We start from the raw sequence: 57,671 nt of genomic DNA, 5'->3' as shown, positions 1-57,671 counted from the left end.
AGGACCCACTCCATATCGGCCGCGCGGTATTTCACGACCAATTTCTGCGCCTCGGCTTCGGTAGCGGCATCGCCAAGCAGGAAGACGAGGTCGATCTGCGTATTGGGCGGCAGTTCGATCCGCGTCTGCAGGGCACCGCACGGATCAAGACCTGCGCCAAGGCGACCCGACAGCGGCGTGTTGTCTTGCAGCGCGGCAGGCCGGTCGATCGCGCCGAACGGTCCCAAAAATTCACCGCGATTGCCGGTCATCGATTGTTGCTGGCCCGCAAGATCGGCGAACGCGACCCGTCTGCCAAAATCGCTGCGCCACGGATTGCGTGCGAACAGTGCACCCGTCTGCTCATCGCTTGAGGTGATTACGAACGGCCCCGGCGTGGTGCCGTTAGCCCCAAGCGCCCATTCAACATATCCGGTGATCGACAGGTGCCGTGTATCCGTCGAACGGTTGCACAGACGCAGCCGTGACAGCTTGACCGGATCTGCGGTCGGCACGCACATCGTCAGCTCCAGCGCGATGCCGTGAGCATCGTTGATGAACCTGCTGAAACCCTTGCCATGTGTGATCTGGTAGGTCGCGCCGGGGACGCGGATCGGCAGGGCGGTTGCGCTCCACACTTCGCCACTGTCTTCGTCGCGTAGATATAGCGTCTCATGCGGCATGTCGCTGATCGGATCGTTCGGCCAAGGCGTGATTGGATTTTGCTGACTGTTAATCGACCACGTGTAACCGCCGCCCTCTGCCGATACGATAAAGCCGAACGCAGGATTGGCGATCACATTGATCCACGGTGCCGGTGTGCAGGAATCGTCGTCGAGATGAATGTGATACGCGCGACCCGCATCGCTGAACCCACCGCTGCCGTTGGAAAATTCCAGCGGGCCATCCGAAGCGCTGGCGGCCTGTGCGGGCGTACTGGCGCACATGGCCTCGCCCGTGATCGGCGCGGCAACGGGGCCGGTATCCGAATGGTCATTGTTGCCCAGCACGACGCGGGCCTGCGTTAGCAAGCCGTCGCGCAAATCGTCGCTGATCGCGTCGTCGCGCAATACGATCAGTTCGGCCTTGACCGCCGTGGTATCGGCGTTCAGCAGCGCCTCTTGGGCCTTCACCAGCGACTCCAGCGTGCTGTGCAGGACGTCGCCAGCGGTGCCGGTTGCGGTGTTCAACAGCACCACATCGACGCCCAGCCGTTTGCTGCGCCAGTCGCTCTGCGCCAACAGCAGGTCCTGCACGCGCGACAGTTCGGCCGGGTTGTCAAGGCGCAGCAGCACAATCGGGCGATCCCCGGAAATGCCAGCGGCCCAAAGCGTCGGCGGCCCGCCGCGACCACGTGCCAACACGTCGGCGGGTGCGCGTTGGCGCGGATCGCTGATCAGCACCGCGCTCAGCCATTGCGCAAAACCTGCGGCCTGCTGCGCGTCGATGTCAAGACGTGCCTGTTCTGCCATGGCGAAACCTGCGGCACCGGCGAATAATTTCCCAGCGGCGTTCGCGTTGTCCAACTGGGCGGTCAACGCCAGTGCGCCCTCTCGCGTGTCGGCCAGTTGCGTCCACAGCAACAGCCTTATGCTGGCACCGGATGTGAGCGTGATACTTTTGCGCAAGCTGAAGATCGGATCGAGCACGTAGCCCGTGGTGTTGGACAAGGCGGCACCCGGCTGCATCGCCTGCGCATCACGCAACGTGTGGCAGCGGCCAAGAAAACGCGCACGATCAGTTTCGTATTCATGCGCACGGTCGGTCGGCTGGCCTTCGATTTGCATCGCCTGAGCGGCCCAGATGGCCGGCTCGTCGTCCGCGCGCTGCCGCCGGGTGGCCAGCAACACGCCAAGACGTGCATCCCATTCCGTTTGCACGAACATCTTAGAGAACGCCGGATGGGCGTTGTCGGGACCAGCCGGACCGACCACCAATTCGCTGTAAGAAGTCACTGACAGGGTGCGCTGCTTGTCGCCATGATTGCGTAAAGTAAGGCGGCGCAATTCGATATCGGCGTCGCCCGCCACGGCGATTTCCAGCGTGCTGTCAAGCGTGTCGTCGCGGCGTACAAATCGGGCCAGACCGGGGCTGAAATTCACCACGATATCCGGCGTCGCGGCACCCATTGGTTGCCGGGTGGCCGACCACACCGCGCCGCTGTCCTCATCGCGCAGCAGCAGATAACTGCCCCAGCAATCGCGGGTGGCATCCTCGCGCCAGCGCGTCACAGACAGATCGCGCCAGCGGCTGAAACCGGAACCGCTGTTCGACAGCATCACACTATACGTCCCGTTTGACAGCAGGCAGTGTTGGCGCGACGCGTCGGCAGAGGAATGGATGGGTCCGGTCAGGGCATCAATTCCGTTTGCGTCCGTAGAGACATTGGCCGCCTTCACGTCGCTGGCCGGTGTTTGGTCGCTCATGGTGTTCCTCCGGTGATGGCTTCGACTGAATGCGCGACGCCGCTGCGTTGCACACCTCTTTCAAAGGCGCTCCGCCGCCAGCGTGTCGCTGACGATTGCCTGCGCTTCCTCCAGGATCTGGCGCAGATGATCCGCGCCCCGAAAGCTTTCAGCATAAATCTTGTAGAGGTCTTCGGTGCCCGAGGGCCGCGCGGCAAACCAGCCGTGTTCAGTAATCACTTTCACTCCGCCCATTGCAGCACCGTTGCCCGGTGCCTGGGTCTGAATGTTTTTAATCTTTTCACCGGCCAATTCTTTCGACTTTATTTGCGCTGGTGTGAGCTTGGACAATCGCGACTTTTCCGTCGCTGTCGCGGGCGCATCGACCCGTTCGAATCTCGGCTCGCCAAATTCGCATGCCAGATCACCATAGATCTCGCCGGGATCGCGTTCCATCCGCGCCGTGATTTCCGCGGCGAGCAGCGCTGCAATCATGCCGTCCTTGTCGGTCGTCCAGACGCTGCCATCTCTGCGCAGGAATGACGCGCCGGCGCTTTCTTCGCCGCCAAACCCGAGGGATCCGTCGAAAAATCCGTCCACGAACCACTTGAACCCGACCGGCACTTCATAAAGCCTGCGGCCCAGCCTCGCGGCCACACGGTCGATCATGGTGCTGCTGACGATGGTCTTGCCGATGGCGGCGTCCTTGCGCCATTGCGGCCGGTTTTGAAACAGGTAGTCGATCGCCACGGCAAGAAAATGATTGGGCGGCATCAGACCGCTACTTTGCGTCACGATGCCGTGGCGGTCGTGATCGGTGTCGCAGGCGAAGGCGATGTCGAAACGATCTTTCAGCCCGATCAGGCTTTGCATCGCATAGGGCGATGATGGGTCCATGCGGATGCGGCCATCCCAATCAAGTGTCATGAACCGAAACGTCGCATCGACGGTGTCGTTGACGACGGTCAGGTTCAGCCGGTAACGGTCGGCAATCCGGGGCCAATAATGCACCCCCGCACCCCCAAGGGGATCGACGCCCATCTGAATGTCCGCGCCGCGAATGGCCTCCAAGTCAATCACGTTGGCAAGGTCGTTCACATAAGCGGTGACATAATCGTGGCGGTGGGTCGTACCCGCACGCAGCGCCCGGTCGTATCCAATGCGTTTGATGTCCTTCAGGTCGTTGGCAAGAAGCGCGTTCGCCCTGATTTCGATCCAGTCGGTGATGTCCTTGTCGGCGGGCCCGCCGTTCGGTGGGTTGTATTTGAAGCCGCCGCTTTCGGGCGGATTGTGCGACGGCGTGATCACGATGCCGTCGGCCAGTCCATTCTTTCGCCTGCGGTTGTAGCTCAGGATCGCGTGCGAAATCGCAGGCGTCGGTGTATATTCGTCGTTTTCGGCAATCATGACGTTCACGCCGTTGGCCGCGAGGATTTCAAGCGCACTGGCGCAGGCCGGTGCGGACAGCGCGTGCGTGTCGATGCCGAGATACAGCGGGCCGTCGATGCCCCGTTGCTTGCGATAGTCGCAAATGGCCTGGCTGATCGCCAGCACGTGCCATTCGTTGAAGGTTTTATCGAATGCCGAACCGCGATGCCCCGAGGTGCCAAATGCAACCTGCTGCGCCGCTACCAAAAGATCGGGCCGTTCGCAGAAATACGCCGTGATCAACGTTGGTATATTGACCAGCATCGAAGGCGCGGCAAGTAGACCTGCCCGAGGGACTGTTTTCGGTATCGGCTCTTTTGCGTTACTCATGCTGCGCCTCCATCGTTGGGTCCGTGTCCACCCGGCTCATTGCTTCGCGCCGTGACGTCCCACCTCGGAAAAGCCCAGCAAGGTCGGTAAGTCAGCATTGAGCAGATCGCTGATGTGTTCGATGGTCAGATCCGCCGGCGGAAACTTGGCGATGATGTCTGCATCGAAGGCGTAGTGTCCCTGACGCGGAAAGACGGTAGTCAAGCGGTCGCCCCAGATGCTTTTCATCGCCGCCAGAATGCGCAGTTTGTCGTCCACCATGACGTAATGGCGCGCCGGATAGCGGCTTTCGACTTCCGTCAGCATCTGCTCTTTGTTCAGGTAAATCAGCACCCGACCCTCGACAGCATCCCATAATCCCGATCGCTTTGCCTTGCGCGGCTGAAACACCACGTCGCCATCCGACAGGATGACCGTCGGACCCCATTTGCCAAGATGCTGAATGACGTCCTGCGCGCCGGGATAAAGTCGTTTCGCAAACGGGTAGTCCACCAGAAAGCAGGACATCATCAGCAGTCTTGGATCGGTCAGATCCTCGATCCGATAGCGCTGCAAGGCACCGAGGTAATCGGAATAGCCGACCTCATCGCGCAACGCTTCGAAGATTTTCCAGTACCGGTCCCGGCTTTCGCGGCCAAACTCGCGGCCCAGATGTTCGTCAAGATCCGCCACAATTCGATCGTTATCAAGCAGGGTATTATCCACATCCAACAGGAATACGACCTCATCCAGCGGCATCATTCCATCTCCTCTGGCTTGGGGTTGTACCAGCTTCCGCTCGCAGCAATAAGCGCATCTGCCTGTTTCGGCCCCCAACTTCCGGGTTCGTATGGCGTAACACGCTGATGCTTTGTCAGCACGAGACCCACCACCGCCCAAGCGGCTTCGATACAGTCTGCGCGGGCGAACAGGGCGCCTTGACCGGCGATGGCATCACCCAACAGGCGCTCATATGGCGATTGTTGCTCGAGCTCCTCGTCCAGCAGGTAAAGCTCGCGCTGCTCTCCGGTGAATGCCTTGCCTGCAAGCTTGACGCGCGCAGCCAGCGCGATGGCGGGTTGGGGTGAGAGCCGGAAGCGCAGATAATTGGCGCGGCCCTTCGCCGCCTTCGCATCGTCGAAAAGTCGCTGTGGCGGCGGCTGCAATTCCACCAGCACCTCTGCCACCGTGTCTGCCAGACATTTACCCGAGCGCAGATACCACGGCACGCCGTCCCAGCGCCCTGAATCGATGAACAGTCGCAGGGCGCAAAACGTCTCGACGTCAGAGTTTTTCGCCACCCCGGCCTCTTGGCGGTAGCCGCGATACTGGCCCCGCACCAGATCATTGGGTTGCAGCGGGCGCATCGCCCGGAACACCTTGAGCTTTTCGGCATGCACGACCTCGAACCCCTGACATGCCGGTGGCTCCATCGCCAGTAAAGCGACGATCTGGAACAGATGATTCTGGACCACATCGCGCAGGGTCCCGGCGCTCTCGTAAAACGTGCCGCGCCCCACGACACCGAACTCCTCAGCCAGCGTGATCTGTACGCTGGCCACATGCGCGCGGTTCCAGATCGGCTCAAGAAAGGAATTGGCAAAGCGGAAGTAGAGGATGTTCATGATCGCCTCCTTGCCGAGAAAGTGATCAATCCCAAAGATCGCCTCGTCCGCGAAAACCGACCGCAGCACGCGGTTGAGGTCACGCGCCGAGGCCAGATCGCGGCCGAATGGCTTTTCGACAATGATGCGTCCCTGTTTGGCCAGACCTGCAACGTCCAGTCCGTTGATGACAGGCTCGAACAAGACAGGCGGGATGGCCAGATAGTGGACGGGACGCCGCGCGTCCCCCAGTGCCTTTTTTAACGCCGCAAAAGTGTCGGCTTCTTTATAGTCGCCACTCACATAACCAAGCATGGAAAGCAGATGATCAAAGGCTGTCTTGTTGTCGATCCCACCGGATTCCTTGATCGCCTCCGTGGCCCGCTGGCGCAGCTGCGCCGGACTCCAGTTCGACCCCGCGACACCTATGACGGGGATGTCGAGGGCACCGTGCTTTGCCATGGCGTAGAGCGCCGGGAAGATCTTCTTGCGGGCGAGGTCCCCGGTTACGCCAAACAGGACCAAGGCGTCAGACTGCGGTTCGGAACCGTTGTTACCGACCATAGTATTCTCCGTCGCGCCATTCTTGACGCGGAAGCCCCCGGTAGTGCCGGGTGTCCGCGGTGTGAACACCGCGGGCGGTCACGACTTGCCCCCAGTCGCGGCCGATGCGATCAGCCCCGGCCAGTCCGTGTGCACGAAACCCGCGTCGGGCCGATCAATGCGCTGATAGGTGTGGGCACCGAAAAGATCACGCTGGGCCTGGGTCAGATTCTGCGGCAGGACGGCACTGCGATAACTGTCGAAATAGCCGAGCGTGGCTGACAGTCCAGGCACCGGGATGCCATGTTCAACCGCGGTTCCTATGGTAAGTCGCAAAGCGGCCTCTCCCGCCAGCACCTCGGGCCGGAAATCGGCGTCGAGCAGCAGGTTCGCCAGGTCCGGGGCACGCCCGAACGCCTGTATGATGGGGTCCAGCAGGCGCGCGCGGATAATACAGCCGCCCTTCCAGATGCGCGCGATCTCGCGCATGTCAACGTCCCAGTCATATTCGGCCGAGGCCGCGCGCAGCAGGGCAAAACCCTGAGCATAGGTGCAGGCGATAGCCGCGCCAAGCGCATCGCGAATGGAACGGGCGAGCTCATCAGTGTCGCCCGCCATGCGGGCCGTGGCGTCGCTCACCAGCAGTTGGCTCGCGTGGACGCGTTCGGCCTTCATACTGGACAGCACCCGCGCATCGATGGCGGCGGCGATGGTCGGGACCGGCACGCCAAGATCCAGAGCGGCCTGCGCGGTCCACTTGCCGGTGCCTTTTTGTCCCGCCTGATCAAGGATCATCTCGACTAGTGGATTGCCGGTCTCGGGGTCGCGCACTGACAGCACCTGTGCCGCGATCTCGATCAGGTAGGACGCCAGCGGGCCGCCGTTCCAATTGGCAAAGATCGCCGACGTCTGCGCCGCCGAAAGACCCAGCCCGCGACGCAACAGATCGTAAGCCTCGGCGATCAGTTGCATGACGCCGTATTCGATGCCGTTGTGAACCGTCTTGACGAAATGGCCGGCCCCATCGGGCCCAACATAGGTGACACATGGCCCCGAGTCGGTCTTTGCGGCGATGGACTCGAGGATCGGCCGCAGGTGATTGTAGGCTGTTCGGTCACCGCCGGGCATCAGCGATGGTCCATTGCGCGCGCCCTCTTCGCCGCCCGACACGCCCATGCCGATAAAGCGTACGCCGCTAGCACGCAGAAATACCTCACGCCGCTGCGTATCGGTGAACAGGGAGTTGCCGCCGTCCACGATAACGTCGTCCGGCGCAAGAAGCGGCGCAAGTTTCTCAAGCATTTCGTTGACCGGAGCACCGGCCTTGATCATCAACAAGATGCGGCGCGGTCGATCGAGGACGGCGGCGAACTCCTCAAGCGTTCTGGTGCCGACAAATTGCCTGTTTGCGTCAGAGTCCTCGATAAGCCGGGTAACCGACGCATGGGTAAGATTCCACAGTGCCACCCGGAATCCGTGATCCTCGATGTTGAGCGCCAAGTTGCTGCCCATCACGCCCAGACCGATCACGCCGATGTCCGCCCTCGACGGCACCGCACTTTGAGATGCCATGACAGCCTCCTTCTAATCGGTTGGGCGCAGTCGCTTGCGCTCTCTTTCGCAGATGACACCGCCATACGACTTGTGTCGCGGTCGGTGACTGCCCGATGTTAGCTTCTGGAAAGATAAATTAGGGCGGTCCTCCACCGGACGCTGTGGGCAAGCCAGGACGTTGATCCCGATCCCCCATGGCTGGGGCTCAAAGCATTCTGGTTCGCCACCAACGCAACAGTGGCTACCAATTCGACCCACCTCGTGCAGCAACGCACGGTTATCGGCTGTTGGACCACGAGATCTGCCGCCGAAGTCTGTCACAAGATAAAAGTCGATGTCGCTGATTTGCGTTAGCTGACAGGGATCGTATGCGGCCTAGTGTTTGCCCAAGTTTGTGCAGCAACTGATCGGCGCGGAGTCGAATAAGTACGCCGCCGCATCACGGAGGGCAAGCGAAAAGCCGTCTTCGTAGCGTCGTCAAACGCTTCATCGCTTCGCCCGTCAAAAACTACCTCGTTGATATGACCTTCAAATACAATTGTTCACGAAGGTGGCGCGCCGACCGGCTGAATTCATTCCGAAGGACTGCGGCATCTTATCGGAACTGTCCACCGTGAGGGTGATGCAGCCAATCAAAACCATCAGAACAGTCATCATTCCTGCTGCTGGCAAGGGTAAGCGCATGCTGCCCGCAACGCAGGTAACGGCGAAAGAGCTTTTGCCGATCTATGACAGTTCGGTCATCCAGTTCGCCATCGACGAGGCCATCGAGGCGGGAGCCGAACGGATCATCGTCGTCGTCAGTGACAAGAAGCCTGCAATCTGCGAATTTCTTGGCCACGTGGCCTACCCATCGATCGAGGAGGCGGCGAGTCGGCTAGGGGCTGCACAGGCAGGCCCCGAGATCGTGTATGTAAACCAAGCTGCGCCGATGGGCCTTAGCCATGCAATTCTGCTCTGCAGGGGACTGACCTGCCGGGACCGTTCGGGGTCATTCTGCCGGACGATATCATCATGGACCGTGGCGCTCTGGCCGAGATGGCGGAACATTATCGTTACGGGCATATGATTGCAGCGATGACGGTGCCGGATCATGAAACAAGCCGATACGGGATATTCGCCCCCGGCGGTTCCGCGACAGAAATGTGTATTCCGGTCGGCGGCATGGTGGAAAAACCGCCTTTGGGCACCGCACCTTCGTCGCTCGCCGCCGTCGGACGCTATATTCTGCAGCCGATGATCTTCGACGTTCTGGACCACACGCCGAAAGGCCCCGGGGGCGAGCTTACAGTTGACCGACGCCATTGCAGTTGCGACCCGATCCGTGCCGCTGAACGCGTTCCGGTTTTCCGGCACTCGATACGACTGCGGGTCCCATGATGGTTTGCTTGCGGCCTCGATCGCGCGTCAGGTGGCGATCAAGTTAGGTCGGATGAACGCCCAGCCGTCCATCGCACGCTCAGAGGGGCCCGAGAGAAACAGCAAAATCCAAAGTCTGGATACCGTCGGATTGTTTCTTGAACCTGCCCTGCACGCACTTTGACGTACTTGCCGGTCAGGCGCGGCATGATCGCGCTCCCGATCCGCCCGTTCGAGCCGGTGACGAGAATAAGGCCTGACGTGTCGTTCATGTTGGAAATTCCTGGATTGGATCGGATGAGTTGACCGGATCGAAAGGCAAAACGAGGCGGGCTGTCGGCGTGATCACATGATTGTACTGGTCTGTCATTCGGCCGGCGAGCGGGCTGAGACTTTTTCCTCGCTTGCCTTCCTCGCAAAGAGGTTGAAGATCGGAACGAAAATGACCGCGATGTACCAGCCGTAGGCAAATGCCTCCACCAGCCCGAGCAAGGCGGTGGGCCAGGTTATCCAAGTCACGCCAGGCAACAACGGCAGCCAAGCCTGATACATCTTGGCAGTCGGGAACAGCAGCCCGAAGACGACGCAAAAGGCAAAGCTGAAAGCAAGCAGAATGCCGAGCGCCATGCCCACTGGATACATGCGAAGGAATGATGATTTAGGGTCCATGTTGGAAACTCCTGATCTGGATTGCACTGATATGACAGGCGCCGGGCCGCTGGCGGGCGGCCCTGACACTTTGCTGTTTGCGGGTTTAGACTACTATGCCACGACACCCCCGCCTTGTTTCATATCAACCAGCCGTCAGGCCGGGCTGATGATCACTTTCAGCGCCTTGGTCTTGGCGGCATTGCCGAATGTCTCGTAAGCCTTTTCGCCTTCGGCCAGCGTAAAGCGGTGCGAGATCAAAAGCGCCGGGTCGATTGTCTTTGCGGCCGTCGTCTTGAACAGCATCGGGATCGTCGCGGTATCGACCAGCCGCGTGGTGATCGCGATGTTGCGGTCCCACAGCTTTTCCAGATGCAGATCGGCCGGTTTGCCATGCACACCGATGTTGGCGATGGTGCCGCCCGCCGCGACGATCTGCTGGCACAGCTCGAAAGTGGCCGGGATGCCCACCGCCTCGATCACGGTATCGACGCCGGCCTTGTCGGTCAGTTTCATCACCGCTGCGGTGGCCTTGCCATCGGCGCTGTTGATCACATCCGTCGCGCCGAATGTCTTGGCGATCTTCAGACGGTTATCGTCGATGTCGATCATGATGATCGCGCTTGGTGAATAGAACTGCGCTGTCAACAAGGCAGCAAGACCCACAGGCCCCGCCCCGACGATGGCCACCGTCGATCCCGGTTCCACCTTGCCATTCAGCACACCGCATTCGAACCCGGTGGGTAGGATGTCGCTGAGCATCACCAGTGCCTCTTCGTCGGCGCCTTTGGGGATGTGGTAAAGGCTCATATCGGCAAAGGGCGTGCGCACGAACTCGGCCTGGGTGCCGTCGATCGCATTGCCAAGGATCCAGCCGCCGTGGATGCAATGCGAATACATCTGCTTGCGGCAGAACGAACAGGTGCCGCAAGCGCTGACGCAGGAGATCAGCACATGATCGCCTTTCTTGAACGACGTTACTGCCGCACCGACGCTGTCGATCACGCCGACGCCTTCGTGCCCAAGGACACGGCCCGGCGTGGCGGTGGGCACGTCGCCCTTCAGGATATGCAGATCGGTGCCGCAGATCGTGGTATGGACGATGCGCACGATGGCATCGCCCGGGGCGGTGATCTCTGGCTTGGGGCGGTCTTCCAGAGCGATTTTGCCGGATTTGGAATAAACGAGCGCTTTCATTGCGGTATCCTCATTTGTTGGATGTACTTTGCGAAAGCCACCTCGCCCAGTATGCGTTGGATCGCAGCGCCCGGCTGGCAGACTGGATAAGCCGCGGCATCATGCCGTCCTGGCGCGCAAGATCAACGTATCCCGGCAGTTCAGATTTTCGGACCCACTGCTATGGTAATACCTGCGGTTCTGCCCCTCCGCCCTGATACAGATCAGCCATCCCGAAGTTCGCGGGCTTGCTTTATCGTCTGCACGGCGCGTTGTTCAGTCTTTGGGCCCTGGCGCGACCGGCACAGAATCTGCCAAGGGTTCAGCGTGAAAAGGTGTCCGGTCCTGCCACGGATGCAGAGGCTGCGCCTAGTGCGGTATCGTCTGATGCGCCAGCGTTAGGTCGTAGTGCCATCGCCTGCCCGAACAGAATGGCCAAGACGGCCACGCTCTACAGGATGACCTGCGCACGCTCGTCCGGCGCCGCACCGCCGGTCGCGTTGTGCAGGGTGGTCTGGATCCTGCCTTTCTGCGGCAGCAGCGCGATCAGCCGTGAAGCGATATCGTGATGGTCCGCAAGCGCGGATGGCACATCCCCGAGTGTCAGGATCAGCGCGTCCAGCCGGTCGGCTGCCGCCGTCTGCGGCAGACCGGCAAGCGTTTCAACCTCTGTCCAGGGATCGACGCCAAATCGCCATTGTTGACAATACGCTGATCATAATGCCATTGCGGTCCTCGCCCACCGGCGCGAACAGGAAGGCGTCGAACTGCGGGCTTTGCCCACCAAAGGCTGCCGAGAGGGTCACTTTGTCGAGCTGTCTGCGGCGGTTCCGTCCGGTTCGGATCGGGGCGTGGCAAAGTGCGCGGCCATCCGGTCCGCGTAGGCACGGTCAATCGGGTGGTCCGGATCGTAAGGCGGGCTGCCCATGATCTTTTGGCGGTCAACGTCGAGATCGATCAACCGTTCGGCCCAGCGGATCTCTCTGGCCGAACGGGGCGAGATCAGCACCTTTTGGCCCATCCACCAGTTACTGGTATCCACGATCAGAAAACGGATGCTCCAGTCGGTATCCTGAACGATCAGGTCGGACAGATGTCCGATCTCTCCATCGGTGGCGTGGATATGATAGCCGGTAACTTCTTCAACGCTGCGCAAATGCGGCTCGTCCATATCCTTCTGAAGCCGGTCGCGTTCATCAGTGCGGCTGGGCGCCTCGGGATCTCCGGTCATCGACAGGGCACCGCTCGTCATGCCCGTTCCGCCAAGATCAAAGCCCGCGCCCCAATACGGATTCCACGCATAATGGTCATAAGTGGACGCTTCGAATTGGCGCGACACCGGCCGGTGGCTGTCCAATGCGGGGCTGGCCTCGACCTCTGCCCTGGTCAGGCGCACCGAAAATGTCTGGGTATTGGCATCGGCATGACCCAATGCTGCAGGTGGCAACAGCACCTTGCGGCCTGACAGCCATGTTCCGGTATCCACTACCAACCAGCGGATCATCCAGCTGGTGTCATCGAAAAGGACATCGCTGACAGCGCCGATGGTGCCGTCGCTGGCCGCGATGTCATACTCCCGGATCGACGACAGGTTGAGCCGCATATCGAAACTCCTTTTGGTTGGTAAGCCTCAACCGGCAGGTCCGTCGCCAACATGGTGGCTTTGGTGGGTCTGCTGGGCCCGAACGGGCGGCTGCGCACATGCGCCAAAGAAGCCATCATGCGCCTTCGCGGCCTGTGACGCGCTGATCTGCGTCAGCCCGGTGCGTAAAATTCGGGGGATCCGTTCCGGTAGGAAGACGGACGGTCAAAAAGAGCCCGTAAGCGCCGGGCGTCTTGCCTGGCGCGATGCTGATCTTTGTTTTCGTGCTGATGATTGTTGGCGACACGCAAAACCGACGCAGTGGTTGACCGCATCAGGCCCACTCAGGCCAGCAGCGGCCCGGTCTGATCCAGATAGGCCGGATCGAACTCGGCTAGCGCCACCAAACCCTCATGGTCGTCGAACGTGACGTAACCGTTCTGGAACGTCGCCAACCCCTGTTCGCGCAGTTTCCGCAGGACGCGGTTGACGTGTACTGAACTTAGCCCAAGCGCATCGGCAAGGTGGTATTGCGACAGGGGACAGGCATAGCCCGCCTTGGTCCCCAGCCCGACCAGCGCCAGCCTAGCACTGAGTTCCAGCAAGAAATGCGCCACGCGGACTTCGGCGTCGCGGCGTCCGACCCCGACCAGATGCTCGACCACCATCGCCTCGTCGCGCGACGCCGCCCAGAGCACGGCTGCGGCAAGTCGCGGGGTTCGCGCAAACGCGTCGAGAAGGTCGCTCTGGTGGACCTCGGCCGCCATGATGTCGACAATGGGTTCAAAGCTGTGGTCCGAAGTGCGCAACAGGATACTGCGCAAGCCCAGAAAATCCCCCGGAATCTGAAAATCCGCGATCTGGCGCGACCCGTTGGGCTGAAGCTTGTAGGAACAGACCCACCCCGCACACAGGATATAGGCGGATTGTTCGGCCTGCCCCTGATACACCAGATCCTTCCCGGCAACGAAGCGGCGTCGGAGTTGATGCAGACGGTCCAGAACCACAGACTCGTCGTCAGTCAGAGCCATGAAAGCCCCAAGTTTGCGGACGAGAGGGCATGTTTCTAGAGCAAGCATAAGTCTCTTTCGATTAGCAGCGGCCGACAGATATTGGAAGGAATTAGGCCACCGGCCCGTGCCACGGACTGCTTTAGATCAGTGCAGCATAGCATGCTTTCCTACAGACTCTGAAAATAAATCAGATTCTTTCACCTTCTGGGAGTTGAAATCTTGAAAAACGACCACTCTGCAATGCCCGACTCCAACAACCACGCGGCAAAACCCGACCTGACGGATCACAGCGGAATCGCGGCGCTGTCGATCGTCGAGGCTTTGCTGTTGGCAATGAACGACCGTGATCTTCTTCCCGAACACGAGATCGTCGGGATCCTGCGCGACGCCGCCACTGCGCACGAAAACGCGGTCGGTCCGAACGTTGACCGGGCCATGCATCAGGCCGTTGCAGGCCTGATAAACAAGATCATCTCGGGCGGAAACTCGGTGCGGCGGCCTGTGTGACCCACGCACCGTCCCGGGCATCGTCACCACCGCTGTAAGCCGGGCCGACTCAACCGTCGGTGAATTCGGCCGGTCATGCGGCAACACCCCGCAGAGCAACCTGCGTCACAAGCCGATCAGTTTGACAATCAAATCCATCAGGGAGCGTTGTGATGAAAACGAGTGATATTGAAGTCCGGGATATGCTTTCGGTGCTGAGCGTGGTTGGAGTCGAAAACCGGATCGGCGAGGTGCCGGGTGTCGAAAGTGTGACCGTGAACTATGCTGCTGGTCTTGCCACGGTGCGCTACGACGAGACCCGGTTGAACGTCACCGATATCAAGTCAGCCGTGCGGCAAGGTGAGTATGAACCTGCCATGGGTGGTGCCAATTCGTCGGCTGGCCACCATGAAGACCACGCAGCCGCGGATAAATCGCCTGAACGCCCGACACCCGTCACCTCGCCTGCAAGCGTAGGGCAATCGGGCAAACTAGAGCCGGTCGCCCCGGCCAAACCTGCGCCAGCACCCAGTGCTGCAAAACCGTCGCCGGTCGCAGGGGATGCATCCGCTTCAGACAAGCCGGTCCCCTCTGCCGCTGACGATGCTGCGGAGAAAAAGGACGTGGACAAGTCGGGAATGAGCAAGGGCAAGCCCTGAAATTCGCCTTTCACCGGGCCCGATGGTTCAACTCGGGTCAGACAAACTCAACAGGAGATCTCCATGATAGCGCAAAATGTTTCACAACAAGATGCCCGCAGATTTCCGGAGGCGCTCAGAAGAGCGCAGGCTGCAATCCATCTACCCGAGGTGCAGGATATGCTACGCCGATTGTCTGCATATGAGCTTGGCATTTTCATGCCGCATATGCACGACGCGCTAACCGGTGACTTCCAGCCGCTGCCCGATGATATGATGCAGGTGGAGTCCGGGCTGGACGTGTCGTTCCGGCCATCGCGGGATATCGCGGCACAGACTGACCAATTTCTTCCGACCGGCTGGTGCTGGCGCGCAGGCGCAGCGAACGCGGTCGCAGCGTGCGAAATGACCCGAGACGACGAAAATGACGGCGCCGAAACTGCCATCAAGCACAAGATGACTGCGTGAAAACGTCTTGGCAAGAGCAGCTTGGGGGCTCTGAGTTGCGACATGGGCGTCGGGGCGAAATAAAATTCGGCGAACACGTGATACGCGAAAACGCGTGTTCAATCAGACTTTTTCAGATCGGCGGATGACATGGTAAGCACACAATGAAAACCAGCGTTATTGATGTGCACGATATGCTGTCGGTGCTGAGTGTTGCGGGCCTGGAAAAGCGGATTGGGGCTGTTCCCGGTGTGGAAAGCGTGACGGTGAATTTTGCCGCCGGAAGCGCCACGGTCCGCTTTGATGAAACCCGTCTCCATGTTGCTGACATCAAATCCAACGTGCGCCAAAACGAATATGAAGCCAGCACGCCTGATGGCGCCGCGCCGGGCGAAGGCCAAGAAGATGGCAATGGGTCGGAACAGCCCGATGCAGGAACGGTTGCACCGACTGAAGCTCAAGATGTTACGCGGGAAGCAATCACGGTACCAACTGGCCCCCCTGATCCGTCCACGGCTGCCGGGGCACCTGATGTCGTGCCGCCACCGGTCGGCGAAAAGGCTGCCAACCCAGCGGGCGCAATGCCTTCGGCACCGCCCGCTGATGATCCCGAAACTGCAGCACCTGCTCCGCCGGACGCACCAGCGCACGCTGTCCACGGGACGTCAGGCAAATCTGCTGATATGGCCTTCGAGATGGGTCACGGCAGCGATGATATGTCGGCCATGGTGCGCGATATGCGCAACCGGTTCTGGATCTGCCTGATCTTCACAATTCCGATCTTCGTCTACGCTCCGATGGGGAACTTTTTCACGCCGCCAGCCCCGCCGTTCGGGTTAGACCTCAATTTTTGGCTGTTCTTTTTTGCCAGTGCCGCGATCCTTTACCCTAGCTGGCCATTCGTCGTCTCTGCCTGGCGTGCGTTGAAAGTGGGCAAGCTTGGCATGGCAGTGCTGATCGTTCTCAGCGTCGGCACCGGCTATCTGTTCAGTGTTGGCAGCACATTCTTTTTCAAAGGCGGTGGGCAGTTTTACGAAGCTGTCGCCGTCCTGCTGGTGTTCATTCTGCTGGGTCATTGGCTGGAAATGCGGGCCCGGGCAGGCGCTTCCTCTGCGATCAAGGCGTTGATGAACCTCACGCCAACAACGGCCAAGGTCATCCGCAACGGCACCGAGGTCGAAATTCCGACCGCCGAGGTGCTGGAGGGCGAGATTGTGGTGATGCGACCCGGCGGCAAAATACCGGTCGACGGCGTCATCGAGGACGGCGACTCACTGGTCGACGAATCCATGCTGACCGGCGAGTCTATGCCGGTGCAGAAGGGTCCAGGTGCCACCGTTATCGGCGCGACGATCAACAAAAGCGGCAGTTTCCGCTATAAGGCCACTAAGGTCGGTGCCGACTCAGCCCTCGCTCAGATCGTGAAGTTGGTGCAGGAGGCGCAAAATTCCAAGGCCCCGGCGCAGCTTTTGGCTGACCGGGCTGCGCAATGGTTGGTGATCGCCGCGATCGTGATCGGGTTGGTCACGTTCGGCGTGTGGTTCTGGGTGGTGGGCGAGTCGCTGTTGCTGGCTGTCACGTTTACGATCACCGTCTTTGTGATCGCTTGCCCCGACGCCCTTGGCCTTGCCACGCCGATGGCTGTGATGATCAGCACAGGACTTGGCGCCACGAACGGCATTCTGTTCAAGAATGCGTCGGCGTTGGAAGACGCGACCAAGCTTGATACCATCGTATTTGACAAGACTGGAACTCTGACCGTCGGTCAGCCGGAAGTGGTAGAGATCGTGCCGGCTGACGGTGTGACCGAAGACGTGCTGCTGACCGCCGCCGCAGCCGTCGAGCAGGGGTCCGACCATCCGCTCGCTCAGGCGATCCTGCGCCGGTCAGCCCACCTTACGGTTGCGCCATCCACGGAATTTGAAAGCCTTGATGGCAGGGGCGCACGGGCCGAGACAGCCGCTGGAACGGTCTACCTTGGCAACCGGCTGCTAATGGATACGCAAAATCTTGTGCTGGGTCGCCTAGAGGCCGAAGCCACACGCCTGCAAGGCGACGGTCGCACCGTGGTCCATGTGTCGCAGGCTGGTGTGGTCATAGGACTGATTGCCATCGCCGATGCGATCCGGCCGACCTCAAAGGCCGCCATCGCCAAGCTGCGCGAGCGCAAGATCGAAGTGGTGATGCTGACCGGCGACAACGCTATGACGGCCAAACGCATCGCGGCCGACCTTGGCATCGACACCGTGCTGGCCGACGTTTTGCCGAGCCAGAAGGCCGAAAAGGTAAAGGCGTTGCAGGCGGCAGGTAAGAAGGTCGGGATGGTGGGTGACGGTGTCAATGATGCCCCGGCCCTGACCCAGGCGGACGTTGGCTTTGCGATCGGTGCGGGCACCGATGTCGCGATGGAAAGCGCCGATGTCGTGCTGATGAAAAGCGACCCCTATGACATCGTCGGCGCGATAGAACTGTCGCGTGCGACGGTGCGCAAGATGCACCAGAACCTTTGGTGGGCCGTAGGCTACAACGTCGTCGCTTTCCCGCTCGCGGCGGGTGTGCTCTATCCGTTTGTGCTCAGCCCCGAGGTTGCAGCACTGTCGATGTCCGGCAGCACATTGATTGTGGCCATCAACGCCCTTTTGTTGAAGCGCACCAAGCTCGCAGGGATTGGCCAGGGCGCCAAGCCGCCCTCACCCGCCGCCTCCACCAGCGCGGTTGCCACATGATGCTCAGCCCAGCCGCGCTGTTACTTACAACCGGGATGATCGACATCAGCGCGACGCGATCGCTGATCTGCGCAAGGTGGTTGGGACGGCCTGTAGAAATGAGAAGACGATGCAAAAAACACCGGTGATCGCCTGCCTGCTTGTCGATATCGGCGGGGTGCTGCTGACCGATGGCTGGGACCGTCATTCCCGCCAAAGCGGTGCCGTGCATTTTGGCCTGGATCTTGCCGAGATGGAGGATCGGCACGGCAAGACGTGGGACACCCACCAACTGGGCAAGATGACGCTGGCGGAATATCTGGATTTGGTGGTGTTCTATAAAAAGCAGTCGTTCACCAAGGCCGAATTTCAGCGTTTCATGTTTGACCGCTCAAAGCCCTATACCGATATGATCAATCTGGTTACCCAACTCAAGGCCCGCTACGGCCTGAAAGTCGGTGTGCTCAGCAACGAGGGGCGCGAACTCAACTCTTACCGGATCCGGAAATTCAAGCTGGGACGGTTTGTCGATTTCTTCGTGTCCTCATGCTACGTTCGGCTGCTGAAACCCGACGTCGACATTTTCCGGCTGGCCCTGGATATCGCCCAGACGCCGGCTTCACAGGTCGCCTTTATCGAAAACACCGCGATGTTTGTCGAGATTGCCGACCGTTTGGGGGTCCGCGGCATTCTGCACACCGACACCGCGTCGACCCGCGAAAAACTTGGCGCGCTTGGGTTGCATAAGGACGGGCCAGTTCATGCCTCGCGTTGACCCCTGCGTCCTGGCACTCAATGGCGGATCCTCGAGCATCAAGTTCGCGCTGTTTGAGGCCCGCGATCCGCGCAAACGGATTCTGGCGGGCGAGATCGCGCGGATCGGCCTGCCGGACGCCACCTTGCGCGTGACCGGGGCTGCCCCGGCAGACAATATCTCGCGGGCCGTCGCTGCTTCGGACCACGCGGCAGCCGCAGATGTGGCGGTTGAGTGGATCAAACTGCGCGCTGGCGACGGATTGATCGGCGTTGGCCACCGTTTCGTTCATGGTGGCCCGACTTATTCCGCGCCGGAAACGATCACGCCTGATCTGATCGCCGACCTGCGCCGATTGAGCCCGTTCGATCCCGAACATCTGCCGCTTGAGATACGCCTGAGCGAGGCGGTGTCCCGGCAGTTTCCAGATCTTCCGCAAGTGGCATGTTTCGACACGGCATTCCACCATGAGCTACCCCGTGTGGCCCGCATCCTGCCGATCCCGAGACGGTTCGAGGCGCAGGGTGTCCGGCGCTATGGGTTTCATGGGCTGTCATACGCGTTTCTCATGGGTGAACTGACCCGACTGGTTGGCACAAAGGCGGCCAGAGGCCGGGTTGTCCTGGCGCATCTTGGCAATGGCGCAAGCCTCGCGGCCGTTCTGGACGGTAAATCGGTGGACACCAGCATGAGCTTTACCCCCACCGCCGGGGTGCCGATGGGCACACGTTCCGGCGATCTCGATCCCGGATTGTTCGGCTATTTGGCTCGCACCGAGGGGTTCGACGCTGCGCGGTTCACCAGGATGGTTAATTTCGAATCCGGTCTGCTCGGTATTTCCGAAACCAGTTCCGACATGCGCGATCTGCTGGACCGCGAGACCGATGATGTCCGCAGCGCCGAGGCCATCGCGCTTTTCTGCTATCAGGTCAAGAAATGGATCGGCGGTTTCGCGGCGGCACTTGGTGGGCTCGACACACTCGTATTTTCGGGCGGTGTCGGGTCCAACGCTCCCGTGATCAGGGGACGCATTTGCGACGGGCTGGGCTTTCTTGGCCTGACGATTGATGAGCAGCGCAACGCGGCGAATGAAGGCGTGATTTCGTCAGCGGTCAGTCCGGTCACGGTCCGCGTCATTCCCACCGATGAAGAACGCATGATCTCCGAGATGGTCAGCGTTGTCCTTGGCCCCGATAAAAAAAGGAGGATCAACTTATGAACCCCGCTACGCTTTCCCCCAACCTTCTCGACAGAATGGATGCCTATTGGCGCGCCGCCAATTATCTGTCTGTCGGCCAGATCTATTTGTTCGACAACCCGCTGCTGCGTCGGCCGCTCGTTATCAGTGACATCAAACACATGCTGCTAGGTCATTGGGGCACCACGCCGGGGCAAAATTTCATCTACACGCATCTCAACCGGGTCATCGGGAAATACGACCTCGACATGATCTATGTTTCAGGCCCCGGCCACGGCGGCCCGGCTGTCGTCGGCAGCACTTATCTCGAGGGCACTTACAGTGAGATCTACCCCAAGATCAGTCAGGACGAGGCCGGGCTTCGCAAACTGTTCCTGCAATTTTCATTTCCCGGCGGCATTCCGAGCCATGCTTCGCCTGAAACCCCCGGATCGATCCACGAAGGCGGCGAGCTCGGTTATTCGCTCAGCCATTCCTTCGGCGCTGTGTTCGACAACCCCGATCTTGTCGTCGCCTGCGTTGTCGGCGACGGCGAGGCCGAGACAGGCCCGCTGGCCACTGCGTGGCATTCCAACAAATTCCTCAATCCCGTGACCGATGGCGCTGTGCTGCCCATCCTGCATCTGAACGGATACAAGATTGCCAACCCGACGATCCTTGCCCGCATCAGCCGGGAAGAGTTGGACCAGTTGCTGCGCGGTTATGGCTGGACCCCTTATTTCGTCGAAGGTCACGACCCGGCGCTGATGCACGAGGCGATGGCGATGACGCTTGACACAGTCGTGGAACAGATCCGGAAAATCCAGGCGGACGCCCGGACCAACGGTATCGCCGAGCGTCCGCGCTGGCCGATGATCGTGCTCAATTCACCCAAAGGCTGGACCGGTCCAAAGATGGTGGACGGAAAGCAGATCGAAGGCACCTTTCGGTCGCATCAGGTGCCGCTTTCCGATCCTTCCAAGCAGCCCGAGCACCTGAGGCTGCTGGAAGACTGGCTACGGAGTTATCGGCCTGAGGAACTTTTCGATGAACAGGGCCGCCTGATGCCCGAGCTGGCAGCCCTTGCGCCCAAAGGGACGCGGCGCATGGGGTCCAATCCCCACGCGAATGGCGGGAAATTATTGCGCGACCTGCACATGCCGGATTTCCGCGACTATGCCGTCGATGTTCCCGAACCGGGTGTGCGCGGCATTGGTGACACGCGCGTGCTGGGGCCGTTCTTGCGAGATGTTATAAAGCTTAACACCGAACAGCGGAATTTCCGGGTGTTCGGACCAGACGAGACGCTGTCCAATGGCCTCGGAGCCCTGTTCGAGGTGACCGACCGGCAATGGAATACCTCGATCGAACCGAACGACGAATTTCTAGCACCCAGCGGACAGGTGATGGAAATGCTCAGTGAACACCAATGCGAAGGCTGGCTTGAAGGCTATCTGCTGACCGGCCGGCACGGTTTGTTCAACTGCTATGAGGCGTTCGTCCACATCGTCGATTCGATGTTCAACCAGCATGCCAAATGGCTAAAAGTCACATCCGACCTGCCGTGGCGGCGCAAGATTGCCTCGCTCAACTACCTGTTGGCCTCGCATGTCTGGCGGCAGGATCATAACGGCTATACCCATCAGGATCCCGGATTCATCGACGTTGTGATGAACAAAAAGGCAGAGATTGTGCGGATTTACCTGCCACCCGATGCCAACTGTCTGCTGTCGATCATGGATCACTGCCTGCGCAGCCGGCACTACGTCAATGTGGTGATCGCGGGCAAACATCCGTCGCCGCAATGGCTGACGATGGACGCCGCAGATAAGCACTGTTCCGCCGGAATCGGCAGATGGGACTGGGCCAGCACCGATCAGGATATGGCCCCAGACGTCGTGATGGCATGCTGCGGCGACGTGCCAACGCTGGAGACGCTCGCCGCCGTTTCTATCCTGCGCGAACACCTACCGGACATCAGGATCAGAGTGGTCAACGTGGTCGACCTGATGCGGTTGCAACCCAGCGAAGAGCATCCGCACGGGCTGAACGACGCTGATTTCGACGACCTTTTCACCACCGACAAACCAGTGATCTTTGCCTTCCACGGCTACCCATGGCTGATTCACCGGTTGACTTATCGACGCTCGAACCACCGCAACATTCACGTGAGGGGCTACAAGGAAGAGGGCACCATTACTACCGCGTTCAACATGACCGTGTTGAATGATCTGGATCGTTTCCATCTGGTGATGGATGTGATCGACCGCTTGCCGCAGACCGCGAAAAGGGGGCCGATCTGAAACGGCGCTTGGGCGACAAGCTGGTCGAGCATAAGGCATATATCGAGCGAAATGGCCAAGACATGCCCGAAATCCGCAACTGGCAATGGAGCAGTTCGCAATGAATACACAAGGTTTGTCTGATACCGCAGCGCTGCTTTTGGCCGACGACAAAGGGCTTTTGGCGATGGATGAAAGCAACGCGACCTGCAACAAAATGTTCGCAAAATTGGGAATCCCCCAGACCATTGAGTCTAGGCGCGCCTATCGCGAATTGCTGGTGACCACGCCCTGTCTTGGCGACGCGATCAGCGGAGTGATCCTTTATGACGAGACGATCCGCCAGACCAACTCTGACGGCACTCCCATGGCCGAGGCGATCATCGCAAGGGGCTTAGTTTTAGGCATCAAAGTTGATACCGGAGCTATGAACCTGGCGGGCCACCCGGGCGAAAAAGTCACTGAAGGGCTGGACGGGTTGCGGAGCCGTCTTGCGGACTATGCGGACATGGGCGCGCGTTTTGCAAAATGGCGCGCAGTGTTTGCAATCGGCGCGGGCCTGCCGAGCAGCGCCTGTATCGAAGCGAACGCTCATGCCCTGGCCCGATATGCCGCGCTGTGCCAGGAGGCAGGGATGGTTCCTGTCGTCGAGCCAGAAGTATTGATGCAGGGCAACCACTCTATCGAGCGCTCTTTCGAGATAACCGACCACGTCCTTCGAACAGTTTTCGATCACCTCCACGCCCAAGGAGTTTCGTTTGAGGGGATGATTCTGAAGCCCAGTATGGTGTTGCCGGGATCAAGTGCCCTATCGCAGGAACCATTAGAAAAGGTCGCCGACGCCACTGTGCGGTGTCTCTTGCGCTCGGTGCCAGCTGCCGTTCCGGGAATCGCATTCTTATCGGGCGGGCAAACTGGCGAACTGGCGTCGTCTCGACTGAATGAAATGAATGTCAGATTCAGGTCGCGCCTGCCTTGGCAACTGACATTTTCGTTTGCCCGTGCCATTCAGAATCCGGCCTTGGCGATTTGGCAAGGTCAAGACAGCCATATAAAAGCCGCACAACAAGCTCTCTATCGTCGCGCCATCTGCAATCAAGCTGCGCGTCGCGGTGAATACGATGCAAACATGGAACGTAACAGCGCCGAGGCACAGTTGTCCCTTGCGTGATGAGCTCTGCCGGCAGGATAAAACAACGCGGGCAGGCCGAAGCAATGCTTGCCCGCGCCATCAGCTCTACTGGCCCTTAGCGGCGAGCCAAGCGTTCATCTGTCCGATTTCGGTTTCCTGTGCAGCGATCACGGCTTCGGCGAGTTTGCGCATCTCGGGATCCTTGCCGTACTCCAGCTGCACTTTGGCCATCGCAACTGCTGCTTCGTGGTGCGGGATCATGCCCTTGACGAAGTCGACATCGGCATCACCGGTATAGGGCACCATCATGTCGGCCATCATCTTGTCCATGGCCGCCGCATAGGCCACCACGGCCGGATTGTCGGCCAGTTCGGGCGGGATCATCGAGGCGTGGTTCATCATGCCCATGCCCTCCATCCCGGCCATGCCTTTCATCGCCTCTTGCGCATAGGCAAAGCTGCCCAGAATTGCAAATACACCCGCAACAAGCGCCAAGTTTTTCTTTTTCATCATTATTCTCCTTGGGTTTTTTTCAATCAGGCGGGCGTGAAGCCCGCGTTTGTCAGTGCCACGACTAGGCGTTCGCGCGGGGCAGTTGAGGTCACATCAACCTTGTGTGTCGCAGGATCAGCTTTGACCTTTGCGGTCGGATCGACCGACAGGACGGCCTTTGTGACTCCGCGCACGCAGCCACCGCAGGTCATGTTTTCAATATGGAATTGCATGAGTTTCTCCTTCGCGCTCCTCTTCATGTTCCGGTATATGGGGCTTTCCACCGTTGTAAGGTCAAGGGCACAAGGCTGTGATGGAGAATTTCATTATACCTCTTGACCTTGCCATCATTGGAAGGCCTATCTGGGAAAGAGGACAGGACGAGAACAAGGTGACCCGAGATGAATGCCCCCCTAAAAAACATCGACGCAAGTCCGGTGATGACCATCACACTCGATGTCGCGGGCATGACCTGCGCCTCCTGCGTCGTGCGGGTTGAACGGGCGCTGAAAGCAGTACCCGGCGTGACCTCGGCCGCCGTGAACCTTGCCACCGAACGGGCCGAGATCATCGGGCCGGCGCTCGACCGAGCCGCGTTGGTCAAGGCGGTCGAAGATACCGGCTATGATGTCGCCTCGCCTCCGGTTGATCTGGAGATCGAGGGGATGACCTGCGCCTCTTGCGTGGCGCGCGTCGAGCGGGCATTGCAATCGGTGCCGGGCGTGACCGGTGCAACCGTCAATCTGGCGACCGAGCGGGCGCATGTGATCGGGCCGGCTGATCCAGCGGCTCTGATCCGCGCTATATCCTACGTGGGATACGATGCCCGGCTGGCAACCCCGGCCAGTGCGGTGTCTGACGAAAAGACCGCCCGCAAGGCCGCCGAGGATGGTGCGCTGAAACGCGATCTGTGCATTGCCGCAGCCCTGTCGCTGCCGGTGTTCTTGCTGGAAATGGGGTCGCATCTGTTCACATGGATCCATATGGCGGTGATGAACACCATCGGCATGCAGAACAGCTGGTATCTGCAATTCGCGCTGACCACGGCAGCGCTGATCGGCCCCGGTCGGCGGTTTTACACCAAGGGTTTTCCAGCTTTGACCCGTCTTGCCCCCGATATGAACAGCCTGGTCGCTGTGGGCACGCTGGCCGCCTATGGTTATTCGGTGGTCGCAACCTTTTTGCCCGAACTGCTACCCGCAGGCACAGTGAACGTCTATTACGAGGCGGCAGCGGTCATCGTGACCCTTATCCTGCTGGGCCGGTTTCTGGAGGCGCGCGCCAAGGGCCGCACGTCCGAGGCGATCAAGCGGTTGGTGAAACTGCAAGCCAAGACCGCGCGCGTGATCCGCGACGGCACAGCCCTTGAGGTGCCGATTGCCGATGTTCGCCCCCGAGATCTTGTCGAGGTGCGCCCCGGCGAGCGGGTGCCGGTCGATGGCGAGGTGACGACGGGCATAAGCTGGATCGACGAAAGCATGATCTCGGGTGAACCCCTGCCAGTTGAAAAGTCAGCAGGCAGCGCCGTCACCGGCGGCACGGTCAATCAGACGGGTGCCTTTACTTTGCGTGCCACGGCGGTGGGCGAGGCCACGATGCTGGCGCAGATCATCCGCATGGTTGAGGCGGCGCAAGGCGGCAAACTGCCGATCCAGACGTTGGTTGACCGCGTGACGATGTGGTTCGTGCCCGCCGTGATGGCGCTGGCTGCGCTGACCTTCGCCGTCTGGCTGACCTTTGGCCCTGATCCGGCGCTGACCTTCGGTCTGGTGAATGCCGTGGCCGTGCTGATCATCGCCTGCCCCTGTGCGATGGGACTTGCTACGCCGACCTCGATAATGGTCGGCACCGGGCGCGGGGCCGAACTGGGCGTGCTGTTTCGCAAGGGCGAGGCGCTGCAGGCCTTGCAGAGTGTAAGCGTCGTGGCCTTCGACAAGACGGGCACGCTGACCGAGGGCAAGCCACGCCTCACGGACCTGATCGTTGCCCCTGGCTTTGACCGCGCCCCAGTGCTGGCCGCCGTTGCGGCGGTCGAGGCGAAGTCCGAACACCCGATTGCCCGCGCCATCGTTGCGGCTGCGCAGGAGGAGGGATTGAAGCTGCCCGAGGTGACAGAGTTTGCGTCGCTGACCGGCTATGGCGTCGTGGCGCAGGCAGGTGGTAGCCGGGTCGAGATTGGCGCGGACCGTTACATGACAAAGCTGGGTATGGACGTGGCACCCTTTGCCGATGCGGCTGTGCGAATGGCAGATGAGGGCAAGTCGCCGCTTTACGCCGCTATCGACGGCACATTGGCCGCGATCCTGGCGGTGGCGGACCCGATCAAGGAAACCACCCCACAAGCCATCCGCGCGCTGCACGCACTTGACCTCAAGACTGCGATGATCACCGGCGACAATGCCCGCACCGCGCAGGCTATCGCCCGCCAGCTTGGCATTGACGAGGTGGTGGCCGAGGTGCTGCCCGATGGCAAGGTCGCGGCGATCAAGCGCCTTCAGGCGCTAGGCGCGCTCGCCTATGTCGGCGATGGCATCAACGACGCCCCGGCACTGGCTGCGGCCGATGTTGGCCTTGCCGTCGGCACCGGCACCGATATTGCCATTGAGGCAGCGGATGTCGTGCTGATGTCGGGGCGGCTGACGGCGGTGTCAGACGCTATCGCGCTATCCAAGGCCACGATGCGCAACATCCGGCAGAACCTGTTCTGGGCCTTTGCCTATAACGCAGCCCTGATCCCGGTGGCCGCGGGCGCGCTTTGGCCCGCTTTCGGCATCCTGCTGTCACCGGTCTTTGCCGCCGGGGCCATGGCGCTGTCGTCGGTGTTCGTTCTTGGCAACGCGCTACGACTGCGCCGCTACATCCCCACAAAAGCCTGAAGGACTAAACCCATGAACATCGGTGAAGCGGCCAAAGCCTCCGGCGTGTCGGCAAAGATGATCCGCTATTACGAGTCGACCGGCCTGATCCCTACGGCAGGGCGGACCGGCGTGGGCTACCGCGTCTATTCGGACACCGAGGTGCAGATGCTGCGTTTTATCCGCCGGTCGCGCGATCTGGGCTTTCCGGTTGAAAAGATCGAGGAACTGCTGGCGCTGTGGCGGGATCGCTCGCGGCACAGCGCTGATGTAAAGCGTCTGGCTCAAGAGCAGATCGAGGGGCTTCAGCGAAAAATCATTGAGATGCAGGCGATGAAGGAAACGCTTCAGCACCTTGCGGATGCCTGCTGTGGCGACATGCGTCCAGATTGCCCCATTCTCGTTGACCTTGGCAGCGGCCCGAACAGCATCAAGGACCACGCGCTGACCCGCTTTGGGCAATAGGAAACGCGCTCTGCCTTGACCCGCACGCTGAGCCGCTGCTTGACTGTGAAAACTGTCCTCCAAAATTCAGGATCGGATCCCCAAGATGGCTGATTTTCTGCTGAACCACGAGCCGACAATCCGTATGACCGCCTTCCCGGCGGTGCTGATCGGTATGATGCTGTGGGAGGTGGCGACGCCCCGCAGGCGTCAGGAAATTCCCAAGGTGCTGCGCTGGATGAATAACCTCAGCTTGGTCGTGATCGATACGGCGATCTTGCGGCTGACCTTGCCGGTTCTTGCGGTGGGTCTGGCGGGCATCGCCGATGCAAATGGCTGGGGATTGTTCAACATGATCGATCTGCCCCTGTGGGTGGCGGTGATCGCCTCGATCCTTATGCTGGACCTCGCGATCTATCTTCAGCATATCGTTTTCCACGCTGTGCCTGGCCTGTGGCTTTTGCACCGGGTGCACCATGCCGATCTGGAGTTTGATGCGACGACCGGGTTGCGTTTTCACCCGGTCGAGATTGTCTTGTCCATGGCGGTCAAACTGGCGCTGGTGGTGGTGATTGGCGCACCTGCCGTTGCGGTTCTGGCGTTCGAGGTGATCTTGAACGCAGCCTCGATCTTCAACCATTCCAACATCGCGCTGCCTCCGACCGTCGACCGGGTGATGCGCCTGTTCCTCGTCACCCCCGATATGCACCGGGTCCACCACTCGGTCGAGCCGCGTGAAACGAACGCGAATTTCGGGTTTTCCGTCCCTTGGTGGGACCGGATGTTTGGCACATATCTGGCACAACCGGCCCAGGGTCATTTGGGGATGGAGATCGGGATCGAACAGTTCCGAACGCCTCGCGACCTTTGGCTGGACCGCATGCTGGTTCAGCCCGTGCGGGGGATTGCGGTGGGAAAAGCGAAAAGGGGGCCGAGTGTTCCAAAATAGATAAAGTAGGAGAAGACTTTGGACACTGGCGCAACAGTCGCGACTTTGAACGTCTGACACTGTCTTGCGGTGGCGAGTGACGCGCATTTCCAAAAATGGCTACACCGTTGCGGTCCGGCCCCCACGCCTTATGCTGTCCGGTAGCTTCATCTGGGAGAGGTCACAGCAGATGCTATCCAAGTCGCGTGTTGCACCAGAACTTGACCTGCTGATCTTGTCTTTCCCGATGCATTTCACATGGGAATTTCTTCAGGCCCCACTGTTTCGCAACATGCGGGATGCCACGCATATGGATGGCATCAAGATATGCCTGCAGGCGACTTTGGGCGATATGGTCATCGCGCTGATCGCATTTTGGGTAGCGTCTTTCTTCACCGGAACGCGTCATTGGGCTGCCCTGCCAAATCGTTGGGCCACGGCGGCTTGGCTTTCGACGGGTCTCGCCATTACCGTCGCCCTTGAGTTTTACAGCACTGAAGTCGCAGGACGCTGGGCCTATGATGCGTCCATGCCGCGCCTGCCGGTAATCGGAACCGGCCTTTCGCCGCTGCTCCAATGGATCATCGTCCCCATGCTGGTGCTGTGGTATCTGCGTCGCCTTTCAGCAAGAACCGCGTGATCAGACCTCGCCGGTGGGCAGTTGAACGATGGCGATAAACCCTTCCGCCGCTTGGGTTGCGCAACTGGACCGTTCCGCCATGCGCCTGAATGATGGTGCGGGTGACGGCCAACGCCAAGCCCGCACCCCCGGTATCGCAGTTCTGTGACGAATCCAACCGCACAAAGGGTTCAAACACCGCCTCCAACTGGTCCTCGGGCAATCCCGGTCCCTTGTCCGACACGGTTATTACGGCGCATCTCGGTCCTTAAAGCACGGTAACATGGGCCACGCCCCCATAGCGCACCGCGTTGTCGAGATCAGGTTGCGTAGGGCGCGGTTCAGCGCATGGGACCGGACCGTGGCTGGCACGGGCGGTGAAGGCGTAAGGGTCGCGCGGTCGCCCCCCACGTCAGCCATCAAATCACCCAACAAGGCTGCAAGATCTACGCTGGATGCAGGTTCCGTCTTGGCCACGTTACGGGCAGACGCCAGCGTGGATTCGACAAAAGCCTTCAGTCGGACACTGTCCTTCGTTTCGTCCAGCATCTCGATCCGAAGCCACGTCGCGGTCAGTGACGATCGCAGATCACGGCTTGGCGCTGCCAGCATATTGGTCCGCTCGGTCACAAAGCGGGTCAGTCGGTTTTGCATTCGGTTGAAGGCTTGGGTGGTTGCCCGCACCTCTGACGGCGGCAAACACCGCGCAGCAATGACCACGGGTTACATGTTCATGTGCATGCTATCCATCAGGGTCATGTCGGGCATCGCATTACAATCAGACATGATTTTCCTCATTGCCTCTTCATCCGTGATATTGCCGAGCATTGATCCAGCCATCGGATCGGCCCTGAAGGCTACCGTGGCTGCCATCATCGCCTCGGCATCCAGTGTCAGATAATCCTTGCACGCCATCATGGCCGGATCGCCAGCATCCTGCGCCATAAGTGGCGTTGCCAAAACTGTGACTGCCAAGGTGGCCGCCAGGATTGCTATGGTAGATTTTATCATATCGTTCCTTCGTTAAACCCCGCATCACATTGAAACGGGTCATACCCCTTTGTCGGCTATGCCATGAAGGGAATTATTTTAAGCGCCCGGTTTGACAGTTTTATGCCGAAGCGCTTGTTTTCATGCGCAAATCCGGCACTGCGCAGACTATACATGGCCACGGGCATCCCTACTGTCAGGTGGCAGGATCACAGCGCTCAGCCGATCCAGATCGGTGCCGATGCGACCACGCTGATCGGGCGGGTAGGCGTCGGTCGATGGCAAGCCCTTGTTCAGATAGAACAGTACCAGATCACGCGCGATGGGGGCGGCCGCTGTCGATCCGCCACCACCATGTTCGACCAGAACCGATACCGCGATTTCGGGCGCATCAAACGGCGCAAATGCAGTGAACCACGCATGGTCACGCCGGTTCCACGCCAATTCTGCTTGGCTGCGGACGCCCGACGCCCGTTCGGCGGCAGAAATACTGAACACTTGACTGGATCCGGTTTTGCCCGCCATCAACTGACCTTGGGTCACGATGCGTGAGGCTTTCGCAGTGCCTTTGTCGGAATTCACCACGTCGAACATGCCCTGCTGCACCAAGGCAAGCGCTGCGGGCGAAAGGCCCAGACTGTCGGGTACCGTGTCATCGGTGTTGATCGTGGGCCGCACCAATCGCGGCACCACAGAACGCCCCGAGGCAATGCGCGCCACCATCACTGCAAGCTGCATCGGGGATGCCAGCACGAAACCCTGGCCAATTGAGGCATTGATCGTATCGCCGATCAGCCAATCGGCCTTTTGTTTCTCCTGCTTCCAGGCGCGTGACGGATTAAGCCCGGCCGAAATACCCGATAATGGCAAGTCAGGTTTGATCCCAAGCCCCAAACGGGCGTTCATCGCATTCAGCCCGTCTATGCCGACACGTTGCGCCATTTCATAAAAGAACACATCACAGGACTCGCGGAGCGCCCCTTGCAGGTTCACCCGGCCATGCCCGCCGCGTTTCCAACAATGAAACTTGCGGCCGGAAATTGTCACAAAGCCAGGACAGGACACGGTATCGTCTGCGGTTGCGAAGCCACCTTCCAGTGCCGCCAACGCAAGTGACATTTTCACGGTTGAGCCGGGCGGATACGCACCTTGAACAGTTTTGTCCGCTAGTGGGCGATATTCAGAGTCGCGCAAACCCGCATAGTCCCGCGACAATATGCCCCCGACAAACAGGTTCGGATCAAACGAAGGTGCGGAGACCGAGGCCAGAATATCGCCGTTGCGCACATCCATCACGACTGCAGCAGCACTCTGATCACCCAGTCTGGCAAGGGCAAAGTTTTGCAAATGATGGTCAAGCGTGAGATTAAGATCACCGCCTTGCAAAGGATCGGTCCGCTCAAGGGTGCGCATGACACGGCCTGTCGCATTCACTTCGACCGCCAAAGTGCCCTCAACCCCCCTCAGTTCTGGCTCATAGGCGCGTTCGATGCTCAGCTTGCCGATCTTGAACCCCGGCATAGTCAGCAAGGATGCGCGGTCGCCCGCCTCGGTCAGGTCAGCTTCACTGACCCTGCCGACATAGCCGATCACATGCGCAAAATCCGGCCCGAACGGATAGCTGCGCCGCAAGATGGTTTCTGGGGTGACGCCCGGCAGATTTGGCGTGTTGAGAGCGACGCGCGACAGGTTTTCCCAAGAGACCCGTTCCGCCACGGTGATCGGTACGAACGCACTGGTTTTCTCTGCCTGCGCCAGTATATCCGCGACCTTTTCATCGGTGATCGGCAAGATGAATTGCAGACGTTTGAGGACAAGCGACATATCGCCCGCACGTTCACGGGTGATGGTGATCTGATAGGTTGGTTCATTGTCGGCCAGAACGGTGCCAAACCGATCAAGGATCCGGCCCCTTGCTGGCGAAATGAGCTGCAAATTAATCCTATTTTCTTCGGCCAACATTCGATATTTTTCGGCGTCGCGCATCTGTAGCTGACGCATCCGCAACGCCAGAACCGCGACGAAAGCCGCCTGTGCTCCGCCCAGCATCAGTCCGCGACGGGTCAATTTTTTGTGGCTTTCCTCAAGGTCTTTTCCAGAACGCCGCATCACATATCTCCCGCTAGGTATGCGGTCGGGACAGACAGATGACGCTTTTGCCATTCCGACCAGATTGCAACGACCAACAACCCCATTCCGATGACAGTTACCGCAGGTCGCACCGGGTCAAACCAGCGCAACAACGCCTCGCCGCCGAAAATCAGCATCAAGATCTTGTTGCAAGTCGGGCAAGCAATGCCCAGAAAAGAGGCAAGACCGCCGAGGCTCACTTCTTTTGTACTACAGGCAGGCGTACGAATTGCTGCAAAAATCCCGGCCAATAAGGCCACGATGACAAGGGCAGGCAATTCCCACCAGCCGATGGCAGTCATCCTGGTGAAAAGCGGGTTGGCCCAGACAGCTGTAATCGTGCCTGTCGCAATAAAGGTCAGCAGACCCACCAGAAAGCCGGTGCTCAGCCTGAAGTTTGACAGAAGGTCGTGGGGGAGGTGTTTTTTGTGCATGGTTGCAACCTCATTCAACATTGAAAGTAGCTTCGGCAAAGTCATCGCCGTATCCAACATTTAGGATCCAGTCCCCTGCCATTGGTAACTTTCCTTGCGTGCGCCACATGCCTGCGCCCAACAGTTCGAGCGGGGGATCGAATCCATCCATGTGCATCGAGACCATTGCCATGATGACATCGGGTGGCATACTGGCCGGAATGGTCGACGTTGCTTCAGGCGAAAACTGGATGTCTATCCGGTAGCTCAGATCACCCAAGACATAGACTTGCGCTTCGATCAGGCCCTCGGACAGTTGTTCTGACAATGTTGCCGCTGGCTGACTTTGATTGCCGGGCGCAGTTTGGCTGGTGGGGCTGCGCAATCCGCCCCAGGCCAGCACGGCCAAAAGTGCAAGCAGTGGGATGCCGATAAGGGCTGATGTGATTTTGGCAATCATTCCATGACCATCCCCGAAGAGTGGGCCATTCCAGTCATCCCGGCGTCTGCTATGGGTGTTTCGCGCGCAACATCTTTGGGCACCTGTCCGTCGATTGTCAGAAGAAAGGTCGCGATGGCTTCACGGTCGGCATCGTCCATGTAGGACGTGCTGTACTGCACCACTTCAGCCATGCTGCCGCCAAGCACATCGCCGTCCGGCATCACCCCAGTGCGCAGGGCATAGGCCATGTTCGCCACCGTCCAGCCTTTGGCAACAAGCGCTACTGCCAGGATCGGCGGGGCTACACTGCCACCCGGCAATTTGTCATTTCCAGCCAGCATTTCACTTGCTTTCAGCCCACCCACGATATTGCGGCCCGTATGACAGGCAGCACAATGCGCGGCACCGGTGACCAGTTGCTGCCCCCGGTTCCAGGCCACGGATTGGCCCAGCACCGGCGAAATAGCGGCAGGCGTCATAAGGGCTGCACGCCATATCTTCAGTCCCCACCGCATGTTGAACGGAAAGGATACGTCATGCGCGGCGGCAGGCTCGGCAATCGGCGGCACGGTCTGCAAGGCCGCCCACAGATCCGCCACGTCCTGATCGGACATATCGGCATAAAACTCATACGGGAACGCCGGGTAGTAGGCCTTGCCATCCGGGCGCACCCCTTGGCGCAGGGCCACCGCGAACTGATCCAGCGTCCAGTAGCCTATGCCACCCGCAAGGTCGGGGGTGATGTTGGGCGGCACGAAGCTGCCAAAGGGCGTATCAAGAGGTGCCCCTCCGGCAAGTGCAGCACCCGCCGCAGCCGAGTTGGTATGGCAGGCGATGCAGCCCGACGACCGCGCAAGATAGGCCCCGCGATAGGCGTCGCCCGCCAGCATGCCGATATGCGTCGGCTCCGCTATCGGCCATATTGCGATTACACCAATCACCGCAAGACTTGTGGCGAGGATAGCGAAGTTGGTTCGGATCAGACCCCTCATGTCAGTTACCGCGGCGGAATTGAGCGTGACAGGACGCGCAAGTCTGGCTGATCCGCTCGAACACGTCGTCGGCTGCCATCGCAGCAAAGTCTACACCAGGTGGCCGGGTTTCTGTGGCTGCACCTGCGATCGTCCCAGGCGATACCGCAGCACGTGATGTGATGCCCATCAATTCGGAAACCGTGAACCCTTCTGGTTCAGCAGGCATCTGCATGGCGGTGTGATCCATGCCGGGCATCGCTGTGGCATTGTTAGTTGCCACCACCGGAGCGGGTACAGGCGCATCCAGGCCGTTAGCCGCCGCAATGGAGAGCCCTTCGGAATACAGCCGCAGCTCCTCAGACAGGGCGGCAAACCGCTCCCAATCCGTCCAGATTTCCCGCTTGGCATAAGAGGCTTTCGGGATATCGTCCTGCGGGAATAGCCCGGTCAGCGTTTCACCCGCGTGTCCCTGCAATGCAAAAGCCGCTTCCTGCACAGCTATTCCGTCATAGGGCACATTGCCCTGCATCATCGGGGCAAGATCGGCCATGAGCGTTTTCATCGCTGACATCCCCATCATGCGTTCCATCACGAGGCCGGTGGCACCATTATGTGCGGCCGCAACTGCACCCAACGCGGACAATACCACCGCGCCCAAAACCGTATTTTTGAACATTCTTCACCTGTCTGATTGCTGCTCTGCGGGCTTTCTGCCCATTGCTGTCAGCGTCAGACTCGGGGTGGGGGGGTATCCGATGACGGTCCAGACTGGATCAGTCGGGTTGTGTCTGTATTAAAAAAACGCAGGGATTGAAGCTGCTTGTGGTCATTCAGAGACGTTTCGGCGGGTGCCACGAATGCGGCACAGGCAGGTGTCGCATGACAGCCATACTGTGTTTGCGCTGCGGTCATCATCACCACCGCAGGGCCAATATTGGCATGGGCCGCCGACACCACCTCTTGCTGCGTAAGAACGGCCAGCATCAACAGGCAAATCGAGATCGCGCACCCAAATCGCCGTAAAATGCAGCTGATATTTAATGCCAGAGCCATCAAAGAATGCCGTTCTCGCGTTGAAGTTCCCGGATATACAAGATGATCGCGTTTAATTCGCCGTCCGTCAACCGCTGCTGTATCTGCGGCATGCTTCCGAACGACCAGTGATGCTGACGTACACCATTGCGCGCTGCGACCACAAAGGCTGCATCGCCATGATGCGACGAGACGTAAAGCGGGTGGATCAGCGGTGGAGCTATTCCGTCCTGCCCTGCCGCATTCGCGCCGTGGCATGACGCGCAGACGGCCTCATAATATGTCTTGCCAGTGGCGGCCTCTGCCGAAAGTGCTGCAGGCAGCTTAACATCGACAAGCGCTGCTCCCGTCGTGGCAGACACAGTTTCAGATGCTTGCACTAAAACCGGGGCAGATGATGGTCGGGTGAAGCCCCAAGCCAACACCCCGATAATGATGGTGACCAAAACGAATGACGAGGTTCTTGTGATCTTCATGCTTGCCTTCGCCCGTTCAGGGTCATTTTGCCTGCTCAGATCTGCCTCACTTGCATGCCGAGCTTTGCAAAGCCAAACAGTTCTGAAATATTGTTGTGCACGACGCCCTGGCCCACTTATTGCGCGAAAGTGGTCAATATCAACGAGCCGGACCCGGTCGCTAGCACACACACACAAGAAAACGTCACCGAGTTTGCTTTGATGCCATTTGCTAGCCTGACAAACCCTTTCTTTTTTACTTGGTTCCACTTTCCGCGCTGAAACCACAAGAGAAAACATCTGAATTTTTCGTGAGTGTCGCGTGGCAGCGGCAGCTAGACCTCAGTTTGTTCGTACAGGAAAACCCGCGCGCCCACAGCCACGCGATCATAAAGGTCCGTGATGTGGTCGTTTGTCAGGCGGGCGCAACCGTTCGATACTGCAGTTCCGATCGTTCTGGGTTTGTTGGTGCCATGGATGCGTAAGGCCGTGTCGTACCCTGCATCATTAAACAGATACAGCGCCCTCGCGCCCAGCGGATTATTAACGCCGCCCGGCATCCCGTCCGCAAAGCGGGCATAAGCGTCGGGATTTCGGGCGATCATCTGCGGCGTGGGCTTCCAACTGGGCCATTCACGCTTTGCCCCGACTGAGAACTGCCCTGCATGATAAAGGCCGGGACGCCCCACCCCAACCGTAAAGCGAAGGGCCTGATTGTCCGGCAAGGTCAGGTAAAGCCGAAACTGGTTGGGAAAGACATGAATCATGCCCGGCAATAGCGTGACCTGCATGTCAATCAAAGTGGGCAGGTATTCGACGGGCAAATCGAACGGTGCCTCTTCATGCGCAAAAGCAGAACCCGCAAACAACGTGGTCATTGCCGCCAGAGACCCAAGAAACGCCCGCCGATTGCTTGAACTGTCTGTCATGTCGCCGTCTTACCCCTGAAGCCACGCAGATTGTTGTTGTATTATCAATTGGAATTGCTGGCCACGGCGGATCTTGCAAGTCAACTCCACGCGAGAATGAGATCGGCCAAGTGGCATGTATCAAAAAAGTCAGTGCCAAGAAGGGTTGAGTCGAATTGCCAGCCACCCTCACCTCGCTTGCTCACGGAATAAGGCTCCACGCATGGTATGCATCTCGGCGGCAAAGTCTTACCATCGATATCTTTGCGGAAGGGTATATCTTCGCCAAGCCAGATATCCAGCCGGATGGCAACTGTACCCAGACAAAGCGGAACCGCGCGATAACGCCTCTGATCAATGGCTGCGTTTTTAGCGCGCGTAAGTCATGCCCGACATCGCCGATTGCCATCGGGTAGGTCAGACGTCGGGATCAAGATCAGCCTGATCTTCATGTCGTTTTCGGGCGTCCGGGACGGTGCAACGGACTCGGTCTAAGCCACATAAACGCCTTTTGCCGCTTAGGTCATCCGAGGAAACCCCATTGTGCGTCCTGACCGGGCGATCGCCAATATCTCTGCCTGTTCGCAACCCGTATTCGGTGTAACGCTGCACAGCATCAGCGACTCGCCGATGGACGTGTGTTCCAGCCCACTGACCAGTGCTGAACCATCATCCCGCTGAATAACATCCACCTGACCGGTAGGCGCAACCTGATCCATCCGGATCGCCGGGCCGAAACTGGCCCCATCATCATCGGCGAATGCAACCGACACCTTGGGCACTTTGTCGGCGGCTGTAAACCACGCCACCGCCGTTCACCCGCCGTTGCTGTCAATCGCGGGGCCGTTCACCGGACAATCGGAAATTTCCCAACCGTCTGCGCTGACAGCCGCCGGGTCGGAGCAGACCCCGTCAACCTGTCGAAGTATGGAAATGTCGCTTATCTCTGCTTCGGTGCGGTCGCGATTGGCGACAAGAAGTGTGCCACTCTCAGCCACAACGGCTGAGGTGTGGCAGCAGGAGCACGTCCGAGAATCCAACTGGTTTTGTCAAACAGCACGCCCGCGGAGGTGATCGTTGATGTCCATAGTTGCATTGCGTCGGACCCGTCGTCATCAGCCGCGAAGGTGTCGGATGCGCCATACTCGGCGCCATCCTGCCAGATCGCCCGCAACTGGTCGGATGCCACAGGCAGGAGTCACAAACCCGTGCTGCCGCTGGCTTTTGTCGCTGCGCGGCACTGCTGGCTCGCCCCATGTTTGCCCCCATCGGCGGAAAGCGCGGTATTAACGTCATACGCATAATCGGTATCGCCATTGATCCTGAGCCAGTTTACGGCGAGTGTCCCGTCGGGCAAGGCAGTGATAGTGGGGAAATCTGCCTAGTTGACAAAGAAATCAACACCCTGTGCAACAGTATGTGGTGTATCCCAATCGCTGCTGTCGCCGGTGACCCCCCACACAATCCATCGGGCAGTGTCGCCAACGCAGGCTCCCGCGCCCCGGTCCCCGTGGGTGGTGCCAGTTCAATCAATTCGGCAAACGCCTGACCCTGTGCGGACACGAGCGAAGGAAGTGACGAAATGACAGTAATTACTGCCACACAGGAAAGGCAGATCAACGTGGCAGGCTCTCCTTCGGGTAAGTTTGCAGGATTGACGACTGTTTCCCATCTTGGCTATTGATAAATCCAGCCCCACGAGCGTTCTTTTCGCACGGTTAGGTGTGCGATGATGATTGACCAATTTCGGCGTCGAGTTTTGTCACAAGAAGTCGTGTTCGTTTTGGATAAGTGACGAATTGACCACGGACGAGCACAAGTCTGCTTCACGCCAAGCATAGTGCGGAAAACGTCGACCCTAACGGTTGGCGTGTCGTAGAACTTCTCGCCATCGCCCACACGGCTGTCCATTCCACTCCCCACATTTGATCTCTGGTAAACTGCCAAAGGGATGATCAGGATCGGTTATAGCAAAGTGGAAAGCTGGGAGATGACCGACCATGCACCTTTCCCCACGCCATGGCTGCCGCCCGTAGCGTCGACGCGGTGAGACTGATTGACATCATGTGGATTGTTAAGATTTGCGGTCAGGCCGTCTCAGCTTTCGAGTTGGAGCATAGCACGTCACTCTAATCCGGTATCTTGCGGATGCTTGAACTGGCGATGGGCAGCAGCGAAACTCTGCCCGAAGAGCAGTTTTTGGTAGCCGCGTATGGTCGGGAAGGCCAAGTACGGACCCAGCTGCTCCGCCCGGCCGTTGGAAGTATCGGGCATTGAATGTTCGCTACATTCCCGACAGAGAATTTTGCGAAGATCGCGCTTCGGTTGCTCGGTCAGGGGTTGGTATGAAAGCGATCCATGCACAGTCACGGACGCTGATCTGACAGTCTTCTCGCCTCGCTGGCGCACTGTTCAGACAAATAATCCCCGCACCCTTCGATGCCACTGGTTAAACTGCTTACCTTTCCATGCCAGAACCATGCAGGTAGAGGGACAATTGATCGAGATCAGACCAAAACTTTACCCGTCGATGCTCTAGATGAACGAAAGGTGTCTTTTATGCCTAAATTGCCCGACAGCCACGCAGGCCACAATCATGCGGGAATGGAACCAATGCCCGCACCTGACCACCCTCCGACCGGAGCCCTCACGGCCATCGATCCGGTCTGCGGCATGACGGTCACGGTGAAAGCCGACACCCGGACCGATAGTTTCGACGGCAAACCGTTTCATTTCTGTTCTGACAAGTGCCAAACCAAATTCAAAGGCGACCCGTGGTTCTATGCCTCGGGCAATGCCACCAAGCGCGGCAAGGTCGCCACTGCGAACGTGCAATACACCTGCCCGATGCACCCGCAGATTGTTCGTGACGCGCCGGGGTCTTGCCCGATTTGCGGCATGGCACTGGAGCCCATGGTGCCATCTGACGCGCCCAGTGAAGAGCTGACCGACTTTACCCGACGCATGTGGATCAGCGCGGCAGCCGCGCTTCCGCTGGTCTTGCTGACAATGGGACCGCTGGTCGGTTTGCCGGTGCGCGATTGGGTCGGGCATCAAAATGCGATGTATCTGGAGTTTTTACTCGCCACACCGATCATCGTTTGGGCCGCCCTCCCGTTTTTCAAACGCGGGTGGAACTCTTTCATAAACCGCTCGCCCAACATGTGGACGCTGATTTCGCTGGGGGTGCTCGCCGCCTATGGCTATTCGCTTCTGGCGACATTCCTGCCCGGCGTTTTCCCGGATGAGTACCGCATGGGCGGCATGGTCGGCACCTATTTCGAGGCGGCTGTGGTGATCGTCACACTGGTCTTTGTCGGCCAGGTGCTGGAACTGCGGGCGCGGGAACGCACGGGGGATGCGATCCGCGCCCTGCTGGATCTGGCCCCGAAAACCGCGCGGCGCATTTTGCCGGATGGCACGGAATACGATGCGCCGCTGGAAAACATCATGGCGGGTGACGAGTTGCGGGTGCGCCCAGGAGATGCTGTGCCGGTGGACGGCGTTGTGGTGTCTGGCGCTTCATCCTTGGACGAAAGCATGTTGACCGGCGAGTCCATGCCGGTCGAAAAAACCCCCGGCGACAAAGTCACGGGGGCCACGATCAACAAGAACGGGTCTTTGGTCATCGAGGCGGGAAAGGTCGGTGCCGATACCGTGCTCGCGCAGATTGTAGCGATGGTCTCTGGTGCGCGCCGGTCGCGGGCGCCCATACAAGGGTTGGCAGACCGGGTATCGGCCATCTTCGTGCCGACGGTCGTGGCCGTTGCCATCTCGGCTTTTGCGGCATGGATGATTTTCGGGCCTGCGCCTGCATTGGTTTTCGCCTTTGCTTCTGCCGTGTCGGTGCTGATCATCGCCTGCCCCTGCGCGCTTGGGCTGGCGACACCGATTTCCATCACCACCGCAGCCGGGCGCGGGGCGCAAGCCGGTGTGCTGATCAAGGACGCCGAGGCGTTGGAGCGGATGGCAGGGGTGGACACGCTAATTGTCGACAAGACCGGAACCTTGACGCGGGGCAAACCCACGCTGACCGATACGGTGGCGCTTGGCCCGGTGAGCGAGGCGGACATTCTGGCTTTTGCCGCCGCGTTGGAGCGCGGGTCTGAACACCCGCTGGCCGAGGCCGTTGTGGAGGGCGCCGCCGCGAAAACCGTGCGCAAGCTGGACGCTACAGAATTTCAGGCGGTGACTGGCAAGGGCGTCAAAGGCATGGTTGACGGTCGCGCTGCCGCCCTTGGCAATGCTGCGATGATGCAGGACCTTGGGCTGGACACCGCCGGGGCCGAGGCGCAAGCCGACGCCCTGCGCGCCGCTGGCAAGACCGCGATGTTCGTAGCCATTGACGGCGCCTTGGCAGGCATAATTGCGGTCGCTGACCCGATCAAGGACAGCACCATTCCGGCAATTGCCGCCCTGCATGCGCTTGGCCTGCGGTAATCATGGCGACGGGCGACAACGAACGTACCGCAAAGGCCGTCGCGGCCAAGTTGGGCATTGACGAGGTGCGTGCCGGTGTGTTGCCCGAGGACAAGAAGGCGCTGATAGACGAGCTGCGCGCGCAAGGGCGCAAGATCGCCATGGCGGGCGATGGGGTGAATGATGCCCCTGCCCTTGCCGCAGCCGATGTCGGGATCGCCATGGGAACCGGCGCCGACGTGGCCATGGAGAGCGCCGGGATCACGCTGCTCGGCGGTGATCTGATGGGCATCGTGCGGGCGCGTAAACTGGCAAAGGCAACGCTGCGCAACATCAAGCAGAACCTGTTCTTTGCCTTTGCCTACAACGCGGCAGGCATTCCGATTGCGGCAGGTGTGCTGTATCCGCTGACTGGCACCTTGCTGTCGCCGATGATTGCGGCCGCGGCGATGAGCCTGTCGTCCGTGTCGGTCATAACCAACGCCCTGCGACTGCGGCGCGTGGATTTGTGACCGGAGCCGATCAACCATGGCGGCGGCGCGCGGTGATTGCAGGCAGCCTGCTTGCCATCGCGGGCTGGGTCATTGGTGCCCCCCATCTTGCCAGCCTAAGGCCCGCGCGACTGACATACCGCGATCTGCCCGGTCTGGCACCCTTTCGCACTTTAAACACAGCGGGTGCGCTGTCCGCAGGCGCTGGTTTGCTGGTGGGGATCGACAATGAAGCCCCTGACGTCGCGCAGACAGCGCTTAAGGCAGCAGTGCGCGCCGATCCCTGCACAGCGCTGTTTGGCCCAGAACTTGACGAACGCCTGCCGATCGCATTCTTTTCCGATTTCAATTGCCCGAACTGCCGGGTGTTGGAGGCGATCTTGGTGGCGTATGACTCCGCCAACCCCGGCACCATCCGGATCATTCGACACGAACTGCCGTTGCTGGGTGCCGCGTCCACCATCGCCAGCCAGGCCGTTCTGGCCGCCGATCTGCAAGGCGGCTATACAGCGATGCATGATAGGTTGATGCGGACGCGGTTGGTTACCGACCTCAATCTTGTGACCTCGATCGCAGACTCGGTCGGTCTCGACGGGCAACGCCTTGTGAGAGATATGCAAATTCCCGAGATTGCCACTGCCCTAGGCACGGCAAAAGCGATTGCTGCGGTATTCGGCTTTTACGGAACCCCGTCCACAGTGATTGGCCGCACGGTGTTTATGGGAGCCATTTCTGCCGCCGATGTTGCACAGATCATGACGGCTGAATTGGCGGCTCTGCCCTTGAACTGCAACAAGGCTTAAGCGCCACGACGCCCTTCTCACGCTGGCCAGTACTGCCATGCCATCACGATAAGTGCATATCGCAACATCTTTCCAATCGTCACAAACAGCACGAACTTGCCGATGGGCACCCGCATGACGCCCGCGAAAAGCGTCAGCGGATCACCGACGATCGGCACCCAGGACGACAACAGTGACCAAATGCTAAAGCGGGCAAACCAAGCCTGCGCGCGCGTATTAGTCGCCTCCTTCAATGGAAACCAGGACCTGTCCTTCTAAAGCAGAAAATACCGCCCCATGACCCAATTCACCAGCGCACCGGCGATATTGCCAAGCGATGCTATGGTGACCAGTAGCACCGCTGACCCGTGCCATTGGCCAGAAGACCCAGCAGCACCGCCTCAGACGAGCCGGGCAGAAGTGTCGCCGACAGGAATGCCGACGCGAACAAAAGCCAACAGGCCGCAAGGTCGGTCATATGAACCAACCGTCAGACAGTGCCATCATCCCGCATCAATGACGCTCGCGATCTGTGCAATTGCCGCAGGCTTATCCCATCTTGCAGGACCATAGATACGGGCAAGTTCCCGCCCCGTGCGATCGATCAGCAGCGTCGTGGGCAGGCCGAATGCGGCAAAAGCCAATTGAACCCGCACATCTTCGCCCCAGTAGAGGCCAAGGTCTAGGATCCCGATCTCATCATAAAACCTGCGCGCGGCGTCTAGCCCGTTCCTATCAATAGAGAGTGGCACAACTGCGAAATCGGCGCCACCGAGTGCGCGTTGCAAGGCATCAAGCGCAGGCATTTCTTCACGGCAAGGTGGGCACCACGTCGCCCAGATATTCAGCAGGACGACGCGGCCCGAAAAATCGGCAAGCTCTAGCTTGCGACCCGCGCCATCAGTGAACGGTGGCGACAGCAGAGGCACGGGAGCACCCCCCAGCCTGAACGGTGGGCGGGCAAAAGCCGCCTTTGGCATCAGGGTCAGCGCCAAAGTCGAAAGCAGAGCGGTGCGTCTGTTCATGGCAGCCTCCTGTCGCCAAAAAAGCCTGCCCGGTGATACCGGGCACGCCGATTGCGCAGCGATCAGGCCGAAACGGCGAACTCTGTCATCATCCCAGACGAAAGATGCGGCATGTGGTGGCAATGCAGCATCCAGCGCGCCGCCTCGCCCGCGTCCAGCAACACGGTCACGCGTGCCATCGGTGGCACATAAACCGTGTCGCGCATCGCGCCGTTGATGGCGCGACCGTTGATGTTGACCACTTGGAAAACATGGCCATGCAGGTGCATCGGGTGCCCCATCATCGACATGTTGTGGAACATCAACTCCACCCTCTCACCGCTGGTGGCAACAAGCGGTTTATGCGTGTCCCAGGTCTGTCCGCCGATGGTCCACAGATACGGCTTCATCGACCCTGCCAGCATGATCATATGTGACCGGTCCACCGCGCGGTCGGCCAGCGGGTTTGCCGCTTGCAGCAGCATTTCCTGCGCCATGTCGATATCGAAAGCGGGGGCGTCAACCTCGGCCATGCCACTGATCTTGCTAATCTGTGCGCCCGTGGTGGCCAAAATCAACCCAGTGCGTTCACGCGCCCCTTCGCGCAGCGCCAGCACAGGGAAAGCGCCCGCTCCCGGCAGATCAATCTCGATATCCAGCCGCTGCGCCATCGTCATGCCGAACCGCGTGCCGGCAATTGGCACGATGGCATGGCCGTCGACCGCCACCAGCCGCGCAGGCACGCCAGTGTCAATCCAGAATGTGGTCGCCGCCGCAGCATTGACGATCCGCAACCGGACCCGCCCGCCTTTTTCTACCGAGATGATTTCCGGGTCGGCAAGGGTGCGGTCATTGGCAAGATAAGCGTCGAAATTAAAGTCGTTCAGGTCCATCGCCATGCCGGACATATCGCCGCCCGACATATCCATGCCCGAATGATCCATGCCAGCCATATCGCCGCCCATATCCATACCAGCCATCGCATCATCGCCCATAGCGGCCATGTCGTGCCCCGCCGTCCCGCCGGTAATTTCGGCCAAGACTTCTTCTGCCGGACGGAACGAAAAATCATGCAGGAACATCACAACCTCTTGCCGGTCGGCCGCCACATCATCAGCCGAGCGCACGATCAGGGGTGCTGCCAGCAGGTTCATCTCCTGTACCGGCACATGGCTGTGCATCCAATGCGTGCCGGGATTGGGCGCGTAGTCAAAACTGCGCGTCTCACCGGTTTTCAGCAGCGGCATCGGCAGGTCGGGCACCCCGTCCTGCGCGTTTGGTGGCAGCTGCCCGTGCCAGTGAATGATGGTCTCCACATCAAGGCTGTTGGTCAGATCGACACGGAACTGCTGAGCCGGATCAAGGATCAAACCTTGCCCACCTGCCCCGTTCGTCAGCCCGTAAACCCTCGCGGCCCGGCCATCAATTTCCAACACGCGGGTGCTGACCAGTAAGGTAAGCGGCGCGGATTGCCCGAAGGCCAGACGTGGAAGCGCCGTAGATGCAGCAATCGCTGCGGATGCGGCAAGAAAGCCGCGCCGTGTTGTCGTGTATGCCATTTTTCGAAGCTCCAAGCGGCTTTTGAAAGCCAACGATAGATGCGTCCGCATGGCGGACTGCTGATCGGGTCAAGCGTGACGAAACAGGTCGGGGGGACGAAAACCTGGATCAGGCGTGGGTTGGGCCCGTATAAGAGAAGTTTCGCTGCGCCAACGGACAGAAACAAAAGCTATGAAACGCAGTGAGAAAGCGATGGGTTCTAATTCTGCGGTCCCGGAACATATCGTGGCGCACAAGGATCCATTCATCTTTTCATGAATCCCACTCATGTGGTCCATTGCAGCATAAGCTTTGCTGTTATGCGACATAACCATCGTCGGGGTTGGTTGAGCCTGCGCAATACTGAAATGGGGAAGATTCAGCACAAAAAGCAGCAGCAGCACAAAGCCAATACGAAACGCCGTCCGAATCGTGACAGAGGTGCGGCTATCGAGCTTCATAAATTCGCGAATAGGCGTCGCCCGAGCGGACTGCAAGTCGCGTCTTGCCGCAGAGCGTTGAGCGTTGAAATTTGGGCGAAACATTGCTTCAAACAGTTTACGCTTATCCTGTAACATCACAACGCAACCTTTTCTGCCCAACCTCCATTTTCGCGACACTGCTTGCTCATCCATGGAACAGTTCCGGGCATTCCTGCGCGCATTTATTGGTCAGGATGATGTAGACTAAATGCAACGTCGCCAGCCCCGCCAACAGGCAGAAGAACGAGATATAGGCAAATTGTAGCAGCGCAAAATCCACCAGGACAACAGCAACCAATGTCAGCGCGAAATGGCGCATATGCCGATAGTGAGACAGGCTTGGAGGTATGATAATCAGTGCGACATATATCGTGTTGGTAAGCCAACGCGGCATAATGAAATCAAGCCACATCGATTTTTCATAGGCCAGCGATTGGTTGTTGATCTCGACCACCACCATGTCAGAGGTGAACCCGTGCGGCACATAAAGCAGTAGGCCGAACAGCAGTCCGGTCAGCGCCATCGCCAGAAACCACGGCTTGCGGGGGCTGATGTCAGGTTCCAGAACATAGACGCAGAACGGGATCCAGACCGGCCACATGAACCAAGTAAAAAACATGAACCCCATCGCGCCCCGTACAACCTCAACCGGGCTATCCCCGGTCATACCTAGCCAGACATAGCCCTCGGAAAACTGTTGAATCCCGGCAAACAGCGGCATTAGGGCAAGTGGCAGATAGCGCAGGTTGCGCGACCATGCGGTGCCCGTGATCGCAGCCCCCCCGACCCCGAGGAAAACGCTTGCGGCAAAACTGACAGCGGCTGACATGCACATTTTTTGCCCCTCATTGCGGAGTTCAGATGACTTGCGTCGTCACCAGCGTGCCCGACGTACCGTTCAGGATTGATCCCGCATCTTCCAACTGTCCGATCGCGGCCAGCTTGCCACCAGTTCTGCCACCACGATTATAAACCCGAACGGAATCATGTAGGCGGTGGGGAGGCGCGAGGTAAGGTTGTCAGGTTCGGCAGAGGATTTTGCTGCGGGAGGGAGGGCCATGACAATCGCCTTTCTGGTCAATTTGCATGCTGGGGCGCAGATTTAAGTCTCGGGAAGAACGCCGGGACGCGCCGGGCGTAATCGTCGTAGACAATGCCAAACCGGTCGCGGGTTTCGCGCTCCTCGCTGCGGGCAAGACGGGCATACATCCAGATGAGGAACGGATACATTACCAGCGTGAGCAGTGTCGGCCACTGGACCAGAAACCCGGTCAACACCAGCACAAAGCCCGCATATTGCGGATGGCGCAAGCGTGCATATAGCCCGGCCATGGCCAGTTTCCCGCTGCGCTGCGCTGCGTAAAGCACTGGCCATGCAGCCGAAATCAGCCAGAAACCGCCACCAATCAACACAAAGCTGAGAATGTGGAACAGCCCGAAATGCGGATTTGCCTGCCAGCCGAACATCATCTCGGGCAAATGCCCGGCGTCATGGCCAAACCAGTCGATGCCGGGATAACGGGTCTGCAACCAGCCCGACATCAGGTAAATGGTCAGCGGAAAGCCATACATCTCAGAAAAGAGGGCTACCAAAAACGCGCTGAACGCGCCAAAGCTGCGCCAGTCGCGAGACGTTTGCGGTTTGAAGAAGCTGAACGCGAACAGGATGAAGATCGCCGCGTTGATAAAGGCAAAAAACCAAAGTCCATAGCCGGAGGATGGCGTGATCATCGCTCGTCTCCGTCGTTTTTGATTGGTTCGCGGCTTGTGTTGGCCTGAAGCTCGCTTGGGCGGCTATGCCCGGAATGACCCCCGTGACCACCATGACCGCCGTGGCCACCATGACCGCCGTGGCCGCCGTGGCCGCCGTGGCTACGATGCATGAAAAAATGCATGCCAATCCAGGCAAATAGAAACAGAAACGACGCCGAGTTGCTGCCGAAGATATGAACGCGGTGTTCGTAGCCAAGCAGGATCGCTGCAATGACAAGAAAGGCGATCAGAGTGATTCCGGTCCGTGACTGCCAGAAACTGAGACCGGGCGCTGGCTCGTGGGTCGCATGGTCATGCTCGTCCATTTCATTCTCTCCGTGAATACCAAGGCAGCGCGGCCGCCTTCAGGAAACTGATTGCTTTACATTTCGATGTCGCGGCCTTGCGTTTTGTCGCTCTGGGCGACGCAGGGTTCACTGGGGGCTTGCAAAAAGGCACTGGTGGATAGGATGGCTTCATGCTTCCAACCCGGGTTCGGCGAAGCTGCCAAAGTGTCGGCAGGCATCTTGACCATGCGCGAAACGCACCACCTGGAGTAGAACGGCGCAAATAGAAGTCCGAGCCAGCGCCCAGATAGGCTATGTGGCAGTTGGTAGTCGATGAAGACTCTCACTGCAGTGGCCTCGCCGATCACGCGTGTTTCAAACGCCATGACAGAGCTGTCGATCACCAACATTCGTTGAGGCCCCGTGGGTTGCCAACGCTTGCAGATGGGGGATATCCGATCCGTCACCACTTCCTCGACGAACTGCAAAATTCCCAGAAGGCTCCCGCCCATCCGGAGGACCGAACCGACGGCACGGCATTGGGCCACATCGAATTCATAGGTCAAGCGACCGCCCAGCAGCGACATCGACGGCTTTTCCATATGGACCTCAAGATGGATCTGGTCGTCGAGATAGCCGAAAACCGTTGCCTGCGAAGCCGTGATGATCGCTTCTGCATGATCGTGATACATGTTTGGCTGCATGGTCTGGTCCTGAGGACTCGCAGCATGGAAATGCCGCTATTGATGGCGTCGTGACCAGTTAAGACGCGGGTCATGCCGATTTATTACACCGAGTATTTTCGCCGCCGTCTCGTCGACTGCTAAATGCAAGATAGTCCGCGCTCAGAAACTCTGCTTTTTTTCCGGCGCTATCATTTAAGCAATTCCCGAGCCCCGGAGTTGATCGAGATCAAGTTGAGGTTGGGCTGTCTGTGATCAGATAGGTTTGAGGAAAAGATTCATTTTTGGTGGCCATATGCGGATGTACCTGCAATCAAGAGCGCCGAAGAAAAGATCCGCCCTGCGGCTGGCTTTAACGCTTCTGATGCTGTGCTTTTTCCTCTTGCCCAGTGCAAACCCCACGATTCAATCTACTTCCGACCACTTCACAGCACAAAGCCCGCGCACAACCGCTTCGTTGGATTGCACCGCTGCTTCAACAGTGTCGAGCCGTGCACATTGCCAAAATGCAGTCTACGGCACTTTGACGGGATCACGATTTGCGGTGCCCCTGCCGACTATCGTGGGCTTTGGCGTCTGGTGCTATGCGGCGGTGACGTGCAATCCTGCCCCTTTAAATCAGCGGTTGCTTCGCCCGCCACGCCTTGGCGTTGCGCTTGTCTAACTGATGCGGGGCAGCTGAACGCTTGTGCGTCGCACGCCCAAACCATTTTTCCGTGCCCGGAGAATCCAATGCATATTCTTATCCAACCACAGCTGGACGCACCGCTTACGCGTGGTCTGGCGGTTAATCAACGCTTGCTTGCAGGCCAACAGAAATTTCTCGGTTACCTTCGGCGCAGGCTTGGCAGCCTGGACGAAGCCGAAGACGCGTTGCAGAATTTCAGCTTCAAGGTGATCCGCGCAGCGCAATCTTCGGGCCCTGAGGAAAAGATCAACGCTTGGATGGGACAGATTTTGCGCCACACGTTGATCGATCATTATCGGCGCCGGGCAGTGCGGCAGCGGGCCGAAAACGCCTATGCGTACGAACTGAGTATTACTGTGACTGCCCCCGATGACATTGAAATTACCGGCCAGTGCCGGTGCCTGCACAAGGCGCTCCTGCGACTCCGGCCTGACCACGCCGCGATTCTGCGCCGCGCCGACCTCGAAGAGGAACCTCGCGCCACCATCGCGACCAACCTCGGGCTCACTCCCAACGCCTTTAATGTGCGCCTGCACCGGGCCCGCCAGGCGCTGCGCCAAGAGCTGGAGGCAACTTGCCCGGCCTGCCGGGATGGCAGCTTTCTGGACTGCGCCTGTAGCTGACCATGTCGAACACCTCATTCGTTTACGCCATTGCACCAACCGTCATTCCACCTGCTATCTTGAAGGGCAAAAAGATGAACCCAGAACTTGCAACCAAAGATACCATCGAGGGCCATTCACCTGACCTTGCAGGCGGTCCGAACGCCGATGCGGTTCGTCAGGCGCTGACCGAAAGCCACCAGCGCTGTCTGTCCTATCTGCGGCGGCGGCTGGGCAACGTCGATGATGCCCGCGACGTGATGCAAAGCTTCATGTTGCGGGCGATTGATCGGGCAGACGCGTTGCGCGACGTCAACACCGTGCGGGGCTGGCTCAGCCGGCTGTTGGCTACAACCATCGTCGACCACCAACGCAGTGCAGCGCGGCGCAGACAACGGGAGACGGTGATGGGTCCGGAATTTTTCGATACAGGTTCCGCATCTGGCGCTGAACTTGAGGTCGCCGTCTGCGCCTGTCTGCATCAGTTGCTTGCCACCGTGAAGCCCGACTATGCCGAAATCATTCAGCGGATCGACCTGAACGAAGAACCGCGTGCGACCGTGGCAGCTGATTTTGGCCTGTCGCTGGCAACCCTTACCGTTCGGCTGCACCGTGCCCGCAGCGCCCTGAAAAAGCGACTGGTCGAGATGTGTCTGACGTGCCCGGAGCATGGCTTTATGGATTGTGGCTGCGATACGGCCCGGCAGTCAGAATTGTTGCGCGCCGCCGCCTCGGCAAGAGGTTGAGGTGTAATGCTGACAAGGCTTGAGCGTCTATAGGATGATGACAGGCGAGACGATCGCATCCCTGCATCTTCGCAATGAGGTTGATCAGGAGAAAAGCCATGAACGAGATTTCAAAATCGGTGAAACCCCACAGTGAACATGGCCATACGAAGGGCGGCTCGTGCTGCGGTGGCGGCAGCGCCAAAACCATGACCAGACCGCAGGCAGTCCCCGTTGACAAGGCCACCGATGCCCAAGCAAGCGACACCAAGATCAAACCGGCAGGCTCACCTGGCTGCGGCTGCGGCTGCGGCTGATTGTGCGACCTGCCCAAACAACCCATTTCAGCCCCGCCATCAAGAACAAGACATGACCAAAACCATAACGCTTGATGTCAGTGCCTGCTTCGGAGGGCTGGACCATCTTGGGGTCACAAAGCAACTTCTTGCCGAGGCAGGGGTGCAGGCGTTAACGCCTAACCCCGGCTCGACTTCTGTCATCGTGCGGTTTGACGAAACCGTCACCAGCGTGGCGAAACGGCGCAAGGTTATCGCGGCTTGCGGCCAGCATTGCCGGGCCGAAGCGACCCCGCGCCATGTTTGCACACCTGAGGATCTGCCCGACGGGGCGATGCCTGCCCCCGTCAAAAGAGAACCTCACGCGGGGCATGACAAGGCAGAGATGGCCACGGAGATAAAGCCCGCCCAAGACCATGCGGTGGATGATGTGTTGCGGGCTGCGGCGACGCTGGAGCGCGGGTCAGATCATCCGCTGTCGGTTGGTCTTGTCAATTGCGACGCGCAGGCCGAAATTGGCGAAGCCCTGATTTACCTCGCCAACCGCCGCCTGATGCACGAGCAAAAGATCGACCTCGGCCTGCTTGGCCAGCAGGCTGACCTGCTGAGAGGTGACGGGCGGACCGTCGTGCATGTCGGACAGGGCGGCAAGATCCTTGGCCTGATCGCAATTGCCGATGCGGTGCGCCCAAGTGCCAAGGCAACTGTGGCCAAATTGCGCGAGGGTCGTGTGCAGGTGGCAATGCTGACGGTCGACAATGCGAACACCACCCAACATATAGCCGAGGAACTGGGCATCGACATAGTGCTGGCTGACGTGTTGCCGGACCAGCAGACGAACAAGAATAAGGAATTTGCAAGCCCAAGGCAAAAAGGTCGCCATGATCGGCGACGGCGTGCACGACGGATCCGCGCTGACTCAAGCCGACGTCGGCTTACGATTGGGGCTGGCACCGGTGTGGCGATGGAAAGCGACCCCTATGACGTGGTTGGGGCCATCGTTCTATTGCGCGCCACCCCGCGCAAAATGCATCAGAACCTGTTCTGGGCGATGGCCTACAACATCATCGCCTTCCCCGCCACCGCAGGCGTGTTTTACCGCTATGTCGTAGGCCCCGAGGTTGCGGCACTGGCAATGTCGGGCAGTTCGGCAATGGCCGCTGTCAACGCACTGCTCCTGAAACGCACCTGGCTTGAAGAAATTTCAAAAGAAAACAGCCGACACCGGCTTTGGTATAGGTGCCGACTTCCCTTTGATCGACCCAATCAAAGACCAGCAACCTGAAAAGGTCTGGCTAAATCCCGAAAGCACAATGAGAAAGAAAGATCATCATGGACTTCGAAAGCCAACCAATCAAGAACGTGAAAGCTTGCCGAACCGTTCGGCGGCGTTTGTATGGCCTTTTCATGGCGATGAGCACTGTTGCTCTAAGCTTGGGCAGCCCGGCAAGCGCCCAGACGCCAGTGCCAGGTTTGACAACCGGCGTGGTGTTTACGGCTGATGAATACGGCTCTACCATCAGCCAGATCGACCTGAGCAGTGGCAAAGTCACCACGTTCCGGCGACAATTGAGCCGCACAATATTCAGATTTCCCCCGATGGCTCACTGTTGCTTGCCGTCGGCCTGAAGTCGGACCCAGCCGAAAAACCCGCCGATCAGTCTTCGGGTGGTGCCATGGCGAACATGGAGGGCATGGACGTGCCGGGCGAACTTGTCTTGTTCGATCCACATAATATAGCAGCAGGCCCGGTCGCGCGAATTGCCGTGGGAAAGCATCCCGCCCATGTCATCACCGACCTTGCCGGAAAGCGCGCGTTCGTGACCAATGCCGAGGATGATACGCTGAGCGTCATCGACCTCGCCTCGCGGGAGGTGATTGCGACGGTAGGCACCGATGACTATCCGCACGGCCAACGGTTGAGCCCGGACGGGCGTCAGATCATGGTTGCCAACGTGCAAAGCGGCACGGTTTCAGTGATCGACACCGAAACGCTGAAAAAAGTCGGCAGCATTTCAGTTGGTCTGACGCCTGTGCAGGTGGCCTTTACGCCGGACGAAAGCCGTCTGTATGTCTCGCTGCGTGATGCCAATCAGGTGGCAGTGGTTGACGTGAAAACCAAAGAGCTGATTGGGACCGTCGATGTCGGTCGCAATCCCATTCAGGTTTTCGCAACCCCGGACGGTCGTTTTGTCTATGTAGCAAATCAGGGCACCGAAACCGACCCTGACAACAGGGTTTCGGTGATCGCGGTGGCCACAAACACCGTGGTGGCAACGATAGAAACCGGACGCGGCGCTCATGGCGTGGTGGTCGGCCCTGATGGCGCGACGGTCTTCGTGACGAACATCCTTGATGCAACCGTTTCCGCAATTGAGGTGGAAACGCAGACCGTAATCGCGACGATTCCAGTCGGCAGGGGTCCGAACGGAATCACTTTCCTGCCCTGAAGTTTTTTCGCACGCCGCAACCATCGGCACGCGCGGCGTGCAAACTTCCGAACATCCGTAAAGAGAGAATGCCGCGTCAGATATTCAAAGGAATCAGATGGTGAGCAAGAAATCAAAAAAAGCGAACCATACTAAGACCGCCGCTGTCGAACCAGAAGACTACAAACCAGCCTTGCACGGATTGCAGATCGAGCTGGTCAAGTTCCAGAGGCATTTGATCAAGAACAATCTGCGGATATTGATCCTTTTCGAGGGCCGTGATGGCTCGGGCAAGGATGGGGTGATCAAGCGCATAACGGAATATTTAAGCCCGCGCGACACCCGCGTTGTCGCACTTGGCAAACCCTCTGACCGCGAAAGGCATTCCTGGTATTTTCAGCGCTATGTTGCCGAACTGCCGGCAACCGGCGAATTGGTTCTGATGAACCGCAGCTGGTACAACCGCGCCGGGGTGGAAAAGGTGATGGGGTTCTGCACAAAGCCTGAGCATGAAGAGTTCATGCAATCCGTCCTGCCGTTCGAGCGGTTGCTGGTCAGGTCGGGCACGCAGGTCTTCAAATACTACCTCGACATCTCGAAACCCGAACAGAAACGCCGTCTGGAAAACCGCCGCGTTGATCCGCTGAAGCAATGGAAGGTCAGCCCGATCGACAAGACGGCGCTGCGGCATTGGGATGAATATTCGGCGGCGCGCAACGAAATGTTCGCACGCACCCATAGTGACGATCTGCCGTGGCATGTGGTGCGGGCCGACGACAAAAAATGCGCCCGGCTGAACGTGATCCGCCATTTGATGTCGCGCGTTGATTGCCCGAATAGCGACAAGCATCTGGCGCTGCCCGACCCCGAAATCGTGTTCAACTATGCCGAAGAGCACTTGCAAAGCGGTGCCATTGCACCGTGATCGGGCAACCGCCGCAGTGGTGACCGGTGAGAAACTGCCGGGACCGTGGGCTTCATTACACTGGCTCTCAATGGCTGTCTGTCGTAACACTGGGCTGGGATTAATCGCGCGGCCGGGCAAGATGCCTGACGCCCGGGCCGAGAAGGACAGCAGTTGACTGACGCCGTTCAAACCGAGGCCTGTGCCCCGTCCGAGTTTGCCCCGGAGCACCTCAACCAGACCTGTTATTGCATCACGCTTGATCAAAGTGAATTGGCGCTGGCGCTGGATGCGGCTTCGGGCGAGCCTGGGTTTCAGGCTCGCATTGCAGTGAATCAACCGCATTTGTTTTCCAATGTGCCAGTGTTTTTGCCCGCAAGCACACTGCTTGCCATGCAAGATATTGTCGTGGCCATCGAACAGGTGGCGCAAATCCCCGCCTATCGTGCCGAGGTTCTGAGTTGGGCACCCGCAATAGCGCAAATGGATCATGGGCCGCAGGGTGCCCTGATGGGCTATGATTTTCATTTGTCCGACGACAGCCCGAAACTGATCGAGGTGAACACCAACGCGGGCGGAGCGTTTCTGAATGCCTTGCTGGCCCAGGCACAGACACTGTGCTGTATCGGACGGATGCCTGTCGCAAGTGATAGCCTTGTTGCCAGGTTCGAAGCTGCGGTGATTGCGATGTTTCGCCGCGAATGGCAGCGACAGCGCGGTGCGGCCCCGCTTCGCCGGATCGCCATAGTGGACGATGCGCCGCAGAATCAGTATTTGTATCCCGAATTCGTACTGGCCAAAAAGATGCTGGTGCGGCAGGGAATTGATGCGGTGATCTGCGATCCCAAGGCGCTGATCTTGAATGATGGCGGGCTATACTTTGGGGATCTGCCGGTTGATCTGGTCTATAATCGGCTTGTAGATTTTGCGCTGTCTGAACCCGAACACGCCGCTTTGCAGGATGCGTATCAGTCCGGTGCCGTTGTCGTGACACCCAATCCCCACAATCATGCGCTTCTGGCGCATAAACGCAATCTGACCTTGCTGTCAGACTCAACTGCCCTTGCCGCAATGAACGTGTCGGCGGCACTAGTCGCGCGGTTGCGGTCGATCCCGCAGACGCGGATGGTTACGCCGGAAAACGCCGATGCGTTATGGCAGGCCCGGCGTCAGTTATTTTTTAAACCGGTTTCAGGGCATGGCGGCAAGGCAGTTTACCGGGGGGACAAGCTGACGAAATCGGTTTGGGCTGACATCGCCCGTGCTGATTATGTGGCTCAGGCGTTGGCAGCACCCAGCCAGCGGATGATCAAGCTTGACGGGGTGCCGACCGCCCGCAAGGTCGATGTCCGGCTTTACACCTATGAAGCCAAAACGCTGCTGGTGGCCGCGCGTATCTATCAGGGCCAGACCACGAATTTCAGAACCCCTGGCGGCGGATTTGCGCCGGTTTTGATCCTGTGAGCGAGTGGCCCTGCCACAAGTTGGCGCATTTGACCCCGACCAGGTAATCTTAGACGAGTGTGACGTCCGTAGGTTCAGATGGTTCGCAGACTTGTGCAAATATGCCACCCTTCATCGACCGGCCAGAGTTTGGCAACTTCCCATTCAACAGCACAATTGCGCAACCAACCTGGCAATCCTTTACCGTTAAACTGAGAAGCTCCGTATTCTTTGACGCGATGCAGAGCTTCAGCGACAACGAGGCGGGCACAGGCGGTCTTGTCACCTTTAAGGATTCCAACTGGCTGATGTCTATCGTGTGGGCGCATCAGCCGCATTTCGCGGGCCAATCGGCCGATGTGCGGTGTTCTGGGGCTATGCGTTTCTGACATACCGGATCGGCGTTTTTGTCACCAAAGCGATGGACGACTGCACGGTGCCTGAGACTTTGCACGAACTAGCGGGTCATTTGCGGCTGGATCCCGCAACATTGGCAAGCGCGAACTGCATCCCCTGCCGGATGCCATATATCACATCGTTGTTCATGCCGCGCAGCCAGACCGACCGCCCGCTGCCGGTGCCACCCAACAGTCGCAACTTTCCCTTTGTCAGCAACTTCGTCGAAATCGACGACGCCGTGGTACTCACGGTCGAATACTCGGTCGGGGCAGCGCAAATGGCGGTTTATCAGTTGTTGGGAATTGCCCGTGCGGTTCCGGCCATCACGCGCATGACAAGTCATTGCAGGTGGAGTTCAAGGCGCTGGTCAAGGCGTTCAAATTATAGAGGCAAGGGCCTTAGCGCGAGGCCGTTGGTGGAACGAAACCGGGTTCCAAGCGTTGTTATTGTGTCGCGGATTTTCGCGACTGGAGGAGATAGATCCCATGTCCCATGCAGCCAATACCACCGCAGCCGAACATCACGAAATGAGCGCGAAATCGCACCGTGCGGCGGCGTCCTGTTGCAACAATTCCGACACAGCAGGTGAGCAAAAGCATTGTGCCGAAGGCGTGAAACATTCGGAAATGGCACATAAAGCCTCGGTTGCTGCACAAAGCAGCCCAAAGATGTAGTCTGTGGGTTCGGGCAATCAGTTGCCCGAACCCGCCGTTACTTGCCTGTCGCCCGACGCGGTACCAACCACTCCGGCAGTCACAAACTTGGCCAGACAGCCGACAATACCACGATTGCCGTAAGCACGAAAGCAGCGTTGGGCAGCCAAGCCACGTCATATAGGAGCCCGCCTGCCGCCGACCCCAACGCGGCTCCCAGACTGGCAGCTGCTGTCTGCCTGCCAAGCTCCGCGCCGGATTTATGCCCGGCATGGCTGGCGATCCAATATGTCAGGATTGGCGAGAGTATGCCCGCACTGGCCGCCACCGCCCCAATCACCACCAGCATAGCCCGAAAATCCGTGGCGATTGGCGCGACAAATAACCCTAACCCCATCACAGCAAAAGCAGGCGCGATCAGCCAGCGGGTGAATTCCGGCTTGATAAACGGCGAAAATACCAGCGCTTGCACGGCGATCATCACGCCCGAGCACATAGTGAACATCGCCGCAATCTGTCCCGCTGTCAGGCCCAGCTCTTGTTTGCCGCGTAGGGCCAGTCCCACTTCGAACACCGCGACCCCGGCGGACACCACAAAGCCCAAGGTCAGAAGCCACCGCGCGACGTTCGGCGCCGTGGCGATCGCCTGTTGTGGATGCGTGACGGAGGCTGCTGGGACCGGGCGAACGGTCACCGCCACGGCCAGCGCCGCGATCAGCGCCAGACCGCCCGTCGCCACCAGTGGCAGCGCCAAAGCATCAATCTCCGCGTCCAATCCTCGCGTCAGCGCTACGCCCAAAGTTGGCCCGAGCAGAAACCCCGAAATCCCGGCCAGTGAAACGAATGTCAACCGACGGCCGAGTTCCGCCTTAGCTGCCGACACATCTGTCACCGCTGCGAGGGCAACTGGGGTCACTGCGGCGGCAAACAGACCGCTTAATGCCCGCTCAACGTAAACAGCCGCCAGCGTTTCGAAAAATGCAAATGCAATCATCGTCGCGGCAAAGCCCGCCAGCCCGATCAACAGGACTGGCCGCCGCCCCCACTGATCCGACAGCCGCCCCCACACCGGCGCACACAGAAAAAGGGCGAACATATAAAGCGCGGTCATCAGCCCGGTGGCGCGCGACACCTGCGCCGCTGTGCCACCGGCGCCCAGCAGCCGCTCGATCAGGGCGGGCAGTTGCGGCAGCAAGATCCCGAAACCGACCGAGATACTGAACACCGCCACCATCAAAGCAACCAGCAACGGCAGCGTGGACGCGGCTTTGACAAGTTTAGGGCTGTGGCCAGTCATGCGCTTACGATCAGACCGCTGCAACGGCGCCAGCCAGCAGATCGCGCACCTGCCCGGCCACCGCATGCAGCGCCGGATTGTCGTTAGCCGCCTTTGAGGCTGTCGGATCAATGGCGCTGCCCTCTACCCCACCGTCAACCGCCCGCAGGATCACGTTGCAGGGCAGCATCGCGCCCACGCGCGGTTCCAGCCCGATCGCTTGATGCGCCATTTTCGGATTGCAGGCTCCCAGTATGAGATATGTTGACATCTCGACACTCAGCTTTTTCTGCATCGTGGCCGCCACATCGATTACTGTCAGAATACCAAAGCCGATGTCAGCCATCGCCTTTCGCGTGCTCACATCAACCGCGTCAAAGCTGGCCCCGGTGATCAAGCGGTTGATGGTATAGTCTTTCGCATTTTCGCTCTGTTGGGTCATGTGCGCAGATATTTCAGCAAGGCTGCGATGGCCAATACCACGACAACCAGCATAACAATCATCCAAAGCCCGCCGAACCCCATACCCGGTCATCATTGGAACCTTTCCTTTTTATGGTAGCTTTGCCCCGCCACAGACGCAGCGGGGCGCAGACGATGTCAGTTATCGTCCGTCATTCCTTGCCCCATGCCCGGCATTCCACCCGCATCGCCCGCCATCTGGCTTTGCATCATCGCGGCCATGGCGGCCATTTCGGCCTCGGTCACCTTTCCGTCGCCATCGGTATCGTGCATCTGAAACGCCCGGACCATCATCGGCCGCATGTGGGCCGCGTGCAGGATGGCAAACTCGTCCAGTGACATCGTGCCGTTTGCATCGGTGTCATAGGTCTTCAACTCGGCTTGGATGCCAGCGGTCATTTCTTCAGGGCTGAGGGTGCCGTCGGCATTCGTGTCAAGGCTGGCCATGGCAT

Annotated in this window: 53 protein-coding genes and 4 pseudogenes (1 of these 57 running past the window's edge); 24 read left to right on the top strand and 33 right to left on the bottom strand. The window is 59.2% G+C overall.

Features of this window, described 5'->3' with window-relative positions; genetic code table 11:
• The 5 genes from AKV04_RS04760 to gndA form a co-directional block, all read right to left on the bottom strand.
• Positions 1 to 2,405: the 5' portion of a GH36-type glycosyl hydrolase domain-containing protein gene (locus tag AKV04_RS04760; protein WP_156317366.1), read on the bottom strand. The gene continues 1,546 nt to the left of window position 1, outside the view; 2,405 of the gene's 3,951 nt are visible here — the first part of the coding sequence; the start codon lies at positions 2,403 to 2,405; its stop codon lies off the left edge, out of view.
• Positions 2,406 to 2,465: 60 nt separating this feature from the next.
• Positions 2,466 to 4,142: a phosphoglucomutase (alpha-D-glucose-1,6-bisphosphate-dependent) gene (pgm, locus tag AKV04_RS04755; RefSeq protein ID WP_054005325.1), complete on the bottom strand. Its 1,677-nt coding sequence runs from the start codon at positions 4,140 to 4,142 to the stop codon at positions 2,466 to 2,468.
• Positions 4,143 to 4,178: 36 nt separating this feature from the next.
• Positions 4,179 to 4,880, bottom strand: a complete 702-nt coding sequence (locus AKV04_RS04750; RefSeq protein ID WP_054005345.1) for an HAD family hydrolase — start codon at positions 4,878 to 4,880, stop codon at positions 4,179 to 4,181.
• On the bottom strand, positions 4,880 to 6,289 hold the full coding sequence (gene zwf, locus AKV04_RS04745; RefSeq protein WP_054005324.1) for a glucose-6-phosphate dehydrogenase: 1,410 nt from the start codon (positions 6,287 to 6,289) through the stop codon (positions 4,880 to 4,882). Before zwf ends, AKV04_RS04750 begins: the two co-directional genes overlap by 1 nt.
• A 78-nt stretch (positions 6,290 to 6,367) precedes the next feature.
• A complete protein-coding gene (gene gndA / locus AKV04_RS04740) occupies positions 6,368 to 7,840 on the bottom strand; it encodes an NADP-dependent phosphogluconate dehydrogenase (RefSeq protein WP_054005323.1) in 1,473 nt (490 codons plus the stop codon).
• Positions 7,841 to 8,360: 520 nt separating this feature from the next.
• Here gndA and AKV04_RS27495 point away from each other — a divergent pair.
• Together AKV04_RS27495 and AKV04_RS27490 are read left to right on the top strand one after the other, a co-directional pair.
• The gene (locus AKV04_RS27495) at positions 8,361 to 8,891 is read left to right on the top strand and encodes a sugar phosphate nucleotidyltransferase (RefSeq protein ID WP_054005322.1); all 531 of its coding nucleotides are present in this window, start codon (positions 8,361 to 8,363) and stop codon (positions 8,889 to 8,891) included.
• Positions 8,837 to 9,202, top strand: a complete 366-nt coding sequence (locus AKV04_RS27490; RefSeq protein ID WP_082351520.1) for a sugar phosphate nucleotidyltransferase — start codon at positions 8,837 to 8,839, stop codon at positions 9,200 to 9,202. The genes AKV04_RS27495 and AKV04_RS27490 overlap by 55 nt, the downstream gene beginning before the upstream one ends.
• A gap of 345 nt (positions 9,203 to 9,547) precedes the next feature.
• Here AKV04_RS27490 and AKV04_RS04725 read toward each other — a convergent pair whose 3' ends face one another.
• From AKV04_RS04725 to AKV04_RS04710, 4 genes are all read right to left on the bottom strand, one after another.
• Positions 9,548 to 9,850, bottom strand: a complete 303-nt coding sequence (locus tag AKV04_RS04725; protein ID WP_202905565.1) for a DUF5676 family membrane protein — start codon at positions 9,848 to 9,850, stop codon at positions 9,548 to 9,550.
• A 135-nt stretch (positions 9,851 to 9,985) separates the two neighbouring features.
• Entirely contained in the window at positions 9,986 to 11,026 is a 1,041-nt protein-coding gene (locus tag AKV04_RS04720) for a zinc-dependent alcohol dehydrogenase family protein (protein WP_054005319.1), read from the bottom strand.
• A gap of 781 nt (positions 11,027 to 11,807) precedes the next feature.
• Positions 11,808 to 12,608: a PRC-barrel domain-containing protein gene (locus tag AKV04_RS04715; RefSeq protein ID WP_054005318.1), complete on the bottom strand. Its 801-nt coding sequence runs from the start codon at positions 12,606 to 12,608 to the stop codon at positions 11,808 to 11,810.
• 323 nt (positions 12,609 to 12,931) lie between these two features.
• A complete protein-coding gene (locus tag AKV04_RS04710; protein ID WP_407638401.1) occupies positions 12,932 to 13,618 on the bottom strand; it encodes a Crp/Fnr family transcriptional regulator in 687 nt (228 codons plus the stop codon).
• 222 nt (positions 13,619 to 13,840) lie between these two features.
• Between AKV04_RS04710 and AKV04_RS04705 the strand changes: the two genes are divergently transcribed.
• The 8 genes and pseudogenes from AKV04_RS04705 (at position 13,841) to AKV04_RS04670 (ending at position 23,260) form a co-directional block, all read left to right on the top strand.
• Positions 13,841 to 14,107 (top strand): hypothetical protein, encoded by a 267-nt coding sequence (locus AKV04_RS04705; RefSeq protein WP_054005316.1) that lies wholly within the window; start codon positions 13,841 to 13,843, stop codon positions 14,105 to 14,107.
• A gap of 152 nt (positions 14,108 to 14,259) precedes the next feature.
• The gene (locus AKV04_RS04700; protein WP_082351519.1) at positions 14,260 to 14,745 is read left to right on the top strand and encodes a heavy-metal-associated domain-containing protein; all 486 of its coding nucleotides are present in this window, start codon (positions 14,260 to 14,262) and stop codon (positions 14,743 to 14,745) included.
• Positions 14,746 to 14,808: 63 nt separating this feature from the next.
• Positions 14,809 to 15,192 (top strand): hypothetical protein, encoded by a 384-nt coding sequence (locus AKV04_RS04695; RefSeq protein WP_082351518.1) that lies wholly within the window; start codon positions 14,809 to 14,811, stop codon positions 15,190 to 15,192.
• A gap of 143 nt (positions 15,193 to 15,335) precedes the next feature.
• Positions 15,336 to 17,897, top strand: coding sequence for a heavy metal translocating P-type ATPase (locus AKV04_RS04690; protein ID WP_054005314.1), 2,562 nt, complete (start codon positions 15,336 to 15,338; stop codon positions 17,895 to 17,897).
• Between the two features lie 109 nt (positions 17,898 to 18,006).
• Entirely contained in the window at positions 18,007 to 18,651 is a 645-nt protein-coding gene (locus tag AKV04_RS04685) for an HAD family hydrolase (protein ID WP_054005313.1), read from the top strand.
• On the top strand, positions 18,638 to 19,849 hold the full coding sequence (locus AKV04_RS04680) for an acetate/propionate family kinase (RefSeq protein WP_054005312.1): 1,212 nt from the start codon (positions 18,638 to 18,640) through the stop codon (positions 19,847 to 19,849). The genes AKV04_RS04685 and AKV04_RS04680 overlap by 14 nt, the downstream gene beginning before the upstream one ends.
• Positions 19,846 to 22,214 (top strand): annotated as a pseudogene (locus AKV04_RS04675) (phosphoketolase family protein). The gene AKV04_RS04680 and the pseudogene AKV04_RS04675 overlap by 4 nt, the downstream one beginning before the upstream one ends.
• A complete protein-coding gene (locus AKV04_RS04670) occupies positions 22,211 to 23,260 on the top strand; it encodes a class I fructose-bisphosphate aldolase (protein ID WP_054005311.1) in 1,050 nt (349 codons plus the stop codon). Before AKV04_RS04675 ends, AKV04_RS04670 begins: the two are co-directional and overlap by 4 nt.
• Positions 23,261 to 23,326: 66 nt before the next feature.
• Here the strand turns inward: AKV04_RS04670 and copM are convergent, their stop codons facing one another.
• Positions 23,327 to 23,623 (bottom strand): CopM family metallochaperone, encoded by a 297-nt coding sequence (copM, locus tag AKV04_RS04665; protein WP_235815544.1) that lies wholly within the window; start codon positions 23,621 to 23,623, stop codon positions 23,327 to 23,329.
• Positions 23,624 to 23,757: 134 nt separating this feature from the next.
• Positions 23,758 to 23,946 carry a heavy-metal-associated domain-containing protein gene (locus tag AKV04_RS04660; RefSeq protein ID WP_054005310.1) on the bottom strand — a complete coding sequence of 63 codons (189 nt, stop codon included), beginning with the start codon at positions 23,944 to 23,946 and terminating at the stop codon, positions 23,758 to 23,760.
• Positions 23,947 to 24,114: 168 nt separating this feature from the next.
• On the opposite strand from AKV04_RS04660, the gene AKV04_RS04655 reads away from it, so the two are divergent.
• From AKV04_RS04655 to AKV04_RS04640, 4 genes are all read left to right on the top strand, one after another.
• Entirely contained in the window at positions 24,115 to 26,589 is a 2,475-nt protein-coding gene (locus AKV04_RS04655; protein ID WP_054005309.1) for a heavy metal translocating P-type ATPase, read from the top strand.
• A 12-nt stretch (positions 26,590 to 26,601) separates the two neighbouring features.
• Positions 26,602 to 27,033, top strand: a complete 432-nt coding sequence (gene cueR, locus AKV04_RS04650; protein ID WP_054005308.1) for a Cu(I)-responsive transcriptional regulator — start codon at positions 26,602 to 26,604, stop codon at positions 27,031 to 27,033.
• Between the two features lie 85 nt (positions 27,034 to 27,118).
• Entirely contained in the window at positions 27,119 to 27,961 is an 843-nt protein-coding gene (locus AKV04_RS04645; RefSeq protein ID WP_054005307.1) for a sterol desaturase family protein, read from the top strand.
• Between the two features lie 76 nt (positions 27,962 to 28,037).
• Positions 28,038 to 28,580 carry a hypothetical protein gene (locus tag AKV04_RS04640; protein ID WP_156317364.1) on the top strand — a complete coding sequence of 181 codons (543 nt, stop codon included), beginning with the start codon at positions 28,038 to 28,040 and terminating at the stop codon, positions 28,578 to 28,580.
• On the opposite strand, the gene AKV04_RS26960 is transcribed toward AKV04_RS04640, so the two are convergent.
• The 10 genes from AKV04_RS26960 to AKV04_RS04590 form a co-directional block, all read right to left on the bottom strand.
• Positions 28,522 to 28,758 carry an ATP-binding protein gene (locus AKV04_RS26960; protein ID WP_235815543.1) on the bottom strand — a complete coding sequence of 79 codons (237 nt, stop codon included), beginning with the start codon at positions 28,756 to 28,758 and terminating at the stop codon, positions 28,522 to 28,524. The two genes, AKV04_RS04640 and AKV04_RS26960, sit on opposite strands and share 59 nt — an antisense overlap.
• A gap of 524 nt (positions 28,759 to 29,282) precedes the next feature.
• Positions 29,283 to 29,570 carry an HdeA/HdeB family chaperone gene (locus tag AKV04_RS04630; protein WP_156317363.1) on the bottom strand — a complete coding sequence of 96 codons (288 nt, stop codon included), beginning with the start codon at positions 29,568 to 29,570 and terminating at the stop codon, positions 29,283 to 29,285.
• A gap of 147 nt (positions 29,571 to 29,717) precedes the next feature.
• Positions 29,718 to 31,658: a penicillin-binding protein 2 gene (gene mrdA, locus AKV04_RS04625; protein WP_054005303.1), complete on the bottom strand. Its 1,941-nt coding sequence runs from the start codon at positions 31,656 to 31,658 to the stop codon at positions 29,718 to 29,720.
• Positions 31,658 to 32,158: a hypothetical protein gene (locus AKV04_RS04620; RefSeq protein WP_156317362.1), complete on the bottom strand. Its 501-nt coding sequence runs from the start codon at positions 32,156 to 32,158 to the stop codon at positions 31,658 to 31,660. Before AKV04_RS04620 ends, mrdA begins: the two co-directional genes overlap by 1 nt.
• A complete protein-coding gene (locus AKV04_RS04615) occupies positions 32,124 to 32,552 on the bottom strand; it encodes a hypothetical protein (protein ID WP_054005301.1) in 429 nt (142 codons plus the stop codon). The genes AKV04_RS04620 and AKV04_RS04615 overlap by 35 nt, the downstream gene beginning before the upstream one ends.
• Positions 32,549 to 33,526 (bottom strand): c-type cytochrome, encoded by a 978-nt coding sequence (locus tag AKV04_RS04610; RefSeq protein WP_054005300.1) that lies wholly within the window; start codon positions 33,524 to 33,526, stop codon positions 32,549 to 32,551. Before AKV04_RS04610 ends, AKV04_RS04615 begins: the two co-directional genes overlap by 4 nt.
• A 1-nt stretch (position 33,527) precedes the next feature.
• A complete protein-coding gene (locus AKV04_RS04605) occupies positions 33,528 to 34,097 on the bottom strand; it encodes a cytochrome c (RefSeq protein WP_162232834.1) in 570 nt (189 codons plus the stop codon).
• A gap of 463 nt (positions 34,098 to 34,560) precedes the next feature.
• Entirely contained in the window at positions 34,561 to 35,016 is a 456-nt protein-coding gene (locus AKV04_RS04600; protein WP_082351517.1) for a c-type cytochrome, read from the bottom strand.
• A gap of 314 nt (positions 35,017 to 35,330) precedes the next feature.
• The gene (locus AKV04_RS04595) at positions 35,331 to 35,873 is read right to left on the bottom strand and encodes a L,D-transpeptidase (protein WP_235815540.1); all 543 of its coding nucleotides are present in this window, start codon (positions 35,871 to 35,873) and stop codon (positions 35,331 to 35,333) included.
• A 548-nt stretch (positions 35,874 to 36,421) separates the two neighbouring features.
• Positions 36,422 to 36,676 (bottom strand): hypothetical protein, encoded by a 255-nt coding sequence (locus AKV04_RS04590; RefSeq protein ID WP_156317361.1) that lies wholly within the window; start codon positions 36,674 to 36,676, stop codon positions 36,422 to 36,424.
• A 1,831-nt stretch (positions 36,677 to 38,507) separates the two neighbouring features.
• Between AKV04_RS04590 and AKV04_RS04580 the strand changes: the two are divergent.
• Together AKV04_RS04580 and AKV04_RS04575 are read left to right on the top strand one after the other, a co-directional pair.
• Positions 38,508 to 40,834, top strand: a pseudogene (locus tag AKV04_RS04580) (heavy metal translocating P-type ATPase).
• Positions 40,831 to 41,616, top strand: coding sequence for a DsbA family protein (locus AKV04_RS04575; RefSeq protein WP_054005295.1), 786 nt, complete (start codon positions 40,831 to 40,833; stop codon positions 41,614 to 41,616). Before AKV04_RS04580 ends, AKV04_RS04575 begins: the two are co-directional and overlap by 4 nt.
• Before the next feature lie 319 nt (positions 41,617 to 41,935).
• Here AKV04_RS04575 and AKV04_RS26955 read toward each other — a convergent pair whose 3' ends face one another.
• The 9 genes from AKV04_RS26955 to AKV04_RS04540 form a co-directional block, all read right to left on the bottom strand.
• Positions 41,936 to 42,073, bottom strand: coding sequence for a hypothetical protein (locus AKV04_RS26955; protein WP_235815539.1), 138 nt, complete (start codon positions 42,071 to 42,073; stop codon positions 41,936 to 41,938).
• 25 nt (positions 42,074 to 42,098) lie between these two features.
• Entirely contained in the window at positions 42,099 to 42,620 is a 522-nt protein-coding gene (locus AKV04_RS04565; RefSeq protein WP_054005294.1) for a TlpA family protein disulfide reductase, read from the bottom strand.
• Positions 42,621 to 42,682: 62 nt separating this feature from the next.
• A complete protein-coding gene (locus AKV04_RS04560; RefSeq protein WP_054005293.1) occupies positions 42,683 to 44,158 on the bottom strand; it encodes a multicopper oxidase family protein in 1,476 nt (491 codons plus the stop codon).
• A 69-nt stretch (positions 44,159 to 44,227) separates the two neighbouring features.
• A complete protein-coding gene (locus AKV04_RS04555; RefSeq protein ID WP_156317360.1) occupies positions 44,228 to 44,773 on the bottom strand; it encodes a hypothetical protein in 546 nt (181 codons plus the stop codon).
• Complete coding sequence (locus AKV04_RS04550) at positions 44,766 to 45,455, bottom strand: DUF6629 family protein (RefSeq protein ID WP_054005291.1); 690 nt, start codon at positions 45,453 to 45,455, stop codon at positions 44,766 to 44,768. Before AKV04_RS04550 ends, AKV04_RS04555 begins: the two co-directional genes overlap by 8 nt.
• A gap of 63 nt (positions 45,456 to 45,518) precedes the next feature.
• Complete coding sequence (locus tag AKV04_RS26035; RefSeq protein WP_156317359.1) at positions 45,519 to 45,680, bottom strand: hypothetical protein; 162 nt, start codon at positions 45,678 to 45,680, stop codon at positions 45,519 to 45,521.
• A 17-nt stretch (positions 45,681 to 45,697) separates the two neighbouring features.
• Positions 45,698 to 46,351, bottom strand: a complete 654-nt coding sequence (locus AKV04_RS04545; protein WP_054005290.1) for a methyltransferase family protein — start codon at positions 46,349 to 46,351, stop codon at positions 45,698 to 45,700.
• Positions 46,348 to 46,698, bottom strand: a complete 351-nt coding sequence (locus tag AKV04_RS25365; RefSeq protein WP_082351516.1) for a DUF2933 domain-containing protein — start codon at positions 46,696 to 46,698, stop codon at positions 46,348 to 46,350. Before AKV04_RS25365 ends, AKV04_RS04545 begins: the two co-directional genes overlap by 4 nt.
• Before the next feature lie 56 nt (positions 46,699 to 46,754).
• Positions 46,755 to 47,363, bottom strand: a complete 609-nt coding sequence (locus AKV04_RS04540; RefSeq protein ID WP_202905564.1) for a hypothetical protein — start codon at positions 47,361 to 47,363, stop codon at positions 46,755 to 46,757.
• A 711-nt stretch (positions 47,364 to 48,074) separates the two neighbouring features.
• On the opposite strand from AKV04_RS04540, the gene AKV04_RS04535 reads away from it, so the two are divergent.
• From AKV04_RS04535 to AKV04_RS27800, 8 genes and pseudogenes are all read left to right on the top strand, one after another.
• The gene (locus AKV04_RS04535; protein WP_054005288.1) at positions 48,075 to 48,653 is read left to right on the top strand and encodes an RNA polymerase sigma factor; all 579 of its coding nucleotides are present in this window, start codon (positions 48,075 to 48,077) and stop codon (positions 48,651 to 48,653) included.
• Between the two features lie 74 nt (positions 48,654 to 48,727).
• Complete coding sequence (locus AKV04_RS04530; RefSeq protein ID WP_054005342.1) at positions 48,728 to 49,378, top strand: RNA polymerase sigma factor; 651 nt, start codon at positions 48,728 to 48,730, stop codon at positions 49,376 to 49,378.
• 98 nt (positions 49,379 to 49,476) lie between these two features.
• On the top strand, positions 49,477 to 49,674 hold the full coding sequence (locus AKV04_RS26470) for a hypothetical protein (protein WP_054005287.1): 198 nt from the start codon (positions 49,477 to 49,479) through the stop codon (positions 49,672 to 49,674).
• 52 nt (positions 49,675 to 49,726) lie between these two features.
• Positions 49,727 to 50,938 (top strand): HAD family hydrolase, encoded by a 1,212-nt coding sequence (locus AKV04_RS04520; protein ID WP_054005286.1) that lies wholly within the window; start codon positions 49,727 to 49,729, stop codon positions 50,936 to 50,938.
• A gap of 409 nt (positions 50,939 to 51,347) precedes the next feature.
• Complete coding sequence (locus AKV04_RS04515; protein WP_162232833.1) at positions 51,348 to 52,103, top strand: YncE family protein; 756 nt, start codon at positions 51,348 to 51,350, stop codon at positions 52,101 to 52,103.
• Positions 52,104 to 52,203: 100 nt separating this feature from the next.
• A complete protein-coding gene (gene ppk2, locus AKV04_RS04510) occupies positions 52,204 to 53,007 on the top strand; it encodes a polyphosphate kinase 2 (protein WP_235815538.1) in 804 nt (267 codons plus the stop codon).
• 153 nt (positions 53,008 to 53,160) lie between these two features.
• The gene (locus AKV04_RS04505; protein ID WP_054005283.1) at positions 53,161 to 54,450 is read left to right on the top strand and encodes an ATP-grasp domain-containing protein; all 1,290 of its coding nucleotides are present in this window, start codon (positions 53,161 to 53,163) and stop codon (positions 54,448 to 54,450) included.
• Between the two features lie 101 nt (positions 54,451 to 54,551).
• Positions 54,552 to 55,417, top strand: a pseudogene (locus tag AKV04_RS27800) (oleate hydratase).
• 164 nt (positions 55,418 to 55,581) lie between these two features.
• Here AKV04_RS27800 and AKV04_RS04490 read toward each other — a convergent pair.
• The 3 genes and pseudogenes from AKV04_RS04490 to AKV04_RS04480 all read right to left on the bottom strand — a co-directional run.
• The gene (locus AKV04_RS04490; RefSeq protein WP_054005280.1) at positions 55,582 to 56,778 is read right to left on the bottom strand and encodes an MFS transporter; all 1,197 of its coding nucleotides are present in this window, start codon (positions 56,776 to 56,778) and stop codon (positions 55,582 to 55,584) included.
• A gap of 10 nt (positions 56,779 to 56,788) precedes the next feature.
• A complete protein-coding gene (locus tag AKV04_RS04485; protein ID WP_054005279.1) occupies positions 56,789 to 57,199 on the bottom strand; it encodes a DUF302 domain-containing protein in 411 nt (136 codons plus the stop codon).
• A 158-nt stretch (positions 57,200 to 57,357) separates the two neighbouring features.
• Positions 57,358 to 57,671, bottom strand: a pseudogene (locus AKV04_RS04480) (calcium-binding protein); the annotation flags it as partial.

The sequence above is a fragment of the Cypionkella psychrotolerans genome, assembly GCF_001294535.1.
Classification (GTDB): domain Bacteria; phylum Pseudomonadota; class Alphaproteobacteria; order Rhodobacterales; family Rhodobacteraceae; genus Cypionkella; species Cypionkella psychrotolerans.
Note: the sequence above shows the minus strand (reverse complement) of the source record. Positions and strands in the feature narration are given on the sequence as shown.

Bases quoted from the DNA above. Each gene is read 5' to 3' on its own strand.
- pgm (WP_054005325.1), bottom strand. From the start codon at position 4,142: ATGAGTAACGCAAAAGAGCCGATACCGAAAACAGTCCCTCGGGCAGGT.
- AKV04_RS04750 (WP_054005345.1), bottom strand. From the start codon at position 4,880: ATGCCGCTGGATGAGGTCGTATTCCTGTTGGATGTGGATAATACCCTG.
- zwf (WP_054005324.1), bottom strand. From the start codon at position 6,289: ATGGTCGGTAACAACGGTTCCGAACCGCAGTCTGACGCCTTGGTCCTG.
- gndA (WP_054005323.1), bottom strand. From the start codon at position 7,840: ATGGCATCTCAAAGTGCGGTGCCGTCGAGGGCGGACATCGGCGTGATC.
- AKV04_RS27490 (WP_082351520.1), top strand. From the start codon at position 8,837: ATGGACCGTGGCGCTCTGGCCGAGATGGCGGAACATTATCGTTACGGG.
- AKV04_RS04725 (WP_202905565.1), bottom strand. From the start codon at position 9,850: ATGGACCCTAAATCATCATTCCTTCGCATGTATCCAGTGGGCATGGCG.
- AKV04_RS04720 (WP_054005319.1), bottom strand. From the start codon at position 11,026: ATGAAAGCGCTCGTTTATTCCAAATCCGGCAAAATCGCTCTGGAAGAC.
- AKV04_RS04715 (WP_054005318.1), bottom strand. From the start codon at position 12,608: ATGCGGCTCAACCTGTCGTCGATCCGGGAGTATGACATCGCGGCCAGC.
- AKV04_RS04710 (WP_407638401.1), bottom strand. From the start codon at position 13,618: ATGGCTCTGACTGACGACGAGTCTGTGGTTCTGGACCGTCTGCATCAA.
- AKV04_RS04705 (WP_054005316.1), top strand. From the start codon at position 13,841: ATGCCCGACTCCAACAACCACGCGGCAAAACCCGACCTGACGGATCAC.
- AKV04_RS04700 (WP_082351519.1), top strand. From the start codon at position 14,260: ATGAAAACGAGTGATATTGAAGTCCGGGATATGCTTTCGGTGCTGAGC.
- AKV04_RS04695 (WP_082351518.1), top strand. From the start codon at position 14,809: ATGATAGCGCAAAATGTTTCACAACAAGATGCCCGCAGATTTCCGGAG.
- AKV04_RS04690 (WP_054005314.1), top strand. From the start codon at position 15,336: ATGAAAACCAGCGTTATTGATGTGCACGATATGCTGTCGGTGCTGAGT.
- AKV04_RS04685 (WP_054005313.1), top strand. From the start codon at position 18,007: ATGCAAAAAACACCGGTGATCGCCTGCCTGCTTGTCGATATCGGCGGG.
- AKV04_RS04680 (WP_054005312.1), top strand. From the start codon at position 18,638: ATGCCTCGCGTTGACCCCTGCGTCCTGGCACTCAATGGCGGATCCTCG.
- AKV04_RS04670 (WP_054005311.1), top strand. From the start codon at position 22,211: ATGAATACACAAGGTTTGTCTGATACCGCAGCGCTGCTTTTGGCCGAC.
- copM (WP_235815544.1), bottom strand. From the start codon at position 23,623: ATGATGAACCACGCCTCGATGATCCCGCCCGAACTGGCCGACAATCCG.
- AKV04_RS04660 (WP_054005310.1), bottom strand. From the start codon at position 23,946: ATGCAATTCCATATTGAAAACATGACCTGCGGTGGCTGCGTGCGCGGA.
- AKV04_RS04655 (WP_054005309.1), top strand. From the start codon at position 24,115: ATGAATGCCCCCCTAAAAAACATCGACGCAAGTCCGGTGATGACCATC.
- cueR (WP_054005308.1), top strand. From the start codon at position 26,602: ATGAACATCGGTGAAGCGGCCAAAGCCTCCGGCGTGTCGGCAAAGATG.
- AKV04_RS04645 (WP_054005307.1), top strand. From the start codon at position 27,119: ATGGCTGATTTTCTGCTGAACCACGAGCCGACAATCCGTATGACCGCC.
- AKV04_RS04630 (WP_156317363.1), bottom strand. From the start codon at position 29,570: ATGATAAAATCTACCATAGCAATCCTGGCGGCCACCTTGGCAGTCACA.
- mrdA (WP_054005303.1), bottom strand. From the start codon at position 31,658: ATGCGGCGTTCTGGAAAAGACCTTGAGGAAAGCCACAAAAAATTGACC.
- AKV04_RS04620 (WP_156317362.1), bottom strand. From the start codon at position 32,158: ATGACTTTGCCGAAGCTACTTTCAATGTTGAATGAGGTTGCAACCATG.
- AKV04_RS04615 (WP_054005301.1), bottom strand. From the start codon at position 32,552: ATGATTGCCAAAATCACATCAGCCCTTATCGGCATCCCACTGCTTGCA.
- AKV04_RS04610 (WP_054005300.1), bottom strand. From the start codon at position 33,526: ATGAGGGGTCTGATCCGAACCAACTTCGCTATCCTCGCCACAAGTCTT.
- AKV04_RS04605 (WP_162232834.1), bottom strand. From the start codon at position 34,097: ATGGAACGCATGATGGGGATGTCAGCGATGAAAACGCTCATGGCCGAT.
- AKV04_RS04600 (WP_082351517.1), bottom strand. From the start codon at position 35,016: ATGAAGATCACAAGAACCTCGTCATTCGTTTTGGTCACCATCATTATC.
- AKV04_RS04595 (WP_235815540.1), bottom strand. From the start codon at position 35,873: ATGACCACGTTGTTTGCGGGTTCTGCTTTTGCGCATGAAGAGGCACCG.
- AKV04_RS26955 (WP_235815539.1), bottom strand. From the start codon at position 42,073: ATGACCGACCTTGCGGCCTGTTGGCTTTTGTTCGCGTCGGCATTCCTG.
- AKV04_RS04565 (WP_054005294.1), bottom strand. From the start codon at position 42,620: ATGAACAGACGCACCGCTCTGCTTTCGACTTTGGCGCTGACCCTGATG.
- AKV04_RS04560 (WP_054005293.1), bottom strand. From the start codon at position 44,158: ATGGCATACACGACAACACGGCGCGGCTTTCTTGCCGCATCCGCAGCG.
- AKV04_RS04555 (WP_156317360.1), bottom strand. From the start codon at position 44,773: ATGGATGAGCAAGCAGTGTCGCGAAAATGGAGGTTGGGCAGAAAAGGT.
- AKV04_RS04550 (WP_054005291.1), bottom strand. From the start codon at position 45,455: ATGTGCATGTCAGCCGCTGTCAGTTTTGCCGCAAGCGTTTTCCTCGGG.
- AKV04_RS26035 (WP_156317359.1), bottom strand. From the start codon at position 45,680: ATGGCCCTCCCTCCCGCAGCAAAATCCTCTGCCGAACCTGACAACCTT.
- AKV04_RS04545 (WP_054005290.1), bottom strand. From the start codon at position 46,351: ATGATCACGCCATCCTCCGGCTATGGACTTTGGTTTTTTGCCTTTATC.
- AKV04_RS25365 (WP_082351516.1), bottom strand. From the start codon at position 46,698: ATGGACGAGCATGACCATGCGACCCACGAGCCAGCGCCCGGTCTCAGT.
- AKV04_RS04540 (WP_202905564.1), bottom strand. From the start codon at position 47,363: ATGCAGCCAAACATGTATCACGATCATGCAGAAGCGATCATCACGGCT.
- AKV04_RS04535 (WP_054005288.1), top strand. From the start codon at position 48,075: ATGCATATTCTTATCCAACCACAGCTGGACGCACCGCTTACGCGTGGT.
- AKV04_RS04530 (WP_054005342.1), top strand. From the start codon at position 48,728: ATGAACCCAGAACTTGCAACCAAAGATACCATCGAGGGCCATTCACCT.
- AKV04_RS26470 (WP_054005287.1), top strand. From the start codon at position 49,477: ATGAACGAGATTTCAAAATCGGTGAAACCCCACAGTGAACATGGCCAT.
- AKV04_RS04520 (WP_054005286.1), top strand. From the start codon at position 49,727: ATGACCAAAACCATAACGCTTGATGTCAGTGCCTGCTTCGGAGGGCTG.
- AKV04_RS04515 (WP_162232833.1), top strand. From the start codon at position 51,348: ATGGACGTGCCGGGCGAACTTGTCTTGTTCGATCCACATAATATAGCA.
- AKV04_RS04490 (WP_054005280.1), bottom strand. From the start codon at position 56,778: ATGACTGGCCACAGCCCTAAACTTGTCAAAGCCGCGTCCACGCTGCCG.
- AKV04_RS04485 (WP_054005279.1), bottom strand. From the start codon at position 57,199: ATGACCCAACAGAGCGAAAATGCGAAAGACTATACCATCAACCGCTTG.